The organism is Geodermatophilus sp. SYSU D00697 (genome assembly GCF_054050175.1).
In genome coordinates, this window is record NZ_JBJGYV010000012.1 from 57,672 (window position 1) to 114,000 (window position 56,329).

Genomic DNA, 56,329 nt, shown 5'->3' on the forward strand with positions numbered 1-56,329 from the left:
GCGCTCAGCGACGAGGCGGTGCTGCACGGTGAGCCGCGCACGCTGGACCCCTCCGCGGACGTCGCCGCCCTGCGGCTGCCCGCCTACCGGCCCGACGACGACGCCTACGGGGTCGACCCCCGCGAGACGATCGCCCGCACCCTCACCCAGGAGGCCTGGGGCACGCTGACCGACCTGCGCAAGGAGATCGCCACGCTGCGCAGCGTGATCAAGACGGTGCACCAGCTCGACGTCAAGACGATGAGCATCCGCACCGTCTTCGGCGCCCTGTCCGGCGGCGACCAGCACAAGCTCGCGCTGGCCCGGTGGATGGCCTCGGCCCGGGACGTCGTCGTGCTGCACGAGCCCACCCGCGGCCTCGACGTCCGCGCCCGCCAGCAGGTGCGGCAGCTGCTCGACGAGGCGACCGCGCACGGGACCTCGGTGGTCGTGGTGTCGGTGGACCCCGACGAGCTGGCCGACTTCTGCGACCGGGTCGCCATCGTGGCCGACGGCCGCGTCACCCGCTGGATCGACACCGGTGAACTCGCCGTCGAGGCCGTGCGCGAGCGGATCGTCGAGGCCGCCACCGCCGCCGCCTGAGGCCGGCCCCCGCAGGAGAGCTGACGACGACGGCCGGCGGTGCCGCCGTGCCCTCGGGCCCGGCGGCACCGCCCGCCGTCAGACGCTGACGGTGCCCGCGACGGCGCGCAGCTTGTGCCGCGCCAGGGCGAGGTTGGTGGTCATGCGGTTGAGCACGAGGTAGATGAACAGGCCGGCGTTGCCCTGCCCCTTGAGCACGTTGATCAGGTGGTACTGGTTCTGCAGCGTGATCAGGACGTCCTCGATCTCGTCCTTCAGCTCGAGGTCCTGGATGGTGCGCAGCTTCGCACGCACCACGTTCGAGTTCCCGGCGGCCGCGACGTTGAGGTCGAACCCGGGCGTGCCGCCGGCCGCGAGGGCCATGCCGCTGTCGATGTCGACGATGGCGGCGCCGCTGGCGCCCTCGATCGCGAGCAGGTCGGCGATGACGTTGTCGAGCTGTGCCACGGATGGGGCTCCTGTCGTCTCGTGGGGGGGCCGCAACGGGGTGCTGCGGACCGGGTCGGGGGGCGACCCCGGTCGACCGGACGAGCCGGGCGTCTGTCGGCGTGCGGTGTGCCGGGGCGGCTCCGGTGCCACCTCGACGCGTGTCGCACCGGCCGGAGCGCGGTGCGCGGCCTCCTCGTCGACGGCGGGCGGCAGGGACGGCGGCGGTGTCCGCTCCGGCCGGGCCCCGTCGCCGGGATCCCGATCGGGGTGCTGCGGAGGGTCCGCGGCGAGCTCGTGCGGTGCGGGGCGTCCCCACGGCCACAGCGACGCCCACCACCCGCTTGCCATGCCTTGTTCCGCCTTGCCGAGGGGGCTCAGGAACTCCAGACAACACGCCTGGGGCAGGCCCGGCAAACCGGCCCGCGTATCTGCAGGTGAGCGCGCAGACACCGACGGCGACCGGTTCGAGACCCGCCGGACCGGGTCCCGACGACGCCGTGACGTGGGAGCGCGGGCAGGAGACCGGGCGGGGACGGCGGCCGGCCGGCCGGGTACGTTCCGCGGGGACCCGAGCGCCCCACCGATCCGCCGCCGTCAGGAGGAGACCGCCGTGAAGACCAGGGATCTCGCCTACGTCGCCCTGTTCGCGGCGATCACGGCCGTGCTCGGGCTGCTCCCGCCGGTGCCCGTCCCCGGCATCCCGGTCCCGATCACCGCGCAGACCCTCGGCGTGATGCTGGCCGGCTCGGTGCTGGGCGCCAAGCGGGGCGGGCTGGCCCTGCTGGTCTTCCTGGCGGTGGTCGCCGTCGGCGCCCCGGTGCTGTCGGGCGGTCGCGGGGGCCTGGGCGTCTTCGTCGGGCCGACCGCCGGCTACCTGTACAGCTGGCCGGTCGCGGCCTTCGTCGTCGGGCTGCTCACCCAGCTGTTCTGGCGGCGGCTGAACCTCGCCTGGGCGCTGGTCGCCAACCTGGTCGGCGGGGTGGTCGTCATCTACGCCATCGGCATCCCCTTCACCAGCCTCTACGGCGACGTCCCGCTCTCGGTGTCGTTCACCGGCTCCCTGGCGTTCATCCCCGGTGACGTGGTCAAGGCGGTCGCGGCGTCGGTGGTGGCGGTGGCGGTCCGCCGCGCCTACCCGGTGATCGAGCTGCCCGGCCGGCGCGCGACCGCCGGCTGACGCGTGCGCTGGGGACGGCGGAGCGCGCAGACTGCGCCCGCGGCGACCCTCCCGCGCACGGCGATCGAGCTCCGCGAGGTCGGCCACGCCTACGGCGAGCGGACCGTGCTGAGCGACGTCTCGCTGACCCTGACCGAGTCGCGGGTCGGCGTCATCGGCGCCAACGGCTCGGGCAAGAGCACCTTCGCGCGGCTGCTCAACGGACTGGTCGTACCGACGGCCGGCACCGTGCTGGTCGACGGCCTGGACACCAGGACCCGGGTCCGGGACGTGCGCCGCCGGGTGGGCTTCGTCTTCCAGGACCCCGACGCGCAGATCGTGCACCCCACCGTCGCGGAGGACGTCGCGTTCGGGCTGACCAACCAGGGCGTGCCCCCCGACGAGATCGCCCGCCGGGTGGACGACGTCCTCGCGCGCTACGACCTCGACGGCCACCGCGACCACCCGGCGCACCTGCTCTCCGGCGGGCAGAAGCAGCTGCTGGCCATCGCCGGGGTGCTGGTGATGCGCCCGGAACGCGTGGTCTTCGACGAGCCGACGACGCTGCTGGACCTGGCCAACACCCGGCGGGTGGCCCGGGTCATCACCGAGCTCGAGCAGGACGTCGTCGTGGTCACCCACCACCTGGACCTGCTGGCCGGGTTCGACCGGGTGCTGGTGTTCGACGACGGCCGGGTGGTCGCCGACGGGACGCCCGCCGAGACGGTGCCCTGGTACGTGGCCAGGATGGGCTGATGCTGTCGCTGTACCTCCCGGGCACCAGCCCGGTCCACCGGGCGCCGGCGGGCCTGAAGCTGGCGGTCCTGGCCGGCCTCGGCGTCGGGCTGTTCGTGGCCTCCCGGCTCGACGTGCTGGCCGCGGCCCTGGCGGCGGTGCTCGTCGTGGGGCTGCTCGTGGCGCGGCTCCCGGCCGGGGTGCTGTGGGCCCAGGTGCGCCCGGTGTGGATCTGGCTGGCCGCCCTGCTCGCCGTCCACCTGCTGGTGACCGACGCCCTCACCGGGGCCACGGCCGTGCTGCGCCTGCTGACCCTGGTGCTGGCCGCCGCGGTGGTCACGGCGACCACCCGCGTCACCGCCCTCGTGGCCGTCGTCGAGGTGCTGGCCCGGCCACTGCGCCTCGTGGGAGTGCGGCCGGCCCGGGTGGGGCTGGTGATCGCGATGACGCTGCGGTTCATCCCGCTCGTGGCCGAGCAGGCGGCCCGGATCCGGGAGGCGCAGGCCGCCCGCGGCGCTCCGCGGCTGCGCGCCGGGATGCTGGTGCCGCTGCTCATCTCCGTGCTGCGGCTGGCGCACACGCTCAGCGAGGCGCTGGACGCGCGCGGGGCCGACGACGTCCCGCCACGGCGGGTCTCCCCGAGGAGGGCGTGATGGGCGAGCTGGCCGAGATCTGGCTGACCGGGACGGCGGCCGCGCCGATGCGCCGGGTGTCCTCGGCCCGGCTGCTCGCCGGGCGCGGGCTGGAGGGCGATCGCTACGCCCTGGGCGGCGGCACGTGGGTGGACTACCCCGACCTGGAGAAGCAGCTCACGCTCATCGACGCCGACGACGTCGCAGCCGTGGCGGCGGAGGTGGGCGCCGACCTGGCGCCCGGCGACACCCGCCGCAACCTCGTGACGACGGGGATCGACCTGCCCTCGCTGGTGGGCCACTGGTTCACCGTCGGCGACGCGCTGCTGTTCGGTGTGAAGCGCTGCCCGCCCTGCAGCCACCTGGAGCGGCTGACCGGGACCCGGCTGGTCAAGGCCATGGTGCACCGCGGCGGGATCAACGCGGCGGTGTTCGCCGGGGCCGCGGTCGCCCCGGGAGCGCCGGTGCGGGTGCTCTCCGAGGAGGAGGCGGCCCGCCGCGGGGCTCCCACCGGCGCCGACCGCCCCGTTCCCCGGATCGTCGGGAGCTGAGCGCCCGGGTCACGCGTGGTCGCCCTCCTCTCACCGTGGGAGAGCGCCACGATCCGCGGGGAACCGGGCGGGAGCCCGGCCCGTGGAACGGGCGTGGACACCATGCGGACACTGCTCAACCTGGTCTGGCTGGTCTTCCAGGGCTGGATCCTGGCCCTCGCCTACGCCTTGGCCGGACTGGTCGCCTGCCTGCTGATCGTGACGATCCCCTTCGGCATCGCCGCCTTCCGGCTGGCCGGCTTCGTCGTCTGGCCGTTCGGCCGGACCACCGTGCCGGCGCCGGGTGCCGGCGTGGCCTCGGCCGTGGGCAACGTGGTCTGGTTCCTGGTCGCCGGGTGGTGGCTCGCCCTGATCCACATCGTCAGCGGCATCGGCTTCTGCCTGACGATCATCGGCATCCCGTTCGGGATCGCGTCGTTCAAGCTGGCCGCCGTCGGGCTGTTCCCCCTCGGCAAGCGGGTGGTCGAGACCGCTCCCCCGCGCGACTGGCTGCACGCCGGCGGTGGCGTGGTGCAGGCCCCGGCCGTCCGCTGAGCGGGGGGCAGGCCCCGGCCGTCCGCTGAGCGGGGGGCAGGCCCCGGCCGTCCGCTGAGACGCGGGGTCCTCGTCAGGCCTGCGGCTGCTCGTCGGTCCAGCGGACGAGGAAGTCCTTCTCCTCCGGGGTGAGCCGGCGCGGCCGGTCCAGCGAGAAGTCGAAGGGGACCAGGAGCGTGCTGCCGGTGACCGCCAGCTGCTCGTGGTCGAACAGCTCGTAGTGGCAGGTGAAGGCGGCGGCGCGCAGGCCGGAGACCCAGATCTGCACGTCGAGCGGCCGGGAGGAGTAGACGACCGGCCGCTTGTACTGGATGTCGTGGGCGGCGACGACGGTCCCGCGGCGCAGGCCGGTCCGCTCCTCCAGCGATGCCCGCTCGAAGAACAGGTCGACGCGGGCCATCTCGAAGTACTGCAGGAACACGACGTTGTTGACGTGGCCGTAGGCGTCCATGTCCGACCAGCGCATCGGGACCTGCACCGTGTACCGCACGGCCGCCACCCTGCCGTACGGCCGGCGGGGACGGTCACCGCCCCCCGCGCAGACGCCGACGGCCGGCCGGAGCGGGTGCTCCGGTCGGCCGTTGGTGAGGTGCCGCAACGGCCCCGCTGCAGGGTCCCGCGCCGAGCCTGCGAGGCGTGGGGGGCAGCGGGGCCCTTCTTCAGTCCCGGGCGAGCTTCCGGTACGTCGCGCGGTGCGGACGCGCCGCCTCGGGCCCGAGCCGCTCGACCTTGTTCTTCTCGTAGTCGGCGAAGTTGCCCTCGTACCAGAACCACTTCGACTCACCCTCGTAGGCGAGGATGTGCGTCGCCACGCGGTCGAGGAACCACCGGTCGTGGCTGACGACCACGGCACAGCCGGGGAACTCCAGCAGCGCGGACTCCAGGCTGGTCAGCGTCTCGGTGTCGAGGTCGTTGGTCGGCTCGTCGAGCAGCAGCAGGTTGCCGCCCTGCTTGAGGGTCAGGGCGAGGTTGAGGCGGTTGCGCTCACCGCCGGACAGCACGCCGGCCGGCTTCTGCTGGTCCGGGCCCTTGAACCCGAACGCCGCGACGTAGGCCCGCGAGGGCATCTCGACATTGCCGACCTGGATGTGGTCCAGGCCGTCGGAGACGACCTCCCACAGCGTCTTCTTGGGGTCGATGCCGCTGCGGTTCTGCTCGACGTAGGAGAGCTTGACCGTCTCGCCGACCTTGATCTCGCCGTCGTCCGGCTTCTCCTCGCCGACCAGCATCTTGAACAGCGTGGTCTTGCCGACGCCGTTGGGGCCGACGACCCCGACGATGCCGTTGCGCGGGAGGGTGAAGGACAGGTCGTCGATGAGGACGCGGTCGCCGAAGCCCTTGGTGAGGTCCCGGGTCTCCACGACGACGTTGCCCAGCCGCGGACCCGGCGGGATCTGGATCTCCTCGAAGTCCAGCTTGCGGTACTTGTCGGCCTCGGCCGCCATCTCCTCGTAACGCTGGAGGCGGGCCTTGCTCTTGGCCTGGCGCGCCTTGGCGCCCGACCGCACCCACTCCAGCTCCTCCTTGAGGCGCTTCTGGCGCTTGGCGTCCTTGGCGCCCTCGACCTTGAGGCGGGCGGCCTTGGTCTCGAGGTAGGTCGAGTAGTTGCCCTCGTAGGGGTAGGCCCGCCCCCGGTCGAGCTCGAGGATCCACTGGGCGACGTTGTCGAGGAAGTACCGGTCGTGGGTGACGGCGACGACGGTGCCGGCGTACTTCTCCAGGTGCTGCTCCAGCCAGGCCACGCTCTCGGCGTCGAGGTGGTTGGTGGGCTCGTCGAGCAGCAGCAGGTCCGGCGCCTCCAGCAGCAGCTTGCACAGCGCCACGCGGCGGCGCTCACCGCCGGAGAGGACCGTGACGTCGGCGTCGCCGGGCGGGCAGCGCAGCGCGTCCATCGCCTGCTCGATGCGGGCGTCGAGCTCCCAGCCGTCGTGGTTCTCGATGAACTCCATGAGCTCGCCCTGCTCGCCGAGGAGCGCGTCGAAGTCGGCGTCGGGCTCCCCCATCGCCGCGCTGACCTCCTCGAAGCGGGTCAGCGCGTCGCGGAGGGGCTTGACCGCCTCCTCGACATTGCCGCGGACGTCGAGCTCCTCGTTGAGCGGCGGCTCCTGCAGCAGGATGCCGACCGTGGCCCCGGGCGCGAGCATGACGTCGCCGTTGGAGGGCTGCTGCAGACCGGCCATGATCTGGAGGACCGTGGACTTGCCGGCGCCGTTCGGCCCGAGCACGCCGATCTTGGCGCCGGGCAGGAACGACAGGGTGACGTCGTCCAGGATCACCTTGTCGCCGTGCGCCTTGCGCGCACGCACCATGGTGTAGATGTACTGAGCCACTGGGCTTCGCAGGCCTTCCGTCGATTCGCGAGTGGAGGGCGGGCCGGCTGCCTGCCGGCCCGCCCCCGTGCGTTCCCGCCGTCGATCCTCCCAGCCCGGGCAACTAGGCGTGCGCGGGCTCCCTGGCGAGGTCGCCGGTGTTCGTGTCGTACAACGCCTCGTCCGCCTCAACGTAGTCCCGCCCGGGCACCGGAGTGTCGGGATCGCCGGCGAACGTGTCCGCCTCGGCGGCGGCCGGGCCCGGCACCAGCGGTGCTCCCTCGTCGGCGGCCCGCGCCGGCCGGCTGCGCTTGAACAGGGCCGTCCCGCGGTTGAGGTTCGGCCCCACGGCGGTGGCCCGGATGCGCGGCACGCTCCGCCGGCCGTGCTCGCTCTCCCAGCTGTGGGTGCTCAGCGTGCCGTAGACGATGACGGGGTCGCCCTTGCTGACGCTGCCGGAGACGTTGCCGGACAGCTCGTTCCAGCACTCGACGTCGACCCAGAAGGTGGTGCCGTCGACGAACTCCTGGGTCCGGCTGTCGAAGCGCCGCTGGGTGGAGGCCATGCGGAAGTTGGTGACGGGGTTGCCGCCGTCGGGACTGAAACGGCGGGGTGAGTCGACGACGTTGCCGACGACGGTGACATGGGTCTCGTTCACGGTGCTCCCTCGGTCCGTGGCGCCGGGACGGCGCGACCGGCGTGGTGCCGGTGTGCAGTCGACCCTCGGCGGCACGAGCCCTGCCGGACAGCCATGGCGGGCATCTGTGGACGGCACGGCTCCCTGTGGACGACGGAGCCGGGATCCGGGCGGGCGGGTGCTGCACTGCCCGGGTGAGCACGTCACCACTCCCGACCGCGCACCGCCCAGGCCCGTGCGGTGAGGTGGATCGAGCCGTCGTCCACGGTGGGCAGCCGGGCCCGCAGGGTCTCGCGCAGGGCTGCGCGCGGCTCCTCCCCGAGGGAGGCGGCGTAGGCCCCTGCCGGTCCGGCACCTCCCAGGAAGGGTGTCCAGAGGTCGTCGAAGTCGTCGAACACCGTCGGGACGACGATCTCCTCGACGGCCACGTCGGCCAGTCCGGCGGCGGTGAACAGCGCGCACAGTGGCTCGGGCGCACAGCCCGGGAAGCGCACGCCCTCGTCCAGCGTGCGAGCGGCGGGGTCGGAGGCGGTCGCGGCGTCCCAGAACGACCGGATCACCTGCATGCCCTCGGCGTAGTCCCAGACGTAGGCGGCCACGACGGCCCCGGGTCGGGCCGCCCTCCGCATCTCGGCCAGGGCGGCGGCCGGGTCGGGCACGAAGTTGAGGACCAGTCCCGAGACGACCGCGTCGACCGAGGCGTCGCCCACCGGCAGCGCCTGCGCGTCGCCCTCCCGGAGCGACACCCTCCGGTCGCGCAGGTGACCGGCCGCGTGGGCGAGGAAGGCCGCGGACGGGTCCACGCCGACGACGCTCTCCGGCGCGCACGCCGCGAGGACCGCCCCGGTGAGCGCACCGGTCCCGCAGCCGACGTCGAGCCATCGTCGGCCCGCGGGCACGCGGAGCCAGGCGACGAACCTCCGCGCGACCGGCCTGCTCCACCGGCCGACGTAGGTCTCGTACTGGGCCGCTCCGGCCCACGTCCCCGGGGCTGCACCGAGCTGGTCCACGGCGCCCTCCCCTCGACGGGCGGCGGTTGCCGGGCCATCGTCGTCCCGGGCCGGCGATCGGCACCAGAGGCCGACTCCCCGTGGCCCGTCCACCGACCCGGGGGACGCCGGGGGTGCGATGATCGCCACCGAGCGCCCGTAGCTCAGCGGATAGAGCAGGTGCCTTCTAAGCACTTGGTCGCAGGTTCGATCCCTGCCGGGCGCGCCCACGGCACCCGCCCCTCAGAGATGCGCGCATCTGGTCCTCGGACCCTCGGCAGACGTCGGCGCCGTCTAGTGCCCGAAGATGCCCTGACGGTCGAGCGGACACTTTGGCGTTCGCTCCGGCTGGGGTTGGACCTGCCTCCGGCTCCCGCTTCGGAGACCAGGCCTGCCCAGGGGTGTCTTCGGATGTTCCCCGGGACGTCAACGGCTGGACGGTCATGGGAGGGGATCGACATGAGCGCACCCCCACCGACTCCTGCGCCTCGGAGACGGAGGCAGCGTGACTGCTCGTCAGGCTGCTGAGAGACCGTAACGCTCCGGTCCATGCAGGCCCCGAGCGCTCGCCGACGACGATCGACACCATCGAGGGGATGGCTGCGCTTCAACTCCTGTCTCCATCGCGCCGCCGGGCGCCCGGCACCTGACCACGGATCGGAAGGTGGGCGGGTCTGGATCCCTCCGGGCGCGCACACAGGAGGGCTGGAGAGCGAGAGAACCGCCCAGGCCTTCAGCACCTCGCGGGCGGTTCCGGTCACGGACCGCCACCCGAGGTCAGGCGCCCGCCGTCATCCGGTTGAGGACGTTGGCGGTCATCCGCTGGATGCGCGGATCTGCATAGTTGAGACCATCGCCGTTGAACAGGCCCCAGGACCACTGGATGGTGCCGGCGTTGAACACCCACGCTCCGCTGGGCGCCTGGTACACGGACGACTGTTGGTGGGCCTGCAGGTGGTCGCTGTCGATGTACGGCGAGTGGGAGAGTCTGGTGTAGGTGCCGGCCCTCGCCGTAGGCGGCGGATAGCCGCTGTCGTAGCCGTCGGTCTCGTAGCCGACGATGGCGGCGACCGGCTCGTTCTCGCTCAGGCCCGTGCCGGCGTAGACCCAGTTCCAGGTGTTGGTGGCGATGAACATCGCCGGTGATCCGGTGTCCAGCTGCATGCCGGACGTCATCGTGCCGAGCAGTTGCTGTTCCGGGCGGTTCAGCGGTGGGTCGCGCCAGAGCACCGTCTCCGTCGAGTCCTCGACCGGATCGAGGCCGGCGTCCTTGTAGCACACCTGCACCCGATGCGGTCTGCCGTTGGCCGACGGCTCGAAGCGGATCTGCCACACGACGGAGTTGGCGCCGAAGAACCCCAGACCCACGCCCTGATCGCGGGCATCCTCGGCCGCGTCGTACATCCGGGCCGACCAGTACTCGTCATGGCCCACCGACAGGAAACCGCGATGCTTCAAGAGTCGGCCGCCGTCACGGTCGACGTCCACGTTCGTCGTGTAGGTGACGTCGAAGCCGCGCTGCTCGAGCCAGCGCACGTAGTAGCTCTCCCACTGCGTGAACTGCCCTGACCCGTCACGCCGTCCGACGGCGGCGGAGTACGGCCGGTCGTAGGAGACCTTCACCGCCCTCTGCGTACCCAGCCCGGTCCGCATCGTGGAACTGTTGAAGTCGTACAGGCTCTTGCCGGTGGCGGGGAGGGAGGCCCCCGGCGGGGCGTCGTACGGGTAGTTGTTGTACGCCTGATAGGTCGTCACGCTCTGCTGGTACAGCAGTGCGGAGCGGCGGTCGTCGTCGCGTACGACGAAGGTGATGTAGTTCTCGAAGCCCTCCGCGTTCGTCAGCTTGGCCAGATAGACGCCGCTGGTCCACGTGGTCGGGACGTCGAGGGTGTAGTTCGGGGACCAGTCGCAGGAGACCATCCCGGTCGTCGGGTCGACGGGGCAGCTCGGCTGGGTCACTCCGGTGCCCGCGTCGACGTGCTGCATCAGGCGGCCGCCAAGACCTTGGTAGTAGCCGAACCGGTACACGTCGATCGAGTACCCCTGCACCGGGTTCACCGTCACGAAGAACGTGATCGACTCGCCCAGGTCGACGCTGACGGCGGACGCGTAACCCTTCACCTGCTGGTGGACGTCGTCACTGCGCCGGGTGATCTGCCACGACTCAGTCCCGGGATGCTGGTTCTCCACCACGACCGGATTCGGGCGGGCAACGGAGGTCGAGCACGCGCCCCAGGTCAGGGGGGCCACCACGGCCAGGAGCAGCGCGAGCACGAGGCGGCCGACCCTCGTCGGGCGCGCAGACGTTGCCATGTGCGTCCCCCGCCCACCGGAGCGCTTCCAGGGTTGGCAAGGTAAGGCGTCCGCCGCACCGATGTCTGCACCTCGGGTCGGGAGCGCGGAAGCCGTCAGCGCCGTGGTGCCGGGGGATCATCCGGCACCACGTTCTGCTCCACGGTCCCGACGTACGTGGTCCGGACGTCGCCGTCCACCAGGACGTCGGGCATCTCGACGAGCCCTCGGGCGCCCTGGAAGCCGTCCCTCCAGCGTGGTCGGGTGGACGTAGCCGCCTCTTGACCAGGCCTCCCGTGGATGGGACGAACGTCGCCCACTGGACGTAGTCGCACCGCAGTTTCCCGGACGGCTCGTGAGCCTCACAGCTCCTGTCGAGGTCCGCGTCGACGTAGGGCGGTTGTCTGCAGGGCAGCGTTCATCAATCTGCCCCTGGACGACGGAGCACCGTTCTCGACGAGGCCGTCGACATGGAGCGGACAGTCGCCGGGACGGCGCCAGGGGGAGACCGCGGATCGACCGCATGCCGGTCGAGCTGCACAGGACCCAGCGGGTCACACCGGTACGCAGGAGGCGCCTGACCCGAGGTCACGCCGATCGACTCCCACGTCCCGTGCACCCCTCGCAGATCACCTGCCTCCGGAGCCCCGGGCCGCGCTTCCGGAACCGCTACGTTGCGCTCGATCCGGATGGGCACGCGACGCCGCGCCTCCCATCGACCCACCGGTGGAGGCAGCAGTGAGACAGCGCGCAGTCGTCCTCGGGCTGACCGCGGCCCTGTTCCTGGCCGGGCTCGTCGGCGCCGCGCCCACCCCGGCCGCGGCCGCCACGGCGTCCGGCCAGGTGGTGACCGTCTCCGCGGCGTCCCCGACGAGCACCTACGCGACGGTCGAGGCGTGGTCCCGCCAGCCCGACGGCCGGTACAAGCGGGCGGCCCGGTTCCCGAACGCCCGGATCGGCTCGGCGGGCATGGGGACGGCCAGCGAGAGCGTGGCGCGGACGCCGGTCGGCCACTTCCGGCTCAGCCAGCCCTTCGGGATCAAGCCGAACCCCGGCGTCGGGTCCTGGTTCCAGGTCGACCGCAACGACGTGTGGACCGGGTCCACGGGCTCGGTGGTCAACCAGCACCGTCGCTGCGCACCGGGCACGTGCCCGGCCAGTCACGGCTCGATCGAGCGGCTGAGCAACTACCCGGGCGCCTACGACTACGCGGTCTTCATCGGCTACAACGCGCCGGCCCCGTACGGCACCGGCGCCGTCCGCGGCAAGGGCTCGGCGTTCTTCCTGCACGTGAAGAACTCGAAGGCCACGGCCGGGTGCGTGGGGGTGTCGGCGAGCGAGATGCTGTGGCTCCTGCGCTGGTTCCGCGGCACGCAGAACCCGACCATCTCGATCGGTGTCGGCACGCGGGCGTACGCACCCATCCCGCACCGCTACGTCTGAGCCCGGTCCTGGCCGGTCTCCAAGTCGGGCACCAGACAGCGCCAAGTACCGCGAAAGGCCTCCCCAGCAGGCTCCTCGGCGAGCCCCATGGAGGAGGAACCATGACCCAGCAGGTCCACGACCCCCGCTCCGGCGCCGCGCAGCCGTTCCCGCCCGGCCCGCCGTACGCGCCGCACGCCCAGCCGCCACACGCCCCGCCGCCGTACGGCCCACCATCCGCCCAGCCGGTGCACGCCCCGTCGCCGTACGGCCCGCCGGCCGGCTCCGGCGCCCCTCAGCCGCCGGCGCCCCGCAGGCGGACCGGCGCGGTCATCGGCAGCATCGCCGGCGTGCTGGTGGTCGCCGGACTGGTCGTCGGCGGGCTCCTCCTCTTCGGTCCGAGGACGCTGGACACCGCCGAGGTCGAGCGGCAGATCGCGGCGCTGACCGAGGAGCAGGTGGGCGTGGCGGCGGCCGACGTCTCGTGCCCAGAGGACGTCGACGCCGAGGCCGGCGGCACGTTCTCCTGCACCGGCACGCTCGACGGTCAGGAGGTCTCCTTCACCGTCGAGCAGATCGACGACGAGGGCAACGTCCAGATCTCCGGGGACGACACCCTCGTCGTGGTCGCCGCCGTCGAGGAGTCGGTGGCCCAGCAGGTGGGCGCCGAGGCCGGGGTCGACGCGGTCGCCACCTGCGACGCCGGCGGCCGCAGCGTGCTGGTCGACCCCGCCGGGACGCCGATCCCCTGCACGGTGACCAACGCGACGGACAGCACCGACAGCGCCGACGTCCTCGCCACGGTCGACGAGGCCGGCGCCGTCAGCTACGAGTTCGTCTGACCCCCACGACGGCGGAGGCGGTGGCACCCGGGACGCCCGGCGCCACCGCCTCCGACGCGTCAGGGCACGCCCACCGCCAGCGCGGCGACCGGGGTGCCGACCACCTGGTCCACGCACTGCCGCGTCCGGTCGAGGAGGTCGGCGGCGTCGGCGGCCGACGACGCGATGGCGGTCAGCCCGAACCGCCCGTCGATCGCCAGGCCGGACAGCATGTGCAGCACGACACCGCGACGGGTCCGCCGGTCGAAGCGCGGACCGGCCGCGGTGACGGCGTCGACGACCCGCTGTGGCGGCAGGTCGGTCCACGCAGGACCGACGAGGTTGTCGGTCGCGGCGTAGCAGGCCGGGGAGCCGTCGGCACCCACCCACCGGCCGAGGTCCGGGTCGTACGTGCCCGGCACCAGGTTGCGGAGGACCGCGTACGGATGGGTCGTGCCGCCCTTCCGGAGGTTGATCTCCAGGGCCTGGACGTCCCGACGACCGCACCGGTACCGGGCGACGAAGTCCACACTGAACCGCCCTCGTGCCCCGCGCCGCGCCAGAGCCTCCCCCGCTGCGCGCCCGTAGCGCCCCAGCTCGGCGCTGTACGCCGCATCGGCGGGGAAGGTGCAGCCCAGGTACACCTGGCCGTCCGTCCCACCGAGCACCTGCTCGTGCGTGGCCAGCACCGTGACGCCGCCGTCGGGCGAGATGTCGGCCTGGACGCTGGGGCTGGACACCCGGTCCCCGGTGAGGAACTCCTCGACCACGCCGCCCGACCGCAGGGCCGCGGCGAACCAGTCGGGCAGGCTCGGACGGCGTCGCGCAGGCCGGCGCGCGGATCGGCGGCATCCCCGCGGCGGAGCACCACGTTGCCGTCACCGGCGCCGCTGTCGTCCAGCTTGACCACCACCCCGGCTGCGTCCGGCCGGAGGGCGAGCACGTGGCCGATCGCGTCGTCGACGTCCTCGAGCGTGCGGACGTCCTCCCGGCCCACCGGCACCGGCACACCGCTGGCGGCCAGCAGTCGCCGGCCCGCGCTCTTGAAGCCGAGTGGCCACAGCTCCGGCGCGGTCCCGTTGATCGGCACGTCGAGCCGCCGGGCGACCTCCACCTCGGCGGCCGTGACGTTCCACGGCTCGATGAAGGCCGGCCGCCCACCGATCCAGTCGCGGAGGGAGTCGAGCAGGTCGGGGCGGTCCAGCAGCTTGGCCGCGATCGACCGGCCCGAGCGATCGGGCACGACGATGACCCGCAGCCGACGCCGCACGTCCGCCCGGGCTCCCTCCGGCACCAGCGACAGGTAGTGGTCCACCGCGGCCGGGTCCGGTTCGCACGACCCGATGAAGACCAGCCGGCAACCCGGGACGCGGTGCAGGACCAGGACGGCGACCAGGTACCGGTGCTCCAGCGCCGGGATGCGGTCGACGTAGTGCGACAGCAGTGACTCACCCAGGCTGAACGACGGCAGGAGCACCACCACGTGCGGCACCGTCGACCCAGGCTGGTTCACGCGGCACGCGACGCCCAGGCCCCGCTGCAGGTCGGCGAAGTCCCTCATGCGCCCACGTCCGAGAGTCCGGCCCCCGCGCGCTCCGCATCATCCCGGACCGGCACGGGCCCGGACCAGCCCTCCGGTCAGCGGCCCCGCTCGGCCGGCGGCACCCAGCCGATCGCCGGGGCCACGTGGCGCACGATCGTCTCCAGCAGCCGGGCGTTGTAGTCGACGCCCAGCATGTTCGGCACCGTGAGCAGCAGCGTGTCGGCCTCCCGGACGGCGGCGTCCTTGGCCAGCTCCTCGGCCAGCTGGTCGGGCTCGCCGACGTAGCTCTTGCCGAACCGGGCGCGCACCCCCTCGAGCAGGCCCACCTGGTCCTCGCCGGAACGCTCGCCGAAGTACTGCCGGTCGAGGTCGGTGACGACCGGCATCACGCTGCGGCTGACCGACACCCGCGGGGTCCGCTGCCAGCCGGCCTCGGCCCAGGCCGCCCGGTAGCGGGCGATCTGGTCGGCCTGCAGCTCGTCGAAGGGCACCCCGGTGTCCTCGCTGAGCAGGGTGGAGCTCATCAGGTTCAGCCCCTGCCGCGCGGTCCACTCGGCCGTCCCGCGGGTACCGGACCCCCACCAGATCCGCTCGGCCAGCCCCGGCGCCTGCGGCTGGACCGCGAGCCGGCCGGTCACACCACCGGTCATCCGCGGGTCGGCGTCCACGACCGGCTCACCGGCGACCGCGGCCAGGAACAGCGCGGTCTTCTGCCGGGCCAGGTCGGCGTCGGAGGAACCCCCCGGCGGGACGTAGCCGAACGCCTCCGAGCCGCGCAGCGCCGTCTCGGGTGACCCGCGGCTGACGCCGAGCTGGAGCCGGCCGTCGCTGAGCAGGTCGGTGGCCGCCGCCTCCTCGGCCATGTACAGCGGGTTCTCGTAGCGCATGTCGATCACGCCGGTGCCGAGCTCGATCCGGCTGGTCCGGGCGGCCATGGCGGCCAACAGCGGGAAGGGCGAGGCCAGCTGCCGGGCGAAGTGGTGCACGCGGACGAAGGCGCCGTCCACTCCGAGCTCCTCGGCGGCCACGGCCAGCTCCACGCTCTGCACCAGCGCGTCCCGGCCGGTCCGCACCTGCGACCCGGGCACCGGCTGCCAGTGCCCGAAGGACAGGAACCCGATCCGCTTCTCCACTGCGTCCACGTCCCTCCGAGCGCCGGCGACCGCCGGTGTGTTCCCGCAGGAGCGTGCCCTGCTCAGCGGGGGACGACCGCGGCGCTGCGTGCCGACGCCGGTCCGGTGCCGGCGGCGTTGGAGGCGGTGACCGTGAACGTGTGCTGGACGCGCGCGGCCAGTCCGGTCACGGTCACGCTCGTCGCGCTGCCCCTCACGACGACGGTCCTCACCAGCGTCGAGCCGCGGTAGGCGCGCACCGTGTAGCCGCTCACCGCCGCTCCCCCGTTGCTGACCGGCGCCGCCCAGCGGACGACCGCGGCGGCGTAGCCGGCGCTGGGCGTCCCGATCCGCGGCGCGCCGGGCGTGGTCCGGGGGACGACCGCGACGCTGCGGGCCGACGCGGCACCCTCACCGGCGGCGTTGGTCGCGGTCACCGTGAAGGTGTACGACCGGCCGTTGACCAGACCGCCCACCACCGCGCTGGTCGCCGCGGCGCCGGCCCGGACCGTCGTCACCCACGTCGAGCCCCGGTAGGCGCGCACGGTGTAGCCGGTCACCGCCGCTCCCCCGTTGCTGGCCGGTGCCGCCCAGCGCACCACCGCGGCGCCCTTGCCCGCGCTCGGCGTCCCGATCCGCGGCGCGCCGGGCGTGGTCCGGGGGACGACCGCGACGCTGCGGGCCGACGCGGCACCCTCACCGGCGGCGTTGCTCGCGGTCACGGCGAACGTGTACGGCTTGCCGTTGACCAGGCCGGTCACCGTGGCGCTGGTCGCCGTCGCGCCCGCCCGCACCGTCACGGCCGGCGCCGAACCGGAGTAGGCGCGCACGGTGTAGCCGGTCACCGCCGCTCCCCCGTTGCTGGCCGGCGCCGCCCAGCGCACCACGGCGGCGCCCTTGCCCGCGCTCGGCGTCCCGATCCGCGGCGCGCCGGGCGTGGTCGCCGGGGCCCTCGGGGTGACCGGGGTGCTGCGGGCGGACTCCGGCCCGGGACCGACCGCGTTCGTCGCGGCCACCGTGAAGGTGTACGCCCGCCCGTTGGTGAGTCCGCCGACGGTCGCGCTCGTCGCCGATGCGGCCGCCGACACCGTCGTCCCCGGCGTCGACCCGTCGTAGGCGCGCACCGTGTAACCGGTCACCGGCGAGCCACCGTCGCTGGCCGGCGGCGTCCAGCGCACCACGGCCGTGCCGTTCCCGGCGGTCGGCGCCGTCGCGATCGCCGGGGCGGCGGGGACCGTCACCACAGGCGGTGCCGGGGCCTGCCGGCCGGTCAGCAGCTCGTAGGCGTCGATGAGCCCGTAGCCGGTGGCGTCGTCCCGGCCGGGAGCCTCGAGGTCGGTCGCGGTCGCCTGCAGCGCGGCCCGGACCTGCGCCACCGTGGCCGTGGGGTGGGCGGCGAGGTACCGCACGAGCACCCCGGCGACGTTGGGGGCGGCCATCGACGTGCCGCTGGCGTAGGCGTACGCGTCGGTGCCCCAGCTCTGGGTGGAGACGACGCCGACGCCCGGTGCGCTGATGAGGTTGGTGGGGCCGCTGTAGCTGAAGTCGGCAGAGACGCCGCGCTCGTCCGTGGCTGCCACCGCGAAGGCGCCCGGCGAGGCGGCGGGGTAGCCCACGGTGTTGCCCTGCAGCCGGTTGTTCCCGGCCGCCGCGACGACGAGCACGCCGCGGTCGGTGGCGTACCTGACCGCCGGGTCGTAGTGCGAGCCGTACGGGCCGGTCAGGCTCAGGTTGATGACGTCGGCGCCCACGTCGACCGCGTGCTGGATGCCTGCGGCGATCGAGGAGGCCCACCCGCTCCCGGTCGCGTCGAGGACCCGGACGGGGATGATCTCCGCGTTGCTCACGCCGGCGATGCCCAGGCCGTTGTCGGGGACCGCCGCGATCTGCCCGGCCACGTGGGTGCCGTGGCCGTCCGGGTCGGCGCACCCGTTCCCCGCCGGGTCGTGGACGGCGGCGTCGTCGGTGAAGTCCTCGCCCAGGTCGCAGCGGACCCGGCCGGCGAGGTCCTCGTGCTCGGCCAGCACACCGGTGTCCAGGACCGCGACCTTGAGGCCCGACCCGTCGGCGGTCCCGGGCGGGAGCCGGTCGACGCCCATCGCCGGCAAGGACCACTGCAGGTCGCGGTAGGTGTCCAGGGTCCCGGCCACGGACACGGGGACGTCCACGCCGACGTGGACGACGCCGGGCTCCTCCCGCAGCTCCGCCTTCGCCTCGGGCACGTCGGCCGGCGCGACCTCCTGGGTCACCACGTCCACGCCCTCGTCGGTCACCACGACCGCCGAGACCGGGACGAGGTCGCCGTCCGCGGGGACCGGGTCCTCGGCCCGGGCGGGCGCGGCCACGCCGACGACGGCGAGGGCGACCGCGGCCACGGCGGCGAGGACGAGCGGACGCAGCCGGGGCCGGCGCGGGGGCAGGGGGTGCACGGAGCGCTCCTTGACGTGGGGTCTCCGTCCTCCGTCGGCTCGCGCCCGCCGGCTCCGGAGCGAGATCACCCTCTCGGGTCACCGGTCCGCGGCCGCGGATCCCGGCGTCCGCGTCGTCCCACCCGCCACTCCGACCTCACCGCACACGACTTATCACGGTCTGTGACCGATCGACCACGACTCTCCGTCGACGGGTTCCGTCACTTGACGGCTCCGGTCCCGCACCCTGTCCGGGTGACTCTGAGCGCCCCCGACGTACCGCGGCCCCGGGCGGGGACCCCCGGCCCCGCCGCCGGCTCGAGGCTCCGCGCCATCGACACCCTGCTCGCCGACCGCGGCCAGCTCTTCCGCGCCCTCTTCCTCGAGGCGCCGGTCCCCAAGGCGCTCGTCGACCTCGACGGGCACCTCCTCGTGGTCAACGAGGCGCTCTGCGCGCTCACCGGGCGCACCCCCGAGGACATGGTCGGCCGGCACGTCGACCTGCTCGCCCACCCCGACGAGGCGCCGGTCCCCGACCTCCCGCCGGACGCCGAGGCCGCGCTGGACCCGTGGCTGCGGGTCGACGGGGAGCGGCAGCTGCGCCGGGCCGACGGCGAGGAGCTGTGGGCGCTGCAGTCGCACCAGGTGATCCACACCAGCACCGGCGACCCGCACTTCGTCGTCCTGTCGCTGGTCGACGTCACCGACCGCCGCCGCGCGGAGGAGGACCTGGTCCGGCGGGCGTTCACCGACCCGCTCACCGGCCTGCCCAACCGCCGGGCCCTCGGCGACCGGCTCAACCACGCGCTGGCCCTCTCCCGCCGGCGGGGGCTGCAGGTGGGGCTCGTGCACCTGGACCTCGACCGGTTCCAGGCGGTCAACGACGTCCTCGGGCACGAGGCCGGCGACCAGCTGCTCACCCAGGTCGCCGACCGGCTGCGCTGGAGCACGCGGGTCGAGGACACCGCCGTCCGGCTGGGCGCCGACGAGTTCCTCATCCTCGCCGAGGACGTCGAGGACCTCGACGGGCTGCGGGCGCTCGCCGACCGGCTGCTCTCGGTCCTCGACGACCCGTTCCTCATCGGCGAGCGGGAGATCGTGCTGTCGGCCAGCGTCGGCCTCACCCTCGGCTCGGACGTCGCCCCCGACGACCTGCTGCGGCAGGCGCACAACGCGCTCACCCGCGCCAAGGCCGACGGCAGCCGGGCGCGCATCGAGGTGCACGACGGGGTGCTCAGCGACAGCGAGGTCGACGCGCTCCAGCTCGAGACCGACCTGCGGCACGCCCTGGAGGCCGACGAGCTGCGGCTGTTCTACCAGCCGATCGTGTCGCTGTCGGACGAGACGCTGCTCGGCTACGAGGCGCTGATCCGCTGGCAGCACCCCACCCGGGGGCTGCTGCCGCCCGGGGCCTTCCTCGACGCCGCCGAGAACAACCGGCTGACCTCCAGGCTCGGCGCCTGGGTGCTCCGCCAGGCGTGCCTGGACGCCGCCGGCTGGCCGGCCGGGCTGCGGGTGCACGTCAACGTCTCCGCCCGCCACCTGGCCGAGCCCGGCTTCGCCGACCTGGTCGCCGAGGCACTGGCCGAGTCGGGGCTGCCGCCCGAGCAGCTGGAGCTGGAGATCACCGAGTCGACGGCGCTGTTCGCCGCCGAGGCCACCCTCCAGGCGGTGTCGGAGGTGACCGACGCCGGCGTCACCCTCGCCCTCGACGACTTCGGCACCGGCTACTCCGCGATCACCGCGCTGCACCGGCTGCCCATCCACACCGTGAAGATCGACCGCTCGTTCGTCGCCGACGTGGTCACCGAGCCCTCCACCGCGGCGCTGGTGCAGGGCCTGGTGCAGCTCGGCCTCGGCATGGGCCTGCAGGTCATCGCTGAGGGGATCGAGGACCTCGAGCAGGCGCAGTGGCTCCGCGAGCACGGCTGCGGGATGGCGCAGGGCTACGCGTTCGGCCGTCCGGCGCCGCTGCCCAGCCACGCCGCCGACCCCGAGGACGCCGAGCTGACCGGCACCCTCCCGCCCGGGACGGTGACCGTCGAGGACGTGCTGGCAGCCGAGGAGCCGGCCGCGCCGGAGCAGCCGGCCACCCGGCTGATGAGCGCCGAGGAGCTGACCGCCGAGGGGCTGGCCGCGCACGAGCTCGCCGTCCGGGAGGACGAGGAGGGGCCGACCGACCCCCAGTAGCCGACGCGGGGTCAGGCGCGGGGCAGGGCGAGCGGCACCGGCCGCTTCGCCGCGCGGCCGTCCCCGGACGACCGCCCGCGCAGCCGGCGGCCGACCCACGGGGCGACGAAGCCGCGCACCCACGCGGCCTCCTCGGCCAGGGCCGCCCGGAGAGCGCGCCGGGGCTGCGGCGGCAGCGGGGTGCGCCAGTCCTCACCGACCGGCAGCCCGAGCGCCGTCGCGGCCGCCAGCGCCGTCCGCCGGTGCCCCTCGTCGGTGAGGTGGATGCGGTCGGTGTCCCACATGCGCCAGTCCTGCAGCCAGTCGGCACCCCACTGGTCGAGGACGACGGCCCCGTGCCGGGCCGCGATCGACCACAGGGAGGCGTTGAACACCGCGACCCGCCCCCGGGTGCGGCGGATGATCGGCGTCTGCCGCGGGTCGACGCCGGTCGCCAGCAGCACGTCGGCGCCCACGGCCCGCAACCGCGCCACGGCGTCCTCCAGCGTGGCGGCCAGCCGATCGGGGTCGGCGCCCGGCCGCAGCAGGTCGTTGCCCCCGGCGACCAGGCTCACCAGGTCCGGCCGGGCGGCCAGCGCCACCGGCGCCTGCTCCGCGACGACCTGGTCCAGCAGCCGGCCGCGGACGGCGAGGTTGGCGTACTCCAGGACGCCGTCGGTGGCGGCGGCCAGGTGCTCGGCGAGCCGGTCGGCCCAGCCGCGGTACTCTCCCGGGCGCTGCGGGTCGGGGTCGGCCAGCCCCTCGGTGAAGGAGTCGCCGAGGGCGACGTAGCGGCGCCAGGTGGTCCGGGAGGGCTCGAGCTGCACGGTCCCACTCCAGCACGCCGTCCCCGCGCGGACCCGTCCCCGGCGGAGTGACCGACCCCACACCCGTCCCGACCTGCGCCGACGCCACGATGGAGGCATGCGGACCGACGTCGCGGCGACGATGACCATCTCCTCCCCCGCACCGGCGACGGCGCTGCTGCAGGTGGCCGCCGCGGCCCCCACCGAGGAGCGGCTCACCGTGCTGTGCGACGGCCGGCCCCTGCTGGTGGCGGAGTTCGCCGTCGGGGAGGCCCGGGTGCACCGGGTGGAGCTCGCGGAGGGGACGACGACGGTCGCCTACACCGCGACGGTGGAGGGCGACGGGCCACCCCGGCCGGTCACCCCGGCGGCGTGGGCGGAGGCGCTGCGGCCCAGCCGCTACTGCCCGTCGGACCAGCTGGAGGGGTTCGCGGCCGCGCAGTTCGACCGGACGGCGCCCCGCGGGGAGCTGGTCGAGACCGTCGCGGGCTGGGTGCACGACCGCCTCACCTACACCGCCGGGGCCAGCCGCCCGGTCGACACCGCCGTCGACACCCTGCTGGCCGGGCGGGGCGTGTGCCGGGACTACGCCCACCTGACGGTCACGCTGCTGCGCGCCCTGGAGGTGCCCGCCCGGCTGGCCGCGGTCTACGCGCCGGGGCTGGACCCGATGGACTTCCACGCCGTCGTCGAGGCCGACGTCGACGGCACCTGGCACGTCGTCGACGCGACCCGGCTGGCGCCGCTGCGCTCGCTGGTGCGGATCTGCTCCGGCCGGGACGCCGCCGACACCGCGTTCCTCACGACGCTGGGCGGCGTGGCCCGGTTCGAGTCGATGACGGTCACCGCCACCGTCGAGGGCGAGCTGCCGGTGACCACCCCGGCGCCGCACCCGCTGCCGTGACGCCGGCCTCGCCGCAGGATGGCCGCGTGCGGACGACGAGCAGCAGGGAGGTCTACCGGAACCCGTGGATCCGGGTCCGGGAGGACACCGTCGAGCGCGCCGACGGGTCGGCCGGGGTGTACGGCGTGGTGGAGAAGCCGGACTTCGCGGTCGTCCTGCCGTTCGAGGACGGCGGCTTCTGGCTGGTCGAGCAGTTCCGCCACCCGGTGGGACGGCGGGCCTGGGAGTTCCCGCAGGGCACCTGGTCGCACGGCGCGGACGGCACGCCGGTGGAGCTCGCCCGCGCCGAGCTCGCCGAGGAGACCGGCCTGCGCGCCGGGTCGCTGCGCCACCTCGGCCACCTCGACCTCGCCCCGGGCCTGTCGACCCAGGAGTTCGACGTCTGGCTGGCCACCGACCTCACCCCCGGCCCGACCGCGCGGGAGGCCACCGAGGCCGACATGCGGACGGCGTTCGTGCCCGAGGCCGAGCTGCGCGCGATGGTCCGCGCGGGCCGGTTCAGCGACGGGCCGAGCCTCGCCGCCTACGGCCTGCTGCTGCTCGACCGGGCCGACGCGTCCCGGTAGGCCTCGAGCAGCCGCAGCCAGATCTCGCTCGTCGTCGGGAAGGCCGGCACGGCGTGCCACATCCGGGCGACCGGCACCTCCCCCACCACCGCGATGGTCGCCGCGTGCAGCAGGTCGGCCACACCCGCGCCGACGAAGGTGACCCCGAGCAGCACCTCCCGCTCCGGGTCGACGACCGCCACCGCCGTCCCCTCGTAGCCGTCGGCGGACAGCTGCGCCCCGGAGACGCTGCCGAGGTCGTACTGCACGGCCACGTGCGGCACGCCGGCCTGCTCGGCCTGCGCCCGGGTGAGCCCGACGGTGGCCACCTGCGGATCGGTGAAGACCACCGACGGGGTGGCGACGCGGTCGGCGGTGGCGGCGCACGGCGACCAGTCGGCCAGGGACACCCGTTCCCCGCGGGCGCGGGCGAGGATCGCCGCGCCGGCCTGCCGGGCCTGGTACTTGCCCATGTGCGTGAGCTGCCGGCGGCCGTTGACGTCGCCGACGCCGTAGAGCCAGGGCAGGCCGCGCACCTGCAGCGAGTCGTCGACGTCGAGGTACTCCCCCGGCGAGAGGTCCACCGAGTCCAGCCCGAGGTCCCCGGTGCGAGCGCGCCGGCCGACCGCGACGAGCACCTCGTCGCCGCGCACCTCGCCGTGCGTGCAGCGCAGCACCACCTCGTCGCCGTCCCGGCGCGCGGCGGTGACGTCGGTGCCGAGCCGGATGTCGACGCCCCGTTCCCGCAGCGCGGCGGCGACCGCGTCCCCGGCCTCGGGCTCCATGTCGTCGAGCAGCCGGTCGGCGCGCTGCAGCAGGGTGACCCGCGCGCCCAGCGCCTGCCAGGCCGTGGCCATCTCGCAGCCGACGTACCCGCCGCCCACGACGAGCAGCCGGCCGGGGACCTCCTTGGCGCTGGTCGCCTCCCGCGGGGTCCAGGGCCCGACGGCGGCCAGGCCGTCGACCGGCGGGACGGCGGCCTCCGAGCCGGTGCACACCGCGACGGCGTGCCGGGCGGTCAGCCGGGTCCGGGACCCGTCGGCGCCGCTGACGACGACCGTGCGTGCGCCGTCGAGCCGGCCGGTGCCGCGGACCAGCTCGATGCCCGCGCCCTCGACCCACCGGGCCTGGCCCGAGTCGTCCCAGTGCGCGGCGAACGCGTCCCGGCGGGCGAGGGTCGCGGCGACGTCCTGCTCACCGGTCACCGCCTGCTCCGCGCCGTCCACCGCGCGGGCGGCGGCGAGCGCCTCGGTGCCCCGCAGCAGCGCCTTGCTCGGCATGCACGCCCAGTAGGAGCAGTCGCCACCGACCAGGTCGCTCTCGACGAGGGCCGCGGTCAGGCCGCCCCGGACGACGGTGTCGGCGACGTTCTCCCCGGTCGACCCGCCCCCGAGGACGACGACGTCGTAGGTCTGCTCTGCATCGGCCACCTGGAGGATCCTGGCGGTGTGGTCGACTGGCCGCCATGCCGGTCGACCCCGCCACCTTCACCGAGGCCCTCCGCCAGTACGCCGCCGGGGTGTGCCTGCTGACGGTGCGGGACGACATGGACGACGTCGGGACGACGGTGTCGTCGGTCATGAGCGTGTCGGCCGCTCCGGCGCTGGTCGCGGTGGGGCTGACCGCCGACGGCTACCCGGCCGAGGTGCTCACCGCCGTCGGCCGGTGCGCGCTGACCGTGCTCGCCGCCCCGCAGGCGATCCTCGCCAGCCGCTTCTCGTCGGCCGGGCGGCCCGGTGCGCGGCACCTGCTCGAGTCGGTGCCGTGGAGCCGGGCGGCCGGCAGCGGCGCGATCGTCCTCGACGGGGCCGTGGCGGCGCTGGACTGCCGGCTGCACCGGGTCGTCGAGGCCGGCGACCACGTGGTCGCGCTGCTCGAGGTGGAGGACGTGCCGGTGCTCGACGCGGGCGCGGTCCCCCTGGTGCGGCTGCGGGGCCGGTACGTCGAGGGCACCGGCGGCCCGGCCGGGCGGGCGTGATCCCAGGTCACCCGCACGACATGCGGCGGGGATAGCGTCGGCGGCGATGACCGAGCCGCTGCCGCCCACCGACTCCGGCCTCCGCCGCGCGCTGGCCCGCGCCGACCGCGGCGTGACGCTGGACGCCACCGAGGCCGAGATCCTGCTGTCCGCGCGCGGGCTGGGTCCCGGCGAGCCCCTGGACCGGCTGCTCACCGCGGCCGCCCGGGTCCGCGACGCGGGGCTGGCCTCGGCCGACCGCCCCGGGGTGGTGACCTACAGCCGCAAGGTGTTCATCCCGCTGACCCACCTGTGCCGCGACCGCTGCCACTACTGCACGTTCGTGACCACGCCCGGCGCGCTCCGCCGGGAGGGGAGGGCGCCGTTCCTCTCCCCCGACGAGGTGCTCGACATCGCCCGCGCCGGGGCCGCGCTGGGGTGCAAGGAGGCGCTGTTCACCCTCGGCGACCGCCCGGAGGACCGCTGGCCGGTCGCCGCCGAGTGGCTCGAGGCGCACGGTTTCGACTCGACCCCGGCCTACCTGCGGGCGATGGCGATCCGGGTGTTGGAGGAGACCGGGCTGCTGCCGCACCTCAACCCCGGGGTGCTCAGCTGGGAGGAGATCCAGCGGCTCAAGCCGGTGTCGGCGTCGATGGGCATGATGCTCGAGACCACCGCGACCCGGCTGTGGTCCGAGCCTGGCGGCCCGCACTTCGGCTCCCCGGACAAGGAGCCGCGGGTGCGGCTGCGGGTGCTGGAGGACGCCGGGCGCTCCGCCGTCCCGTTCACCACGGGCGTGCTGCTGGGCATCGGGGAGGACCCCGCCGAGCGGGTGGACGCCGTCCTGCAGATCCGCGCCGCACACTCCCGGCACGGGCACGTGCAGGAGGTCATCGTCCAGAACTTCCGGGCCAAGCCGCGCACGGCGATGGCCGGCGCCGACGACCTGGAGCTGCAGGAGTACGTCGCCGCGGTCGCCGTCACCCGGCTGCTGCTCGGCCCGAAGGTGCGCGTGCAGGCCCCGCCGAACCTGTCCGACTCCACCGAGCTGGGGCTGCTGCTGCGCGCCGGCGTCGACGACTGGGGCGGGGTCTCGCCGCTGACCCCCGACCACGTCAACCCCGAGCGGCCGTGGCCCAACATCGACAAGCTGGCCGCGCTGACCGCCGAGGCCGGGTTCACCCTCCGCGAGCGGCTGGCCGCCCAGCCGCCCTACGTCCGCTCGCCGGAGCCGTGGATCGACCCGCGGGTGCGCCCGCACGTGGCCGCGCTGGCCGGGCCGGACGGGCTCGCCGTGGAGGGCCGGGTCCCCGCGGGGCTGCCCTGGCAGGAGCCGGACGAGGCGTGGACGTCGTCGGGGCGGGTCGACCTGCACGTGGAGGTCGACACCGTCGGGCGCACCGCCGACCGGCGCAGCGACTTCGACGCCGTCTACGGCGACTGGGCCGAGCTGCGCTCACGCACCGAGAGCGCCCGCGACGGGCACTCCACCGCGCTGGCCGCCGGCGACCCCGAGGTGCTCGCGGCACTGCTGCGCGCCGAGGCCGACCCGGCCGGGCTCAGCGACGCCGAGTACCTGACGCTGCTCGGCGCCGACGGCAGCGACCTCGAGCACCTGTGCGCGCTGGCCGACGCCGTCCGCGCCGACGTCAACGGCGACGACGTCACCTACGTCGTGAACCGGAACATCAACTTCACCAACGTCTGCTACACCGGCTGCCGGTTCTGCGCCTTCGCCCAGCGGCGCACCGACGCCGACGCCTACACCCTGTCGATGGCCCAGGTCGGCGACCGGGTCGACGAGGCGTGGCGGGCCGGGGCGACCGAGATCTGCATGCAGGGCGGCATCCACCCCGACCTGCCCGGCACCGCCTACCTCGACCTGGCCCGCGAGGTGAAGCGCCGGCAGCCGGGCATCCACCTGCACGCCTTCTCGCCCATGGAGATCGTCAACGGCGCGGCCCGCACCGGGCTGTCGTTCGAGGAGTTCCTCACCGCGGCCAGGGAGGCCGGGCTCGACAGCATCCCGGGCACCGCGGCGGAGATCCTCGATGACGACGTCCGCTGGGTGCTGACCAAGGGCAAGCTGCCGACCGCGACGTGGATCGAGATCATCACGACCGCGCACCGGGTGGGCATCCCGACGACGTCGACGATGATGTACGGCCACGTCGACACCCCCGCGCACTGGGTGGCGCACCTGCGAACGCTGGCCCGGGTGCAGGACGAGACCGGTGGGTTCACCGAGTTCGTGCTGCTGCCGTTCGTGCACCACAGCTCGCCGATCTACCTGGCCGGCGTGGCGCGTCCCGGGCCGACGGTGCGGGAGAACCGGGCGGTGCACGCCGTCGCCCGGCTGCTGCTGCACGGCCGGATCCCGAACATCCAGACCTCGTGGGTCAAGCTCGGCGAGGCCGGCACGAAGGCGGTGCTGCGGGGCGGCGCCAACGACCTCGGCGGCACGCTGATGGAGGAGACGATCAGCCGCATGGCCGGCAGCGAGAACGGCTCGCTCAAGACCATCGCCGAACTGGAGGCGATGGCCGCCGCGATCGGCCGCCCCGCCCGCCAACGCACCACCGAGTACGGCACGCCGTCGGCCGAGCGCCTGGCCACCGCGCGGTCGGAGGAGGGCCGCCGCGCGCTGACGCTGTCGATCACCCCGCTCTGAGGGAGGCCCCCTGCCCCCACCGCTCGCGAGCTCGCGGCGGGACCCTGCAGGGGGCCGGGACGGGGCGCCGGGGGCCGGATCAGCGGACGGCGGTCACCGGGGCGCGGGGCGCGGGGACGGCGAGCTGCGCCGGCGGCTGCTGCGCCGTGGCGGGCGCCGGCCGGCCGAACAGGTACCCCTGGGCGTGCGAGCAGGCCAGCCCGCGGAGCACCGACTGCTGCTGGTCGGTCTCCACGCCCTCGGCGACGACGTCCAGGTGCAGGCTGCGGGCCAGCTCGATGATCGAGGCCACGAGGGTCGTCGTCCGGCCGCCGGTGCCCAGGTCCTGCACGAAGCTGCGGTCGATCTTGACGATGTCCGCGGGCAGCCGGCGCAGGTAGGACAGGCTCGAGTAGCCGGTGCCGAAGTCGTCGATGGCGATGCGGACGCCAAGCGCGCGCAGTGCCCGCAGCTGGCGCACGACCTCGTCGACGTCGCGGACGAGCACCCCCTCGGTCACCTCCAGCGTCAGCTGGCGGGCGGGCAGGCCGCTGGCCTCGAGCGCGGCGCGCACCGCCGTCACGACGTCGTCGTCGGCCAGCTGCCGGGGCGAGAGGTTGACCGCCATGCTGATCGGCCGCCCGGCCTGCGCCGACCAGGCGGCGGCCTGGCGGGTGGCCTCGCCGAGCACCCACCGGCCGATCCCGACGATCTGCCCGCCCTCCTCGGCCAGCGGCACGAACTCACCCGGCAGGACCAGCCCGCGGGTGGGGTGGTGCCAGCGCAGCAGCGCCTCGAAGCCGGTGGTGCAGCCCGACGCGAGGTCGATGGTCGGCTGGTAGTGCACCGCGAGCTGGCCGGCCACGGGAGCCGCGGCGAGGTCCTCGAGCAGTTCCGCCTTGTCGCGCGCGGCCTGGGCCATGCCGTCGGCGTAGTGGACCAGCCGGTTCTTGCCCAGGGCCTTGGCCATGTACATGGCCAGGTCGGCGTTGCGCAGCAGGGCGACGGCGCTGCGCTCGGGGGCCGTGCCGGTGCCGGCCGCGCCGATGCTCACGTGCACCGCCAGCGGTCGGCCGTCGACCGCGACCGGGTCGGCCAGCGCTCGCAGCACCCGCTCCCCCACGGCCGCGACGACCTCGGGCCCGCCGTCCACCACGACGGCGAACTCGTCGCCGCCCAGCCGGGCGACCCGGTCGCCGGGGCGCACGCACCCGGCCAGCCGCCGGCCGAGGGCGACCAGCAGCCGGTCCCCGGCGGCGTGCCCACGGGCGTCGTTGACGTCGCGGAAGTCGTCGACGTCGAGCAGCAGCACGCTGACCGGGCCGCTGCCGCGGGCGAGGAGACGGTCGCCGTGCTCGACCAGCTGCGTGCGGTTGGCCAGGCCGGTGAGCGAGTCGCGCAGCCCCTGTTGCTCGTTGAGCCGCCACGCCGCGAGGTGGGCGAGGCTGGCGGCCAGCACGAACGCGCCGTGCACGACCGCCCAGAGCCAGGGGTCCCGGTAGGCACCCGTGTGGTCGAAGACGTCGTGCGGGAACAGGGTGCCGGCGATGCCGTGGTGCACCAGGACCACGAGCAGGGCCAGGCCGAAGGGCAGCCAGCTCTGGTAGAGCGCCACCAGGCCGATGACGACGAAGAAGTGGAAGTGCGCCTCGGTGAGCCCGTCCAGCAGGTGGACCAGGGCGACCGACGCGGCGAGCAGGCTGGCCGTCGTGGCCGCCGACCGCAGCCCCTGTCCGGCGCCCGGCAGCGCGAGGAACGTCAGCGGGTACGCCAGGGCCGCCGCGACGAGGGCCGCGGTGAGCGGCGAGGCCGTTCCCAGCGCCAGCACGCCGAGGGCCACCACCTGGGTGGCGGCGGTCCAGACGAGGACGCGGTGCCGACGCCGCCAGACCTCGTCGGGCAGCCGTCGTCCCTCGGGCAGCAGGGCCGCCAGGCGGCGGGGCAGGAGTGGGCGCACGCCGTTGTCATCGTTGCGCCGGCGGCCCGGCTGCAGCGGTGCACCGGTGGACCTCACCCGTAGTGGGGGCGGCGGTCAGGCGGCCGCGCGCTCCTCCGGCAGGTCACCCTGCTGCGGCAGTGACAGGACAGGGGCGCGACGGCGGTGCCAGGGCAGCGTCCACCAGCTGCCGAGCAGTTCGTCGAACTCCGGCTCCAGCCGCGTCCAGCCGGCCCCGGGATAGGGCGTCAGCTCGCCGAACCACAGCTGCCCGGCGTGCTCGTAGAAGTCGACGCGCAGCATGTCGTAGCCCGCGGCCAGCGCCGACGCGGCGGCGAGCATGTCCGCCAACCGGTCCGGCGGCGCGGTGTCCGGCCCGCACCGGTAGCCGGCGGTCCACGGCAGCGGCTCCCAGTCGGGGGTGCGGAACCGGATCCGGTGGTCCGGTCCACGGGAGGTGTGCACCTCCACCACCCGCGGCACGCCGTCGAGGACGAGGACCTTCAGGTCCACCGGCACCTGGCCGGGCACGCCGACGAACTCCTCGACCAGCAGGCCCGGCCGCGCCCGCCGGTAGGCCCACTCCTCGCTGAGCCGCCAGTACCGCTCCTCCACCCACCCGGCCGTGCGCGCCGCGAGGTCGGCGGGGTCGGCCGCCCCGGAGCCGACCAGCACCCGGCGGCAGGAGTGCACGGGCTTGAGCACCCAGTGCGCCGGCAGCTCCACCCCGGCGAGCCCGGCGACGTCCGTGCCCGCCCACAGGGTCCGCGGGATCCGCAGCCCGGAGGGCCCGCGCGCCCGCGCGTGCTCCTTCATCGCGAGCTTGTCGCAGGTGTGCGCCAGCAGGGCGCGGCGGTCGAAGCAGATGCGCCAGTTGAGCTTCTCGTTGAAGGTCCGCGGCCGCAGCAGCGGCGGGAACCGGCCGGTGACCTCCCGGTAGCGCCGCACCCGCCGCACCGGGGAGGGGACCAGGCGGGGCAGCAGCGGAGGCACCGCCCGACCTCACCAAAGGCCGCTCCGCCCGGCAACGCGAGCCCCTCGACCGCGGCAGCGGAGTGCGGACACGCAGGTTTCCCGCGCCCGTGCCCTCCGGTACACCCCCGGGATGAGCCCGACGGTGGTGGTCGACCTGGACAAGGTGCTGCTCGGCGGGGACGCCTCGACGCTGTTCCTCTCCGGCCGGCTGCGCCAGGCGCCGCTGCGCGTCCTGCCCCTGCTGGTCCTCGCCCCCCTGCTGCTGGTCGGCGCCGCGCTGCCCTGGACCCGTCCACTGGCCGCCCGCCTCCTCACCCGCGTGGCCGTCGGCCGGCAGCCGGACGGCGACGTGGCCGCGATCGCCGAGGCCTACCGCCGCGCCCTGGCCCGCAGGCCGGAGGCCGCCGTCGCCGAGGCCGTCGCCTGCGTGCGGCAGCACCAGTGGCAGGGCCACCGGGTCGTGGTGGCGACCGGCTGCGAGGAGACGATGGCCCGCGGGTTCCTCACCGCCCTCGGCCTGGGGGACGTCGACGTCGTCGGCTCGACCGGGTCGCTGTGGCCGCTCCGGGTCCGGCGCGCCATGGGGGAGACGAAGGTGGCGGCGCTGACCGACCGCGGCCACCCGCCGCCGTGGGTCGCCGTCTACAGCGACAGCCCCTCGGACCTCCCGCTGTTCGCCGGCACGCCCCGCCCGGTGCTGGTCAATGCCGACGAGGACGCTGCCCGCGAGGTGACCCGCGTGCTGGGATGCCGTCCGGAGACCCGTTCCTGGCGCTGAGGAGGACCCGTGACCGATCTGCAGGAACTCGCCGACCAGCTGCTGGCGCAGGCCGCCGCCTCCTCAGCCCGCCGGGCCGCCCGGTCCCTGCCGCACCCCGCGGAGGGTCTGCGCCAGGCGGTGCTGGCACTCCTGGCCGGTGCGTCGCTCGCCGAGCACGAAGCGCCCGGCGCGGCCAGCCTGCTGGTGCTGCGCGGTTCGGTCCGGTTGGTGGCCGGCGACGACGTCCTGGAACTCCGTCCGCACCAGCTGGCGCCGATCCCGCCGCGCCGGCACGCCCTGACCGCGCACGAGGACACCGTCGTCCTGCTGACCGTCGCCGTGCCCGAGCGCGTGCCCAGCGCCGACTGACCGCGGTCTCGGGCTGCGGTACCCCGCCCGGTCCGGGTAGGCAGGACCCGTGCGAGCCATCACCTACACGCAGACCGGCGACGCGGACGTCCTCCAGCTCGTCGACCGCCCCACCCCCGAGCCCGGCCCCGGCGAGGTGCGGGTGCGGGTGGCCTTCTCCGGGGTCAACCCCACCGACTGGAAGAGCCGCAGCGGCGCGACCGGTGGCGCCGCGTTCGGCGCGGACGGGCAGATCCCCCACCAGGACGGCTCCGGCACCGTGGACGCCGTCGGCGAGGGGGTCGACCCGGTGCTGGTCGGCGAGCGGGTGTGGATCTGGGAGGCGGCCTGGCAGCGGCCGTTCGGCACCGCCGCCGAGTACACCGTCGTCCCGGCCCGGCACGTCGTGCTGCTCGGCGCCGCCCCGTCCTTCGAGCTGGGTGCGGCGCTGGGCATCCCGTTCCTCACCGCGCACCGCTGCCTGACCGTCGCCGAGTCGCTCCCCGATCGGCTGGGGCCCGGCTCGCTGACCGGGCACACCGTGCTCGTGCAGGGCGGCGCCGGCGCGGTCGGCAACGCCGCGATCCAGCTGGCGCGCTGGGCCGACGCCACCGTCATCGCCACGGTCAGCAGCCCCCGCAAGGCGCAGCTGGCCGCCGCGGCGGGGGCCAGCCACGTCGTCGACTACCGCGAGCAGGACGTCGTCGCCGAGGTCCGCCGGATCACCCCGAAGGGCGTCGACGCGGTCGTCGAGGTGGCCCCCGCGCAGAACGCCGCCGTCGACGCGCAGGTCGTCGGCCTGCACGGCGCGGTCGCGGTCTACGCCAACAACGGCGGCGACGAGGTGACCCTGCCGGTCCGCGCTCAGATGGGGCCCAACGTCCGCTGGCAGTTCGTCCTCGTCTACACCGAGCCCGAGCGGGCCAAGGCGATCGCCGTCGAGGACGTGAACGCCGCCGTCCTCGACGGCGCCGTCCGGGTCGGGGACGACGCCGGGCTGCCGCTGCACGTGTTCCCGCTCGCCGAGACCCCGCAGGCGCAGCGGGCCGTCGAGGAGGGCGCTGTCGGCAAGGTCCTCGTCGACGTCACCGCCTGAGCGGAGCGGCCCACCCCCCCCTGCCGCGGCCCCCCCTGCCGCGATCATGGAGCCGCGGGGACGACACGCCGACCCTCGCCCGCGTGTCGCATCCCGGACTCCATGATCGCGGGGGGACGGCGTGCTCCCTGCCCAGTCAGCCGCCCCGGTCAGGCGACGCCGAGGTCGCGGGCGATGAGCATCCGCTGCACCTCGCTGGTCCCCTCGCCGATCTCCAGGATCTTCGCGTCGCGGTAGAAGCGGCCGACCGGGAACTCGTTCATGAAGCCGTAGCCGCCGTGCACCTGGGTGGCGTAGCGGGCGTTGTCCATCGCGATCTCCGAGCTGTAGAGCTTGGCGATCGCGGCCTCGCGCTTGAACGGCTCGCCGCGCAGCATCTTCTCCGCCGCCCGGTAGTAGGCCAGCCGCGCGGTGGAGGCCCGCACCTCCATGTCCGCGATCATGAACTGGATCGCCTGGTTGCGGCCGATCGGCTGCCCGAACGCCTCCCGCTGCCCGGCGTACTTCACCGACTCGTCGACGCACCCCTGCGCCAGGCCCACCGCCAGCGCGGAGATGGCGATCCGGCCCTCGTCGAGGATGGACAGGAACTGCGCGTACCCGCGCCCCCGCTCGCCGACCAGGTTCTCCTCCGGCACGCGGCAGTCGCTGAAGGACAGCTCGCGGGTGTCCGAGGCGTTCCACCCGACCTTCGAGTACCGCTGGCCGACGGTGAACCCCGGCGTCCCGGAGGGGATGGCGATCGCCGAGATCTCCTTGCCGCCGTCCGGGCGGGTGCCGGTCACCGCGGTGACGGTCACCAGCTCGGTCAGCTCGGTGCCGGAGTTGGTGATGAACGCCTTGGAGCCGTTGACCACCCAGTGGCCGTCCTCCAGGCGCGCGGTGGTGCGGGTGGCGCCGGCGTCCGAGCCGCCGCCGGGCTCGGTCAGCCCGAACGCGCCCAGGGCCTCCCCGGTGCACAGCCGGGGCAGCCAGCGCCGCTTCTGCTCCTCGGTGCCGAACCGGTGGATCGGCATCGCGCCGAGCGAGACGCCGGCCTCGAGGGTGATCGCCACCGACGAGTCGACCCGCGCCAGCTCCTCCAGCGCCACGCACAGGTCGAAGTAGGTGCCCCCCGACCCGCCGTACTCCTCGGGGAACGGCAGCCCGAACAGGCCGAGCTCACCCATCTGCCGCACGATCGCGGTCGGGAACTCGTCGCGCTCGTAGAACTCCCCGATCTGCGGCGCGATCACGTCGTGGGCGAACTCGCGCACCACCTTGCGCAGGGCCTCGGTCTCCTCGTCGAGCCGGTAGTCCAGCACCGTCGGTCACTCCCCCTCGTCGGCGGCCGATGGGGTCACCACGGCCACCTGCTCGTCGAGCCGGACCGATCGGCCGGCCTCCACCGAGAGCTCGGCGACCGTCCCCGCGACGGGGGCGGTCAGCACGTGCTCCATCTTCATCGCCTCGACGACCAGCAGCGGGGTCCCCGCCTCCACCCGGTCGCCGAGCGCCACCTGCACCACGGTCACCGTCCCCGGCATGGGGGCGGTGACCACGCCGCCGTCAGCAGCACCCTCGGTCGCGGAGTGCAGCCGCTCGTGCTCGCGGAAGGCCGTCACCCGGCCGTTCGCGGCCAGCCAGACGTCCCCGCCGGCGTGGACGACGGCGTACCGCGACGTGACGCCGTCCAGGGTCACGGCCAGCTCGCCGCCGTCCCGTTCCGCCGACGCGGGCACCGGGTCGCCGTCCCCCACGCGGACCTCGGCTGCCGAGGCCCGCCCGCGGACCCGCACGGTCACCGGCTCGCCCCCGGCGGCCTGCAGCCGGCGCACCGTCCAGGCCGGTTCACCGAGCCGCCAGCCGTCGGGCACGTCCCAGCGGTCCACCAGCGGTCCGGCCGGCTCGGCCTCCACGAGCAGCGCCAGGGCGGCCGCGGCGTACACGGACGGCGGCACCGGCTCTGCCGCGGTGAGCGCCTCCCCGCGCCGCTCGATGAGCCCGGTGTCCAGCCGGCCGGCCACCACGTCGGGGTCGGTGAGCAGCGCCCGCAGGAAGGCGGTGTTGGTCGGCACGCCGAGGACGGCGGTGTGCCCGAGCGCGCCGACCAGCCGCGCCCGCGCGGTCTCCCGGTCGGGGCCGTACGCGACCACCTTGGCCAGCATCGGGTCGTAGTCGGTGCCGACGACCGAGCCGACGGCCAGCGAGCTGTCCAGCCGGATGCCGGCGCCGGTGGGCTCGCGCAGCCCCAGCACGGTGCCGGTCTGCGGGAGGAAGCCGCGGGCGGGGTCCTCGGCGTAGAGCCGGGCCTCGATGGCGTGCCCGTCGAGCCGGACGTCGTCCTGGCCGAACGGCAGCCGCTCCCCAGCCGCCACCCGCACCTGCAGCTCGACCAGGTCCAGGCCGGTGACCATCTCGGTGACCGGGTGCTCGACCTGCAGCCGGGTGTTCATCTCGAGGAAGAAGAAGTCGGTCGGCCGCTCGGCGTCGACGATGAACTCGACGGTGCCCGCACCGGTGTAACCGACCGCGCGGGCGGCCTCGACGGCGGCCCGCCCCATGGCCGCCCGCTGCGCCGGGGACAGCAGCGGGGACGGCGCCTCCTCGACGACCTTCTGGTGCCGCCGCTGCAGGCTGCACTCGCGCTCCCCGAGGTGGACGACGGTGCCGTGCGCGTCGCCGAGCACCTGCACCTCGATGTGCCGCGCCGAGCCGATGTAGCGCTCGACGAGGAGGGTGTCGTCGCCGAACGAGCCGCGGGCCTCCCGCCGGGCGGCGGCGATCGCGTCACGCAGCTCGGCCTCGGACCGGACCACCCGCATGCCCTTGCCGCCCCCGCCGGCGCTCGGCTTGAGCAGCACCGGGAAGCCGGCCTCGACCGCGGCGGCGGCCACCGTGTCGTCGTCCATGCCCGGCTCGGTCCGGCCGGGGACGACGGGCACGCCGGCGGCCATCACGGTCCGCTTGGCCCGGATCTTGTCGCCCATCGCCTCGATGGCCGCGACCGGCGGGCCGATGAAGACGATCCCCGCCTTCTCGCAGGCCCGCGCGAACTCGACGTTCTCCGACAGGAAGCCGTAGCCCGGGTGCACCGCCTGCGCGCCCGCACGGACGGCGGCGTCGAGCACCCGCTCGATGGACAGGTAGCTCTCGACGGCGGGGGCCGGGCCGATCGGGACGGCGACGTCGGCCTCCCGGACGTGCCGCGCCCCGGCGTCGGCCGCGCTGTACACGGCCACCGAGCGGATGCCCATGGCCCGCAGCGTGCGGATGACCCGAACGGCGATCTCGCCGCGGTTGGCGACCAGGACGGTGTCGAAGGTGCTCATCACTCGGCTCCGCACTCGTACCGCTCCTCGGTCGCTGACGCTCCCTGCGATGCTCGCTCGCGCGTCGTCTTCGGCACGGGCGCGGCCCTCACATCCGGAAGACGCCGTAGCCGACGTCCTCCAACGGCGCGTTGGCGCAGGCGGACAGGGCCAACCCCAGCACGGTGCGGGTCTGCGCGGGGTCGATCACGCCGTCGTCCCACAGCCGGGCGGTGGCGTAGTAGGGGTGCCCCTGGTGCTCGTACTGGTCGCGGATCGGCTTCTTGAACGCCTCCTCGTCCTCGGCCGGCCACTCCTCGGCGCGCGCCTCCAGCCCGTCCCGGCGCACCTGGGCCAGCACCGAGGCCGCCTGCTCCCCGCCCATCACCGAGATGCGGGCGTTGGGCCAGGTGAAGAGGAACCGGGGCGAGTACGCCCGGCCACACATCGAGTAGTTGCCCGCGCCGAAGGAGCCGCCGATGACGACGGTCAGCTTGGGCACGCGGGCGCAGGCGACCGCGGTGACCATCTTGGCGCCGTGCTTGGCGATGCCGCCGGCCTCGTAGTCGCGGCCCACCATGAAGCCGGTGATGTTCTGCAGGAACAGCAGCGGGATGCTCCGGCGGTCGCACAGCTCGATGAAGTGCGCGCCCTTGAGCGCCGACTCGCTGAACAGGACGCCGTTGTTGGCGATGATCCCGACCGGGTGGCCGTGCAGCCGCGCGAAGCCGGTGACCAGCGTCTGCCCGTAGAGGGGCTTGAACTCGGCGAACCGGCTGCCGTCGACCAGCCGGGCGATCACCTCGCGCACGTCGTAGGGGGTGCGCGGGTCCGGCGGCACCACCTCGTAGACCGACTCCGGCGGGTACAGCGGCTCGCAGGCCGGCTCGACGTCCCAGGGGCGCGGGCTGCGCGGGCCCAGGGTGGCGACGATCTGCCGGACGAGCTGCAGCGCGTGGGCGTCGTCCTCGGCCAGGTGGTCGGTGACCCCGCTGACCCGGCTGTGCAGGTCGCCGCCGCCGAGCTCCTCGGCGGTGACGACCTCGCCGGTCGCGGCCTTCACCAGCGGCGGCCCGCCGAGGAAGATCGTCCCCTGCTCCCGGACGATGACCGCCTCGTCGCTCATCGCCGGCACGTAGGCACCGCCGGCGGTGCAGGACCCGAGGACGGCGGCGATCTGCGGGATGCCGGCCTTGGACATGGTGGCCTGGTTGAAGAAGATCCGGCCGAAGTGCTCGCGGTCGGGGAAGACCTCGTCCTGCATCGGGAGGAAGGCCCCGCCGGAGTCGACCAGGTAGACGCAGGGCAGCCGGTTGTGCAGCGCCACCTCCTGCGCCCGCAGGTGCTTCTTCACCGTCATCGGGTAGTAGGTGCCGCCCTTGACGGTGGCGTCGTTGGCGACGACCACGCACTCGCGGCCGGAGACCCGCCCGATGCCGGTGATGATCCCGGCGGCCGGGGCCTCGCCGTCGTAGAGGCCGTGCGCGGCCAGCGGGGACAGCTCGAGGAAGGGGCTGCCCGGGTCGAGCAGCGCGTCCACCCGCTCGCGGGGCAGCAGCTTGCCGCGGGCGACGTGCCGCTCCCGGGCGCGCTCGCCCCCGCCCAGGGCCACGGTGCGCAGCTGCCCGGCCAGGTCCGCGGCCAGCGCGGCGTGGGCCGCGGCGTTGCGGGCGGCAGCCTCCCCGTCGGCGGTCGGTGTGCGGGAGAGCACAGGTGCGTCCACGGCGGCGATGTTAACGACGGTTCACGGGGGCGGTCAACGAGCGTTAACATCCCTCCCGTGACCGAGGTGGACACCGCGCTGCACTCCGACGCGGCACGCCCGTCCCGGCGCGAGCAGATCCTGCGGGCGGCGGCCCAGCTGTTCGCCGAGCGCGGCGCCCGCGCGGTCGGCGTCGACGACGTCGGCGCGGCGGTCGGGGTCACCGGTCCGGCGATCTACCGGCACTTCGCCAGCAAGGACGCGATGCTCGCCGAGATGCTGCTGCGGATCAGCGAGCGGCTGCTGGCCGGCGGCACCGAGCGGGTGGCCGCCGCCGGGGACGACCCGCTCGCCCAGCTGCGCACGTTGATCGCCTTCCAGGTCGACTTCGCCCTCGACAACCCTGCACTGATCACCGTGCACGACCGGGACCTCGGCTCGCTGCCCGACGAGGAGGCCGCAGAGGTGCGCCGCCTGCAGCGCCGCTACGTGGAGGTGTGGGTCGGCGTCCTGGGCCGGCTGCACCCGCGGGCGGACGCCGCGGCGAGCCGGGCACGGGCGCACGCGGTGTTCGGCCTGATCAACTCCACCCCGCACAGCGCCGGGCGCGTGCCGCGGACCCAGATGGCCGCCCTGCTCGCCGCGATGGCCGAGGCCGCCGCCACCGCCTGAGGCCGCCGGCGACGATCAGGCGACCTGATCGTGGAGCGTCCTCCTCCACCGTCCATCGTGAGGGTGGACGCAGCAGGATCAGGTTCCCTGATCCTCGCCGCCTCAGGCGGTCGGGTCGGGCATCGGCAGCGTCAGCCCCACCGACGCCACGACGTCGAGGTCCTCGGCGCTGCCCTTCTTGCCGCCGGCCCACGCGGTCTCGACGATGGTCACGGTGCTGCCGGACACCGCGCTGGCGTACTCCGCCTTCGACAGCTGGTCGGGACCGCCGTCGTAGCGGACCCCCTCGCGCAGCAGGTCGCTGACGTTGCCGCTGCCGTTGCGGTCGGCCAGCGCGCGCAGCGCCCGCGCGGCCGTGGGGTCGCCCATGTCGACCACCGAGACCGACACGACGACCGGCCGCCCTTCGACGTCGGTCGAGTACAGCGCCCGCCCCAGGCCGGCGCAGTCCGTGTCGGCGAAGAAGTCGGCCACGGCGCCGTAGGCGTTGCCCGCGCACGTGTCGTCGACCCGCACGCCGCGGACGACGAACGTCCGGCCGTCGACCACCTCGCGGTCGCCGGCCGCGGGCGCCGGTGCCACCTCCGCCGGTGCGGTGGTGTCCCCCGCCTCCGACGTCCCGGTGCCGGCCGAGGCGCGGTCGTCGTCGTTCCCGCCGAACAGCAGCGCCGCGCCGATCCCGAGGACGACGACCAGCACCAGGGCCGCGGACACCAGCACCGCGGTGCGCCGCGCCGACCGCGGGCGGCGCCGGGGTCCGACCAGCGGGACCCCGTCGGGCAGCGCCGGCCGGGCGGCCGGGGGTGCGGCGACCGGCGCGGCGGGCTCTGCGGTCCGCGTGCGCTCCTCCGGCTCGGCGCCGGCGAACAGGCCGCCGATGCCACCGGTCTCGTCGGCCGTCACGCCGACGGTCGGGCCGACGAGGGTGTCCATCGGACGGGCCGGGGACGCCCCGGCGGCCGGCTCGGCCGGCGCCGCGGGCGCCACGGGAGTGGGCGCGGAGGCCACCGCGGCGTCCCCTGCCGCCGCGGCCCGGGCGGCGGCCTCCTCGGCGGCGGGGATGGCGGCGGCGGCCACCGCGGCCGAGGCCGCGGGGTCGACCAGCGGCCGGCCGGCCGGCGGCGGGGATGGTGCGGGTGCCGGCGCGGCCGCGGCGGGAGCGGCGGCCGCAGCCGGGCTCCGGGGGGCGGCCGTCATCGCGGCGGGGGCGAGCAGCTCGGGGGTGCGCAGCACGTAGGGCGAGTACGGGAAACCCTCGCCGTTGAGCTCCTGCACCGTGGGGCCGCGGCCGGCCAGGCCCAGCGCCTCGAGGGCCGCGCGGACGTCGGCGGTGGTCCAGAGCCGGGGGTTGTCGACGCCGGTGTAGCGCGCCACGCGGGCGATGCCCAGCAGCAGCGAGCGCGGGTCGGCCAGGGCGACCTGGTCGCCCTCGCCCAGGTCGCCGTCCGCGGGCACCAGGCCGGTCAGGTCGCCGACCAGCACGGTGAGCCGGGCGATCCGGCCGGGCTCGAGCCCCGCCCGCCGCAGCCGGACGGCGGCGTCCATGCCGGCGCGCATGAGCCCGTCCAGGGGCGAGGAGCCGCCCCCGGACAGCTGGAGCACATCGCCGGGCCTGCCCGGCTCGCTCCCGATCGTCCAGGCGCCCTCCGGCGACGCGGTCACCACGCCGCTCTGGCGGAGCACCTCGACGACCCGGACGACCGCCAGCCCCTCCGGCACGAACAGGACGGCGTCGGAGAGCCGCCGCTCCATCGGGCCGTCGACGACCGGGATGGAGGCCACGACCGCCCCCCGGACCGCGCCGCCGGTGTCCCAGCGGGTCAGCTCGGCGAAGAGCGCACGCTCCCCCGCCGTCTGCAGCGGCATGGGGGTGAGGGGCAGCACGTCGTCCTCCGAGCGGGTCTGGCGGGCGGGGCGGTACGGAACCGCGCCAGCGCTGGGGCCGGGGCACGGGGATCGACGGCGATCCGCCCCCGGCGGAGCTCTGTCATCCGAACGTTACGTCATGTGACGCGGAGGGCCGGAGCCCTCAGCGGGTCGGCGCGCCGCCTGCGGCCGCGCCCACCACCGGGTCCACGGCGTCCTCGCGACCGGGTTCGACCGGGCGCGCCCAGGCGGCCAGCCACCGGCTGCGGCCCACCGCGTCGACCGCCGTCCAGAGGGTGGTGAAGACGACACCGGTCAGGAGCACCACCGCCGGGTCCCAGTTCCAGGGCGGCAGGAAGCCGATCGCGTCCTGGGCGGCACCGGCGGCGTAGAAGGCCGCGGCGACCAGGGGCCCGGCCACCCAGCCCGGCAGTCGCAGGGTGACCGCGAGGTCGATCGCGACCGCCCCCACGAGCAGCGCCAGCGGGAGCACCGACGGCGGGAAGTCCAGCACGACCAGCCCCAGCCACATGACGCCGCGGTAGGCGAGGTAGGTGGCCGCGACGGCGGTCGCCGTCCAGCGCAGGCCGACCAGCCTGCGGGCCACCACCAGCGCGAGCAGGCCGGCGCAGAGCATCCAGGCCGGGTGCACCCAGGAGGGCACCGGGAGCATGAACATCGTCGGCGTCTGCCCCTGGGACGCGGCGAAGTCCAGCAGCTGCGGCTCGGCCGTCGTCCGGCCGGCCTCGTAGGCCTGCAGCGACAGGACGCCGTACTCCTGGTGCTGGTTGGGGAAGACGACGTTCTCGACGAAGAACAGCCACAGCCCCAGCGAGACGAGGTCGCGGGTGCGGCCGGGCGCGGCGTACAGCCACCAGCCGCGGATCGCCCCGGCCAGCATGATCGCCGTCCCGATGTAGAGCAGTGCGTGGCTGGGGCTCCAGCTGGTGATGTCCAGGCCGTTGATGCGGTGGTTGAGGATGTCGATGGGGATGGCGACCAGGAAGGTGGCGATGCCCACCTGCATCAGGCGCAGCGCCCGGCGGTCGACGCCGTGGCCGGTGTAGCTGTGGAAGACCACCAGCGCGATCACCACCGCGGTGCCGGCGGAGTTGAGCAGGTGCGGCGGGGCCAGGTCGTCGCGCAGCCACTTGAAGTGCCAGGAGACGTCCCAGGAGGAGCCGAGCATCTTCAGCAGGAACGCGCCCAACCACGCCGTGTAGATCCAGCGCAGCTCCTCCGGCGCCGTGGGCCGGCCGGGCCGCCCCGGGGTCGCGTAGGCCGCCCAGAGCCAGCGCAGCGTGGCCAGGGGGTGCCCGAGAGCGGCGGCGAGGTTCCCCGGAGCCGGGGGGACCGCTCGGTCGGTCGCGGCAGGTGCGGCGGCAGCGGGCACGGCGGAACTCCTGGTGTCGGGGCGGATCGCCGCCGAGCCTAGTGGTGGAACGGCCCAGTTCCCGAGCCCCGACTGGCACCGGTGTGGCGGGTGCGCTATGGAGCCGACACGCGGGGCGGTGGTGCCAGGCGGGACGTAGGGTCGTCGGACGTGGCGGACAGCGCGGGACACCTGGTCTGGATCGACTGCGAGATGACCGGGCTGGACCTGACCCGGGACAAGCTCATCGAGGTCGCGGTCCTGGTCACCGACTCCGAACTCAACGTCCTCGACCCCGGGCTGGACCTGGTGATCTCCGCGTCGGACGCCGACCTCGCCGGCATGGCCGACGTGGTGACCGAGATGCACGCCAAGTCCGGGCTGACCGAGGCCGTGCGGGCAGCGACGCTCAGCGTCGCCGAGGCCGAGCAGCAGCTGCTCGCCTACGTCAGGCGCTTCGTCCCCGAGCGGCGGACCGCACCGCTGTGCGGCAACTCGATCGGCACCGACCGCGGGTTCCTCGCCCGCGACATGCCCGAGCTCGACGACCACCTGCACTACCGGATGATCGACGTCTCCTCGATCAAGGAGCTCGCCCGCCGCTGGTTCCCGCGGGTGTACTTCGCCCAGCCGCAGAAGGGGCTGGCCCACCGCGCGCTGGCCGACATCATCGAGTCGGTCCGCGAGCTGGCCTACTACCGCAGGACGCTGTTCGTGGACGGTTCCGGCCCCTCGACGACCGAGGCACAGGCCGCCTCCGCGCAGGTCACCGAGTCCTTCGCGGCGATCTTCGCCGCCGAGGACGCCGGTGAGCCGGGCACCACACCCCCGGCCGCGTCGGAGGCCTGAGCCGCCCGGTATCGTTGTCCCGGTGCCCCGACCTGGTCGGGGCCACGGTGGGTGTAGCTCAGCTGGTAGAGCACCAGGTTGTGATCCTGGGTGTCGCGGGTTCGAGCCCCGTCACTCACCCCTGCGGAGAGGCCCCGGTCGGTGACCGACCGGGGCCTCTCGTCGCTCGGACCAGCGCCCGGCCTGGCGTCCTCGTCACTCCCCCCGCCGGGGACGCCAGCCCCTGAACCGTCGCGACGGGAGACGGCTAGCCTGCCCCCATGCCGTTGATCTTCCACTGGGGTGGCCCTCGGCACGGCGAGATCGACGACGTGCCCGCCGAGCAGCTGGCCTCCTCGGTGCTGGTCTACGACGGACCCCGCTGGTTCGGCGTCTACCAGCGGTTCGAGCCGGTGCAGCAGCAGGACACCCCGAAGGGCCCGGCCGAGGTGTGGGTCGTCCGCGAGTAGCCGCTCGCACCTCACCCCACCGCGCGATCCGGGCGCTCAGTCCCTGAGTCGGTCCCCGCCGGGCACCGCGCCGGTGTCGGTGAGCTCGCGGGCGATGTCGACCAGCTTCCGGTTCAACTCCTGAGAGGCCCGGGCGAGCACCCCGAACGCCTGGTCGGCGGTGAGCCTGTGCCGCTCCATGAGGATGCCCTTGGCCTGCCCGATGACGTCCCGGTTGGTCATCCCGGCACGCAGGTTCTCCTCGTGCTCGGCGCCGGCCAGCGCCACGGCGGCGTGCGCGGCGAACACCAGCCCGACGTCCTGGCTCTCGTCGTCGAAGGCGTCCGGTTCGGAGGAGTACGTGTTGAGCGCCCCCATCTGGTCGCCGTGGACGAACAGCTGGAAGCACATCATGCTGCGCACCCCCAGGCCGGGAGCCTGCCGGGCGAACTCCGGCCAGCGCTCGTCGGTGCCGACGTCGTCGACGCGGACGACGTCCTCCTCCCAGACCGCATCCAGGCACGGGCCCTGACCGAGGTGCTCCTGCAGGGCGTCGACCTGCCGCGGCAGGTCGCCGGTCGGCGCACGGGACTCGACCCGCGACCGGCCGATCACGTAGCTGATCCCGCACTCGTCGGCGTTCGGCACGGTGCTGACCGCCGCGGCGGTGATCGCGTGCAGCGTCGCCTCGACGTCGCCGTGGGACTCCTGGAGCTGCCGGGCCACGCGGGTCATCACGTCGCCCAGGTGGTCGCGCGCGCCGTCCCCGCCCACCGCCGCGTCCCCGGGCACTGCCATGCCGCGGAACCTACCGCGCGGCACGACCGTCGGTGGCCGGGCCGGGGGTGGTGCGCACGGTCACCGCTGCCGTCCCGCGGCCCGGCGGCCGCACCCCCCGATTCGGGGACCCGGCACCCCCTCGACTCGGGATCCGCGGGCGGCTCCGACCGGTCAGGGTCGGTCCAGCGGTCGCGGCGCGGTCGTCCGGGACGACGGACGGCCACGCGTCGTCGGCAGGGAGCCCAGGACCGCGCAGGACCCGGGAGCCGCGATGCCCAGCTCGTCCCTTCCCCGTCGCACCCACCGCGGCGCCGTCGCGACGGTGGTGGCCGGCACCGCCCTCGCCCTGATCGGCCAGGACCTGCTCGGCGCCACGCCGGCCCGGGCTTCCCTGACCGGCCCGGGCGTGGACGAGGGCGAGCACGTCACCGTCTCCGCCGCCGCGGACGCCGTGGCCGTGTCCGGGTACCCCGAGGGGACACCGCTGGTCGTGGAGGTGCTGCGCCGGGACCCGGTCACCGGCGAGGACCTCGTCCTCGGGCGGGCGAGCGGGCCGGCCCGTCCCCTCGCGGAGGGCGCCGGGCTGGCGGTCAACCGCCGGCCGGCGGGCGCCGCTGCGCAGCCGGGCGACTGCTGGGACGTGCAGACCCCGGACATCAGCCCCGGCGACCGGGTCGTCGTCACCACGCCGGACCACGTCGACGAGGTCACCGTCGACGACCTCCGGTGGACCGGCACCCCGTTCCTGGATCCGGTCACCGGCGACGTGCTGGTGTCCGGCGTGGCCCGGTACGCCGACGGTGAGCCGATCCCGGTCGCCGAGCTCGCGACCGACCAGTTCCACACCGACACGGGCGGGTACCGGATCGACCCCGACGAGGTGGTCGCCACCGATCCGGACGGCGGGTTCCAGATCCGCTACCGGACCCCGTTCACCGGCTCGCGCAACGACGAGGACCTCGCGCTGGAACAGCGGCGGGCGGTGCTGCTGGGCAACGGCCACGGCGTCGGGCACGACCAGTACGCCGAGGTCCCGTCCGCCGGGACCACGACGGACCTCCCGCCGGTCGAGGGGACGGCCGACGGGGCGCCGGCCGAGACGCCGCTCGACGAGCCACCGCCGCTCGAGGAGCCGTCGGTGCTGGCCGAGCCGGCGTCGCCCGAGGACCCGGCGTCGCCCGAGGAGCCGACCTCGCCCGAGGAGCCGACCTCGCCCGACGAGCCAGCCTCGCCCGACGAGGCGCCACCGCCCGACGAGCCGCAGCCGGTCGCGACCATGCACGTCAGCGGGCCGGCCGAGACCCCCGGTCCCGCCGAGGGCTGCGAGGGCTCACCGGCCGGCGGCGACACCCCGCTGCCCGACGGCGAGACCACCCCGCTCCCGGACACCGGCACCGACCCCACCGAGGGGACCACCGACGCCCCCGCGGACACGGACACCGACACCGACGCCACCGAGGGCGCCGTCGACACCCCCACGCCGGCGGACACGGACACCGACCCCACCGAGGGGACCACCGACACCCCCGCGGACACGGACACCGGCACCCCCACGCCGGCGGATACGGCCGCCGACCCCACCGAGGCCGCCACCGACACCCCCGCGCCGGCGGACACGGGCACCGGCACCCCCACGCCGGCGGACACGGCCGCCGCGCCGGCGTCTCCGGAGCCCGAGCAGCCGGCCGAGACCGTGCCCCCGCAGGTCGCGGACACGGCGGCCCCCGTGGCGACCGCGACCGCCCCCGCGTCCGGCGTCACGGGCGTGCCCCTGGACGCGCCGGTCACCGCGACGTTCGGCGAGCCGGTCAGCGGTGTCGACGGCACGACCCTCACCCTCACCGGTCCGGACGGCGCCGTGCCGGCGACGGTCACCTACGACCCGGCCTCGCGCGTGGCGACCCTGGACCCGGCGGACCCGCTCGCGCCCGAGGCCACCCTCGTGGCAACCGTGACCGAGGGGATCCGCGACGCGGCCGGCAACGCCCTGGCCCGGTCCTCGTGGACCTTCACCACCGGGCCCGCACCCGACACCGCCGTCCCGGCCGTCACCGGGTCCACCCCGACCGACGGCAGGACCGGCGTGCCGCGGGACGCGACGGTCACGGCCACCTTCAGCGAGCCGGTCACCGGCGTCGACCCGACGACCCTGGTGCTGCGCCCGGAGGGCGGGGGCGCCGCCGTCCCCGCGACCGTCCGGTACGACACCGCCACCCACGCGGCGGTCCTCGACCCGACGGCGGAGCTGGCCGCGGGCACGCGCTACACGGCCGGCCTCGGCGGTGAGGTCCGGGACCCGGCGGGCAACCGGCTCGCCCCGGTGTCCTGGTCGTTCACGACCGCGGCGCCGACCGTGGACACCGCCGCCCCCACGATCAGCGCCCGGACCCCGGCACCCGGTGCCACCGGGGCGCCCCGCGAGGACGACGTCCGGATCACGTTCGACGAGCCGGTCACCGGGGTCGGGGCCACCACGGTCGGCTTGCGGGCCGCGGGCCTCGGCGCCGTGCGGGCCTCGGTCCGCTACGACGCGCGCACCCGGGTGGCGACCCTCGACCCGGCCGCGCCGCTCGCCGCCGGCACCACCTACGCGGTGAGCGTCACCGACGGGGTCCGCGACGCGGCCGGCCACCCCCTGACCGCCACGACGTGGAGCTTCACCACCGAGGGCCCCCCGCCGCCGGACCGGGTGCGGCCGACCCTCACCGGGCAGAGCGCGGCGTCCGGCGCCACCGGGGTCGCCCCCGACGCGCTCGTCGGTCTCGTGTTCAGCGAGCCGGTCACCGGCCTCACCCGCTCCTCGGTGAGCCTGCACTCGGCCACCGGCCGCGCCGTCCCCGCCGAGCTGCGGATCGACCCCGCCACGGCCTCGGTCGCCCTCGACCCCACCGTCGACCTCTCCCCCGGCACCCGCTACACCGTGTCGATCACCACCGGGGTGCGGGACGCTGCCGGTAACCGCTTCCCCGGTGCCTCGTGGAGCTTCGCGACGGCCGGGGGCCCGGACACCGCACCGCCGGGCGCCCTCGCGGTGACGTCGGCGTCGTCCCCTCCGGGCCGGTGACCGCGGCGCCGTCCCGTGCCGGGTGGGACGGCTGTGGCGGGTGCGCCGAACACGCCCGCCGGGGTGCTGGTCGGCCCCGGCGGGCGGAACGACCCTGGGGCCCATGACTCTCGCCTACTCCTACGGGACCGCTCACGCCGTCGTGATGGTCGGCTCGGTGGGCAGCCCCGAGGGCCTGCAGCCCCGGCAGATCGGGCCGGCGCACGCCACGATCGGCCGGGTCACCGGCCGCAGCCGCAAGGCGCTGTGCGGCGCCTACGTCGCGGTCGACGAGCAGACCGTGTGGCCGCCGGAGGGCTACGAGCACTCCCAGCTGTGCGCCGAGTGCGCCACCCTGGCCGCGCTCTGAGCCGGCCGGCCGACCGCTCGGCTCAGCCGCCGGCCACCGACGGCAGCACCTGGACGACCGCGCCGTCGGGCACCGGCGCCCCCAGCCCCCCGGCGAACCGGACGTCGTCGCCGTCGACGTAGACGTTCACGAACCGCCGGATCCCGCCCGCCTCGTCGCGGATGCGGCGGCCCAGCAGCGGGTGGTCGGCAGCGAGCGTGTCGAGCACCTCCCGGAGGGTCCCGCCGCCCGGTTCCAGCTGCAGGTGCTTGGCCCCGCCGGCGAGGTCGGCCAGCACGCCGGGCAGCACCACCTCGACGCTCATCCGCCGATCCGCGCCGCGCGGACCACCAGCACGTCGGGCAGGTGGTCGGCCACCAGGGTGAAGGTGTCGCCCTCGTCGGAGCTCGCGTAGACGCAGCCGTCCCGCGTGCCGACGTAGAGCCCGGTGGGGTCGGCGGCGTCGGCGCAGAACCCGTCGCGCATCACCGCGGCCCAGAAGCCGTCGGGCAGCCCCTCCCCCAGCTCGGTCCAGGTCTCGCCGGCGTCCCGGGTGCGGTGCACCCGCAGCCGGCCGCCGGGTGGCACCCGCTGCATGTCCGCGACCAGCGGCACCACCCACGCCGTCCCGGGGGTGGACGGCGAGGCGACGATCGGGAACCCGAAGTCGGCCGGGAGGCCACCGGCGATCGACGTCCAGGCCCTCCCTGCGTCGTCGGTGCGGAAGACGCCGAAGTGGTTCTGCGCGTACATGCGGTCCGGGCCGGCCGCGTCGACGGCGACCTTGTGCACGCACTGGCCGTACTCGGGCGGGGGCTCGGGCAGGAAGACCGCGCTGATCCCGGAGTTGCGCGGCGTCCACCCGTTCCCGCCGTCCTCGCTGACGTAGACCCCGCCGGTGCTCATCGCGATGGTCACCCGGTCCGACGCCGGGTCGGGCAGCACGGTGTGCACCGCCCCGCCTCCGCCCCCGGGCTCCCAGGTCGGCCGGTGCGGGTGGTCCCACAGGCCGCGGACCAGCTCGAACGTGCAGCCGCCGTCGGTGCTGCGCCACAGCGAGTGCGGCTCGCACCCGGCCCACACGACGTCGGGCCGCTCGGGGCTGTCGGGACGCAGCTGCCAGACACGGGCGAGGGCGGCGCCGGTCTCCTCGGGGAAGCGGATGGCGCCGGCCTCGGTCTCCTGCCAGCTCGCGCCCAGGTCGTCGGACCGCATGACCGTGGGCCCCCAGTGCCCGTACTGGATGCCGGCGAGCACCCGTGGCGTGGGTCGGCGGGTGTCGATCGACACCGCGGCGACCTCCTGGGCGAGCAGGTGCGGCTCCCCCAGCGTCCAGGTGCGGCGGTCGTCGTCGCTGCGGGCCAACCACAGGCCCTTGCGCGTACCGATGGCGAGCAGGTCGGTCATGGCGCCCTCCGGGTCGACGGCAGGGCGCAGAGATCGCCCCTCGGACGTAGTGACCGTCCGAGGGGCGAGAACTCAGCGGCGGGTCGCGCCGCCCGCGGGCTGGTCGGGGCCGGCGGTCTGGCCACCGGCGTAGCGGCCGTCGGCGGGCGTGCCGCCGGCGGGCGTGCCGTCGGGAGAGGTGCCGTCGGCGTGCCGACCGTGCTGGTCGGCGAGCCCGGGCGCGAGCTTCTCGGCCTTGGCGCGCAGCTGGTCGGCGGCCGACGCGTGCTCCTGGGCCTGTGCCGCGCGCTGCTGCGCCTCCTGCTCGGCCAGCCGGGTCCGCTCCTCGACCTCGGCCCGCTCCCGCCGGGCGCGGGCGGCCTGCTCCTCGGCGGCGGCCCGCTCCTTCTCCGCCTGGGCGCCGCGCAGCTGGGCCTCGCGCAGGTGCTCGCGCGCCTGCTCGCGCTTCTTCGCGCCGTTGATCCGGTTGCGCTTGGCCAGGGTGAGGGCCAGCAGTGCGAGCAGCACCACCGCCACCACGACGATGAGCACGATCACCCAGGTGTCCACGGCCATCTCCTCCACTCGGGACCGGAGTGATCACTTCCCCTCCGGCCGGGCGCGGAAACGCCGTGGTCGCTGGTCAGCTCACGTCAGCGCGCTGCCGGCCTGCCACTCCTCCCACGGGATGGTCCAGTCGTAGATGTCGGAGCGCAGCGTGCCCGCGCTGGAGCCACGGATCTCCACGACGTCGCCGGGCTGCGAGAAGTCGAAGAACCAGGCGGCCCGGTCGGTGGAGAGGTTGATGCAGCCGTGGGAGACGTTCTCCCGCCCCTGCTGGGCCACCGACCACGGGGCGGCGTGCACGAACTCGCCGCTGTCGGAGATGCGGACGGCGTACTCCACGGGCGTCCGGTAGCCGCCGGGGCTGTCGACCGGCACGCCGTAGGTGCTGGAGTCCATGACCCGGTCGCGGTTGAGCTCGGTCACCACGTGCGCCCCGTTGTAGCTCGGGTTGTCCGGGCTGCCGGCGCTCATCGGCCAGGTCTGCACCAGCTGGTCGCCGTCGTAGACCTCCATGGTGTGCGTCGACGCGTCGGCGATGGAGACGTGCCGCTCCCCGATGCGGAAGGAGACGGTGCGGTCCTTCTCCCCCCACACGCCGTTGCCGAAGTCGATGCCGTAGAGGTCGGCCTCGAGCGTGACGTCGGTGTTCTCCGGCCAGTACTGGGACGGCCGGAAGTGCACCTCGGTGTCGCTGAACCAGTTCCAGACGCCGTCGGTGGGAGTGGAGCTGGTCACCTGGAGGTGGCTCTCGACGGCCGCCTTGTCGGTGACGGGCTCGTCGAAGTAGACGCGGATCGGCATGCCGACGCCGACCGTCTGACCGTCCAGCGGCCCGATGGACGGCGTGGTGACCGTGCCCGGGTCGACGGTGGTGAACGTGGTGGAGGCCTCCACCGGCTGCTCGTCCGCGCCCTCGGCGGTCGCGGTCAGGGTGTAGCTGGTGGCGTAGGCCAGCGGGGTGTCCGGCGTCCAGACGTCGGTGGCCGGGTCGTCCGGTGAGTCCGCGACCGACCCGGTCACCGCCGCACCACCCCCGTCGACGAGGGTGACGTCGGTGAGCTCGCCGTCCGTGACGGAGATCTCCAGCGGAACGGTCGGCGACACGTCGGCCGAGCCGTCGGCCGGGGACACCTCGACCGTGGCCGGCGCGGGCGGCGCGGCCGTCGCGGTGGGTGCGGCGCTCGCCGACCCGCCGCCGTCGCTGCCCTGGCACCCGGTCAGCAGGGCCAGTGCCCCCGCCGTGACCAGCGCGGCCGTCCGTCGCATGCGTGTCCCTCTCCCTCGTCGGCAGCCGTTCCCCGCTCCGGCCGCCTGCACCGTCGTCCCAGTGTCCATGCCGGAACCGGAACAGGGGCGGACGCCCGGCCGGGACCACCCCGACGGCACCTGCGACGGCGCTGGTATCGTTTCCCCTCGTTGCCGGCCGAGCCGGACGACACGCGCCATTAGCTCAATTGGCAGAGCAGCTGACTCTTAATCAGCGGGTTCGGGGTTCGAGTCCCTGATGGCGCACCCTCCGACAGCGGCCTCCTCCCTCCGGGACGGGGCCGCTTCGTCGTCCCGGCCCCTCCCGCGGTGGGCGTTCCCGCGGGAACGCCTCCCCCTCCGGGCGGCCGGTGGGCAGGATGACCGGACCACCGGCCGGCACCCAGCGGGAGGTCGCGGACCCGTGCTCCTCGTGCAGCACCGCGTGCCGCCCCTGCTGCGGCCCTTCGTCGCCGAGGCGCACGGCTACCGGGTCGAGGCCAACCCGACCGGGGTGCACCGCGGGCTGCCGTCCCGCCACCTGACCCTGGTCGTCGAGCTGGCCGCGCCGCTGCGGCTCACCGGCCTCGGGGGCGCGGTCGCGGCCCACGCCGTGGTCGGGGGTCTGCACACCCGGCCGGCGCTGATCGATGCGAGCCGCCCGCAGGACGGGCTGCAGTACGGGCTCACCCCGCTCGGCGCGAGCGCCCTGCTCGGCCTGCCCGCGGGCGAGCTCGGCGAGCGCGCGGTCGACCTGGGCGACGTCCTCGGTCGCGCCGCCGCCGAACGGCTGGTGGACCAGCTCGCCGAGGCCCCCGGCTGGACCGAGCGGTTCGCCCGGCTCGACGATGCGTTGCTGGCCCGGCTCGACGGCACTCCCGACCCGGTGCCGCCGGAGGTGCGGGAGACCTGGCGGCTGCTGCACCGCAGCTCCGGCCGCTGCCGGGTCGAGGACCTCGCCGCGTCGGTCGGGTGGAGCCGGCGGCACCTCACCGAGCGGTTCCGGCTCGCGACCGGGCTCACCCCCAAGCAGGTCGCGCGGATCGCCCGGTTCGAGACCGCCCGGCGGCTGCTGGTCGCTCCCGGGCGCCCGTCCCTGGCCGAGGTCGCCGCACGCTGCGGGTTCGCCGACCAGCCGCACCTGGCCCGCGAGTGGCGGGCGCTGGCCGGGTGCAGCGTGGGGACCTGGCTGCGCGAGGAGCTCCCATTCGTCCAAGACACCGGTGCCGCCGCGGAGGCACCCTCCCGGACATGACCACCGAGATCCCCACCGCACCCGCCCACTCCACCGGCACCGACCGTCCCGCGCCCACCGTCTGGCCCAGCGTCGGCTTCACCGACGTCGACGCCGGCATCCGATTCCTCACCGAGGGGCTCGGCTTCGTGGTCACGGCCTGCTACCGCGGCGAGGACGGGACCGTCGAGCACGCCGAGGCGCGCTGGCCCGACGGCGGCGGCGTCATGTTCGGCAGCCGCGGCAAGCCCGGGGACTGGGGCGGCCTGGGCCCGCAGGGCGTCTACGTCGTCGCCGCCGACCCGGCCACCGTCGACGCGGTCTGGCAGCGGGTCCGCGGGATGGCCGGCGTCGAGGTCCTGCGCGAGCTGCACGACACCGACTACGGGTCCCACCAGTTCGACGTCCGCGACGCCGACGGCAACCTCTGGACGCTCGGCACCTACCGCGGCGCCTGACCGGCCGGACCCGCGTCCCGGCCTCCTGGCGGCGGTGACCCCCGGAACACCAGCCAGACCAGGGTCCCCTGCCACAGGAGGAAGCCGGCGAGGGCCGCCAGCCACTCGGCCGGGCCCATCGCGGCGAGCGTCCTCCGCGGGACCACCGCCACCGAGCACAGCGCCGCGACGCCGACCAGCCACACGGCGAGGGCCGCCCAGCGGTAACGCGGCGCCCGGCTGGGGCGGACGGTGATGCCCAGCGCGGACAGGTCCTCGGGCGGGTGCCGGCGCAGCATGCGGCGCCGGGACCGGTAGACGACCGCCCGGGGGTACCGCTCGGCCAGCAGCCGCTCGCACCGGCGCCGGCGCAGGCGGGTGCGGCGCGGGAGGCTGACCGCCTCGACCCGCGCCGCGGCGGCCCGGAACCCGGTGTCACCGAGGACGATGCGGCCGCGGGCGGCGATCACCGCCGTCACGTCCCCCCACCCGGCGCCCAACCCGGTGTGGCTCGGGTGGTACCAGCCGTAGAGGCCGCAGCCGCACCCCCGGGCGGGCGGCACGTGCGCCTCGTCGACGGTGCACCGCGCGGAGTGCACCTCCCCGCTCCAGGGACCCGTGCCGACGTGCACCGGCGGCCGGAGCCCGTCCTCGGCCAGCCGGAAGCGCCGATAGCCCCGCAGCTCCCCGGCGACCAGCGCGGGCGGGTCCGGGGGCGGGTCGCCCGCGGCCGTCACGCCGGAGCCGGGGCCGCGGGGGCCGGGGCCACCGGCGCCGGCGCCGGCTCGGACGGGGCGGCGGCCGGCTCGGTCACCGGCTCGCACTCGATCTCCCGGCGCTCCGGGCCGATGTCGCCGGCGAAGCACGGGCGGGCGGACAGGGACGTCCTGGGCGTGTCCATCTGGCGGCTCCTCACCCGTGCGGCTCGACCTCGGGGGGAGGTCGTCGCGGCCGCGCCGGGACGTGGCCGACGTACCGGCCTCCGCCTGGGCGTCCAGTGAAGCACCGGCCGCCGCCCCGGTGGGGGTCCGCGGACGTCAGGACGGCGTGGGTGCGGTGGGCCGCGACTCCGGCTCCTCGGCGGGCGCGGGCGCGGGCGAGCGGCTGAGCTTCCGCCAGATCCAGCTCGAGGGCACCCGCCGTCCGGTCACCACGTACTCCAGGGTGGCGTCCACGACGAGGACGGTCGACAGCGCCCGGCGGGCCGCGCCCCACCCGGCGAGCAGCAGCTCGTCCTCCGGGCGGAGCAGGAAGTCCGCGTCCGGCGCCAGCGTGGCCTCGCCTCCGCGGAGGACGAGCAGCACCATCGCGTGCACGGGCTCGTCCCGGTTCTCGGGGTTGCGCATGACGTCGCCCAGGCGCGCCTCCCCCGTCGCCAGCCACCGCACGAGCGCGGGCGCCTCGGCAGGGGTCAGCCGCACCTTCCACAGCGACTGCAGGTGCCGGCCGCACCGCCCCGTCAGCCGGTCGATCAGGTCCTCCGCCCACTCGTTGCCGCGCGCCGGCATCTCGCGCAGGAACCGCCACAGCAGCGGCGTCGCCAGCTGGGCGTAGACCTCGTGCGCGATGACCTCGGTGGGGACCAGCAGCGAGTCGGCCCCGATCGCCGCGAACAGCGGGGCGTTCGCCGGGCGGTTCTGCCGCGCCGCGACGAACAGGCGGGGGTTGCTCCGGCGTGCGGCGGCCACCAGCGACAGGTTGGCGGTGTCGTTGTCGGTGCCGGCGACGAAGCCGACCGCGTCCTCGAGCCCCGCCTCGGCCAGCGCCCCGGGCTCCGAGCCGTCGACGACCAGCAGGCCGTCGGTCTCGGCGTCGGTCGGGAGGGACTCCACCACGGTGACCCGGATGCCCTCCGCCCGCAGGTCCCCGGTCAGTTCCCGGCCCAGGCGCCCGTAGCCGCAGACGACCCAGCGGCCGCTGCGCGGCGGGGTGCCGCGCACCGGCAGCGGCGACCCCGGGGCGCTCTCCAGCCAGGTCAGCAGCTGGTAGGACGCCGGCGCGCGCAGCGACAGCCGCAGGTGGTCCCCGAACCGGTCGAAGGGGTTGACCACGTTCGGCGACCCGAAGGCGCGCATCCGCTCGGCCATGCCGCGGGAGGTCGCCCGGGCGATCACCGGCAGGTCGGGCCGCAGCAGCGCCGCCGCCATGACCACGGTGAGGTTGGCCTCCTCGTCGTTGGTGAGCGCCACCACCGCCTCGCAGCAGGGGTGGTCGAGGCCGGCGACGGCGAGGTGGCCGGGGTCGCGGGCGTCGGCGGCCAGCCCGGGGACGTCGGCGTGGTAGGAGCCCAGCTCCAGGTCGTCGATGCGCTGCTCGGACAGGTCGAGGACGACGAACCTGCGGCCCAGCGCGTCCAGCGAGTGCCCCAGCAGCTCACCGGCCCGCCCGTGGCCGGCGATGAGCACGAACGGCTCCCGCAGGCGGCGGACCTTGCGGGTGAAGTGCTGGAGCGCCAGAGCGGAGCGGAAGGCCCGGTCCTGCACCAGGGCGAGCAGGGACCCGATCGCGTAGGCCCAGCCGATGACGGTGAGGTAGATCGAGATCGTCACCCACATCCGCTGGTTGTAGGTGAACGGGTACGGGATCTCGCCGAAGCCGATCGTCGACGCGGTGTAGCTCATCACGTAGAAGGCGTCGAAGAACCCCATGTCCCACGGCCGGCCCTCGGCGTCCTGCCCGGGGATGAGGGTCAGGCCGAGCACGCTGATGGCGAAGATGCCGATGAGCACGATCAGCGGCGCGCGCATCCGCCGCATGACCAGGAAGATCGTGGCCGAGGCCTGGGCGGCCGAGGACGCCGCGGCGCGCACGAGGGTGCGCCGTCCCCGCCGTTCGTCCTCCTCCACGCCGAACATCTGCCGCCAGAAGGTGAGCAGGGGGTTGCCCACGCCGGTCTCCCCTCAGCCGCGGTGGAAGGACACCGTCTCGACCACCAGCAGGACGACGGAGACGATGTTGGCCAGCAGCGCGCCGCCGGACAACGACACGACGCTGGCCGTCCACGCCGGGGTCATCCCCGCGGTCGAGACGTAGACGGCATAGCCGTACATCAACGCCGCGCCGATCAGCTGCAGGTCGGCGACCAGGCTGGTGGCCAGGTGCACGGCCCCGATCTGGGTGCGGTCGCCGAACTTCAGCACGGTCGCGATGAGGTTGACCACGACCGCGGCGAACAGCTCGTAGGGGTTGTGCACCGTGGGGTCGTCGATGTCGCCGATGAAGAAGCCGAAGTTCAGGGTCGCCGCGAGCAGGACGAAGAAGCCGAAGACGACCTTCTCCAGGTTCACCCGGCCCTCCCGACGTCGGGTCCGCCCGCTTGCCCCGTTCACCCCGGTCCGAAACGCGGGGACGGCGCCGCGCGACCCTCAGGTCCCCTCGGGCCGCCTCCGTGGGCAGCGGAGCAACGGCAGCACCAGGTCGTCGACGACCTCGGTCACCAGGTCCGCGTCGACGGCCCGCCCGGTGACCAGCCAGCGCAGTGCCAGCACCGCCGGGCCGACCTCCACCGCCAGCGAGCCCGCCGCCTCCCGGGTGATCTCGCCGCGGTCGACCGCCCGGTCGAACACCGTCGCCCACGCCAGGTCCCAGCAGGCCAGGGGGCCGCGCTGGTAGGCCCCGGCGAGCGCCGGGTCGTCGATCACCGCTCCCAGCAGGCTGCGTGTCGTCCGGCCGGCGGGGCCGGAGAGCCGGGCCACGGCGGCGGTCAGCAGGGCGACGAGGTCACCGCGGAGGTCGCCGGTGTCGGGGGCGGTCACCCCGTCCCCGCCGGCGACGTCCATGACCCCCAGGAGGAGGTCGGCCTTGCTCGACCAGCGCCGGTAGATCGTCGCCTTCCCCACGCCGGCCGCCATGGCCACGGCGTCCATCGTCAGCCCGGACCACCCCTCCCGGCCGAGCACCTCGAGCACGGCGGCGGCGATGGCCTCGTCCCGCGCCGGGTCCAGCCGGCGGCCGCCCCTGCGGGTACGGGTCCGCGCGACCTCCGGCTGCCGCACCTCGTCACCCACCGTCACCACCCGAACGTAGCGCGTATCCGAAATTGGCGCAGCGGACCGGGCGCGGCGCCCGCCCCAACACGCCGCGTGACGGAACGCGGTCGTTCCGCAGGTGATCTCCTAGCGTCGACCGGCGAGGACGGGCCGCCGCGCACGGAGGAGGACGATGCACCGCCGGTTCGACTGGGACTCGCCGAGTGCCCGGCTGGTCCTGTCCGCGGCCCTCGACGCGCTGGTCGACGTGGGCTACGCGGGGCTGACCGTGCAGGAGATCCGGGCCCGCGCGGGGTCGGCCGGACCGCTCATCGAGGAGGACGACCTCGAGGAGATCGTCGCCACGGCCCTGGAGCGGGTGCACGTGTTCGACGTCCCGACGGCGAGCGGGGACCTGCGGGCCGACCTCGCCGCGCTCGTGCGGCCCTGGCTGGCCGCCCGTCGGCGGGACGACCAGGTGGTCACCGCCGTCCTGAGCGCCGCGGAGTGGAGTCCGCGGATCAAGCACGCGGTCACGACCGTCTTCGACCGTCCCCTCGCGCAGGCCGTCGGCACGGTGCTCGCCGCCGCGGTGGCCAACGGGCAGGTGGCGCCGTCCCGCGTGCACACCCTGAACTGGATCCTGCGCGGCCTGGCGCTCGACCGGATGCGGGCGTCCAACCCGCGCAGCCCCGTGGACCTCGAGGAACTGGTCGACCACCTGGTCTCCGGGCTCGGGCCGTCCCCGGCCTGAGCCGTGCCCCGGACGCCGCGAGGCCGGCCGCGGGAGCCCCGCGGCCGGCCTCGTCGTCCCCCTGGGGGCCGGCACCGCCCTCCCCCGCG

At 75.1% G+C, this 56,329-nt stretch carries 53 protein-coding genes and 3 tRNA genes (1 of these 56 running past the window's edge); 28 read left to right on the forward strand and 28 right to left on the reverse strand.

The features are described from left to right. Nucleotides 1-582: the 3' end of an ATP-binding cassette domain-containing protein gene (locus tag ACI79C_RS12330; RefSeq protein ID WP_456945945.1), read on the forward strand. The gene continues 954 nt to the left of window position 1, outside the view; only the last 582 of its 1,536 coding nucleotides appear in the window; its start codon lies off the left edge, out of view; the stop codon is at nucleotides 580-582. Nucleotides 583-660: 78 nt separating this feature from the next. On the opposite strand, the gene ACI79C_RS12335 is transcribed toward ACI79C_RS12330, so the two are convergent. Further along, nucleotides 661-1,029, reverse strand: coding sequence for a hypothetical protein (locus tag ACI79C_RS12335; RefSeq protein WP_456945946.1), 369 nt, complete (start codon nucleotides 1,027-1,029; stop codon nucleotides 661-663). Between the two features lie 592 nt (nucleotides 1,030-1,621). Between ACI79C_RS12335 and ACI79C_RS12340 the strand changes: the two genes are divergently transcribed. The 5 genes from ACI79C_RS12340 to ACI79C_RS12360 all read left to right on the forward strand — a co-directional run bounded on the left by ACI79C_RS12340 (nucleotide 1,622) and on the right by ACI79C_RS12360 (nucleotide 4,619). Then, the gene (locus ACI79C_RS12340) at nucleotides 1,622-2,188 is read left to right on the forward strand and encodes a biotin transporter BioY (RefSeq protein ID WP_456945947.1); all 567 of its coding nucleotides are present in this window, start codon (nucleotides 1,622-1,624) and stop codon (nucleotides 2,186-2,188) included. 3 nt (nucleotides 2,189-2,191) lie between these two features. Next, the gene (locus tag ACI79C_RS12345; RefSeq protein WP_456945948.1) at nucleotides 2,192-2,923 is read left to right on the forward strand and encodes an energy-coupling factor ABC transporter ATP-binding protein; all 732 of its coding nucleotides are present in this window, start codon (nucleotides 2,192-2,194) and stop codon (nucleotides 2,921-2,923) included. Then, nucleotides 2,923-3,555, forward strand: a complete 633-nt coding sequence (locus ACI79C_RS12350) for an energy-coupling factor transporter transmembrane component T family protein (protein WP_456945949.1) — start codon at nucleotides 2,923-2,925, stop codon at nucleotides 3,553-3,555. The genes ACI79C_RS12345 and ACI79C_RS12350 overlap by 1 nt, the downstream gene beginning before the upstream one ends. After that, entirely contained in the window at nucleotides 3,555-4,085 is a 531-nt protein-coding gene (locus tag ACI79C_RS12355; protein ID WP_456945950.1) for an MOSC domain-containing protein, read from the forward strand. Before ACI79C_RS12350 ends, ACI79C_RS12355 begins: the two co-directional genes overlap by 1 nt. A gap of 102 nt (nucleotides 4,086-4,187) precedes the next feature. After that, complete coding sequence (locus ACI79C_RS12360) at nucleotides 4,188-4,619, forward strand: YccF domain-containing protein (RefSeq protein WP_456946038.1); 432 nt, start codon at nucleotides 4,188-4,190, stop codon at nucleotides 4,617-4,619. A gap of 73 nt (nucleotides 4,620-4,692) precedes the next feature. Here the strand turns inward: ACI79C_RS12360 and ACI79C_RS12365 are convergent, their stop codons facing one another. The 4 genes from ACI79C_RS12365 to ACI79C_RS12380 form a co-directional block, all read right to left on the reverse strand. Further along, nucleotides 4,693-5,109 carry an acyl-CoA thioesterase gene (locus ACI79C_RS12365; RefSeq protein WP_456945951.1) on the reverse strand — a complete coding sequence of 139 codons (417 nt, stop codon included), beginning with the start codon at nucleotides 5,107-5,109 and terminating at the stop codon, nucleotides 4,693-4,695. 169 nt (nucleotides 5,110-5,278) lie between these two features. Beyond that, nucleotides 5,279-6,949 (reverse strand): energy-dependent translational throttle protein EttA, encoded by a 1,671-nt coding sequence (ettA, locus tag ACI79C_RS12370; protein WP_456945952.1) that lies wholly within the window; start codon nucleotides 6,947-6,949, stop codon nucleotides 5,279-5,281. Between the two features lie 103 nt (nucleotides 6,950-7,052). Further along, nucleotides 7,053-7,586 (reverse strand): single-stranded DNA-binding protein, encoded by a 534-nt coding sequence (locus tag ACI79C_RS12375; RefSeq protein WP_456945953.1) that lies wholly within the window; start codon nucleotides 7,584-7,586, stop codon nucleotides 7,053-7,055. 182 nt (nucleotides 7,587-7,768) lie between these two features. Then, nucleotides 7,769-8,575: a class I SAM-dependent methyltransferase gene (locus ACI79C_RS12380; protein ID WP_456945954.1), complete on the reverse strand. Its 807-nt coding sequence runs from the start codon at nucleotides 8,573-8,575 to the stop codon at nucleotides 7,769-7,771. Nucleotides 8,576-8,707: 132 nt separating this feature from the next. Between ACI79C_RS12380 and ACI79C_RS12385 the strand changes: the two genes are divergently transcribed. Continuing rightward, nucleotides 8,708-8,780, forward strand: a tRNA-Arg gene (locus tag ACI79C_RS12385). Nucleotides 8,781-9,331: 551 nt separating this feature from the next. Here ACI79C_RS12385 and ACI79C_RS12390 read toward each other — a convergent pair. Beyond that, nucleotides 9,332-10,828, reverse strand: coding sequence for a N,N-dimethylformamidase beta subunit family domain-containing protein (locus tag ACI79C_RS12390; RefSeq protein WP_456945955.1), 1,497 nt, complete (start codon nucleotides 10,826-10,828; stop codon nucleotides 9,332-9,334). Between the two features lie 756 nt (nucleotides 10,829-11,584). On the opposite strand from ACI79C_RS12390, the gene ACI79C_RS12395 reads away from it, so the two are divergent. After that, nucleotides 11,585-12,289, forward strand: a complete 705-nt coding sequence (locus tag ACI79C_RS12395; protein ID WP_456945956.1) for a L,D-transpeptidase family protein — start codon at nucleotides 11,585-11,587, stop codon at nucleotides 12,287-12,289. Between the two features lie 101 nt (nucleotides 12,290-12,390). Next, complete coding sequence (locus ACI79C_RS12400; protein WP_456945957.1) at nucleotides 12,391-13,110, forward strand: DUF4333 domain-containing protein; 720 nt, start codon at nucleotides 12,391-12,393, stop codon at nucleotides 13,108-13,110. Between the two features lie 59 nt (nucleotides 13,111-13,169). Here ACI79C_RS12400 and ACI79C_RS12405 read toward each other — a convergent pair whose 3' ends face one another. Beyond that, nucleotides 13,170-13,898 carry a peptide ligase PGM1-related protein gene (locus tag ACI79C_RS12405; protein ID WP_456946039.1) on the reverse strand — a complete coding sequence of 243 codons (729 nt, stop codon included), beginning with the start codon at nucleotides 13,896-13,898 and terminating at the stop codon, nucleotides 13,170-13,172. A 134-nt stretch (nucleotides 13,899-14,032) separates the two neighbouring features. Between ACI79C_RS12405 and ACI79C_RS12410 the strand changes: the two genes are divergently transcribed. Further along, the gene (locus ACI79C_RS12410; protein WP_456945958.1) at nucleotides 14,033-14,536 is read left to right on the forward strand and encodes a hypothetical protein; all 504 of its coding nucleotides are present in this window, start codon (nucleotides 14,033-14,035) and stop codon (nucleotides 14,534-14,536) included. Nucleotides 14,537-14,727: 191 nt separating this feature from the next. On the opposite strand, the gene ACI79C_RS12415 is transcribed toward ACI79C_RS12410, so the two are convergent. Both ACI79C_RS12415 and ACI79C_RS12420 read right to left on the reverse strand, forming a co-directional pair. Then, complete coding sequence (locus tag ACI79C_RS12415; RefSeq protein WP_456945959.1) at nucleotides 14,728-15,774, reverse strand: LLM class flavin-dependent oxidoreductase; 1,047 nt, start codon at nucleotides 15,772-15,774, stop codon at nucleotides 14,728-14,730. Between the two features lie 53 nt (nucleotides 15,775-15,827). Beyond that, entirely contained in the window at nucleotides 15,828-18,173 is a 2,346-nt protein-coding gene (locus ACI79C_RS12420) for a S8 family serine peptidase (RefSeq protein ID WP_456945960.1), read from the reverse strand. Nucleotides 18,174-18,407: 234 nt separating this feature from the next. On the opposite strand from ACI79C_RS12420, the gene ACI79C_RS12425 reads away from it, so the two are divergent. Then, on the forward strand, nucleotides 18,408-20,342 hold the full coding sequence (locus ACI79C_RS12425; protein WP_456945961.1) for a putative bifunctional diguanylate cyclase/phosphodiesterase: 1,935 nt from the start codon (nucleotides 18,408-18,410) through the stop codon (nucleotides 20,340-20,342). Between the two features lie 11 nt (nucleotides 20,343-20,353). Here the strand turns inward: ACI79C_RS12425 and ACI79C_RS12430 are convergent, their stop codons facing one another. Continuing rightward, entirely contained in the window at nucleotides 20,354-21,148 is a 795-nt protein-coding gene (locus ACI79C_RS12430) for an SGNH/GDSL hydrolase family protein (RefSeq protein ID WP_456945962.1), read from the reverse strand. Nucleotides 21,149-21,245: 97 nt separating this feature from the next. Between ACI79C_RS12430 and ACI79C_RS12435 the strand changes: the two genes are divergently transcribed. Beyond that, a complete protein-coding gene (locus ACI79C_RS12435) occupies nucleotides 21,246-22,031 on the forward strand; it encodes a transglutaminase-like domain-containing protein (protein ID WP_456945963.1) in 786 nt (261 codons plus the stop codon). A gap of 26 nt (nucleotides 22,032-22,057) precedes the next feature. Next, nucleotides 22,058-22,597 carry an NUDIX domain-containing protein gene (locus tag ACI79C_RS12440; RefSeq protein WP_456945964.1) on the forward strand — a complete coding sequence of 180 codons (540 nt, stop codon included), beginning with the start codon at nucleotides 22,058-22,060 and terminating at the stop codon, nucleotides 22,595-22,597. Here ACI79C_RS12440 and ACI79C_RS12445 read toward each other — a convergent pair. Continuing rightward, complete coding sequence (locus ACI79C_RS12445) at nucleotides 22,555-24,006, reverse strand: dihydrolipoyl dehydrogenase family protein (RefSeq protein ID WP_456945965.1); 1,452 nt, start codon at nucleotides 24,004-24,006, stop codon at nucleotides 22,555-22,557. The genes ACI79C_RS12440 and ACI79C_RS12445 overlap by 43 nt on opposite strands. A 35-nt stretch (nucleotides 24,007-24,041) precedes the next feature. Between ACI79C_RS12445 and ACI79C_RS12450 the strand changes: the two genes are divergently transcribed. Both ACI79C_RS12450 and ACI79C_RS12455 read left to right on the forward strand, forming a co-directional pair. Beyond that, complete coding sequence (locus ACI79C_RS12450; RefSeq protein ID WP_456945966.1) at nucleotides 24,042-24,554, forward strand: flavin reductase family protein; 513 nt, start codon at nucleotides 24,042-24,044, stop codon at nucleotides 24,552-24,554. 46 nt (nucleotides 24,555-24,600) lie between these two features. Then, a complete protein-coding gene (locus tag ACI79C_RS12455; protein ID WP_456945967.1) occupies nucleotides 24,601-27,204 on the forward strand; it encodes a bifunctional FO biosynthesis protein CofGH in 2,604 nt (867 codons plus the stop codon). Nucleotides 27,205-27,283: 79 nt separating this feature from the next. Here the strand turns inward: ACI79C_RS12455 and ACI79C_RS12460 are convergent, their stop codons facing one another. After that, the gene (locus ACI79C_RS12460) at nucleotides 27,284-29,140 is read right to left on the reverse strand and encodes a putative bifunctional diguanylate cyclase/phosphodiesterase (protein ID WP_456945968.1); all 1,857 of its coding nucleotides are present in this window, start codon (nucleotides 29,138-29,140) and stop codon (nucleotides 27,284-27,286) included. 75 nt (nucleotides 29,141-29,215) lie between these two features. After that, nucleotides 29,216-30,112, reverse strand: a complete 897-nt coding sequence (locus ACI79C_RS12465) for an ATP-grasp fold amidoligase family protein (protein ID WP_456945969.1) — start codon at nucleotides 30,110-30,112, stop codon at nucleotides 29,216-29,218. A gap of 112 nt (nucleotides 30,113-30,224) precedes the next feature. Here ACI79C_RS12465 and ACI79C_RS12470 point away from each other — a divergent pair, with 112 nt between their 5' ends. The 3 genes from ACI79C_RS12470 to ACI79C_RS12480 are packed head-to-tail and all read left to right on the forward strand — an operon-like array spanning nucleotide 30,225 to nucleotide 32,298. Next, nucleotides 30,225-30,872, forward strand: a complete 648-nt coding sequence (locus tag ACI79C_RS12470) for a haloacid dehalogenase-like hydrolase (protein WP_456945970.1) — start codon at nucleotides 30,225-30,227, stop codon at nucleotides 30,870-30,872. A gap of 9 nt (nucleotides 30,873-30,881) precedes the next feature. After that, on the forward strand, nucleotides 30,882-31,223 hold the full coding sequence (locus ACI79C_RS12475; RefSeq protein WP_456945971.1) for a hypothetical protein: 342 nt from the start codon (nucleotides 30,882-30,884) through the stop codon (nucleotides 31,221-31,223). Nucleotides 31,224-31,272: 49 nt separating this feature from the next. Next, complete coding sequence (locus tag ACI79C_RS12480; protein ID WP_456945972.1) at nucleotides 31,273-32,298, forward strand: NADPH:quinone reductase; 1,026 nt, start codon at nucleotides 31,273-31,275, stop codon at nucleotides 32,296-32,298. A gap of 149 nt (nucleotides 32,299-32,447) precedes the next feature. Here ACI79C_RS12480 and ACI79C_RS12485 read toward each other — a convergent pair whose 3' ends face one another. The 3 genes from ACI79C_RS12485 to ACI79C_RS12495 all read right to left on the reverse strand — a co-directional run bounded on the left by ACI79C_RS12485 (nucleotide 32,448) and on the right by ACI79C_RS12495 (nucleotide 37,311). Beyond that, complete coding sequence (locus ACI79C_RS12485; RefSeq protein WP_456945973.1) at nucleotides 32,448-33,602, reverse strand: acyl-CoA dehydrogenase family protein; 1,155 nt, start codon at nucleotides 33,600-33,602, stop codon at nucleotides 32,448-32,450. 6 nt (nucleotides 33,603-33,608) lie between these two features. Then, nucleotides 33,609-35,609: an ATP-binding protein gene (locus ACI79C_RS12490; protein WP_456945974.1), complete on the reverse strand. Its 2,001-nt coding sequence runs from the start codon at nucleotides 35,607-35,609 to the stop codon at nucleotides 33,609-33,611. 88 nt (nucleotides 35,610-35,697) lie between these two features. Then, nucleotides 35,698-37,311 (reverse strand): carboxyl transferase domain-containing protein, encoded by a 1,614-nt coding sequence (locus ACI79C_RS12495; protein ID WP_456945975.1) that lies wholly within the window; start codon nucleotides 37,309-37,311, stop codon nucleotides 35,698-35,700. A gap of 57 nt (nucleotides 37,312-37,368) precedes the next feature. On the opposite strand from ACI79C_RS12495, the gene ACI79C_RS12500 reads away from it, so the two are divergent. Continuing rightward, complete coding sequence (locus ACI79C_RS12500) at nucleotides 37,369-37,962, forward strand: SACE_7040 family transcriptional regulator (RefSeq protein WP_456945976.1); 594 nt, start codon at nucleotides 37,369-37,371, stop codon at nucleotides 37,960-37,962. Between the two features lie 102 nt (nucleotides 37,963-38,064). On the opposite strand, the gene ACI79C_RS12505 is transcribed toward ACI79C_RS12500, so the two are convergent. Continuing rightward, nucleotides 38,065-39,846 carry a hypothetical protein gene (locus tag ACI79C_RS12505; RefSeq protein ID WP_456945977.1) on the reverse strand — a complete coding sequence of 594 codons (1,782 nt, stop codon included), beginning with the start codon at nucleotides 39,844-39,846 and terminating at the stop codon, nucleotides 38,065-38,067. Between the two features lie 145 nt (nucleotides 39,847-39,991). After that, a complete protein-coding gene (locus ACI79C_RS12510) occupies nucleotides 39,992-41,221 on the reverse strand; it encodes a hypothetical protein (protein WP_456945978.1) in 1,230 nt (409 codons plus the stop codon). Between the two features lie 150 nt (nucleotides 41,222-41,371). Here ACI79C_RS12510 and orn point away from each other — a divergent pair, with 150 nt between their 5' ends. The 3 genes from orn (at nucleotide 41,372) to ACI79C_RS12525 (ending at nucleotide 42,498) form a co-directional block, all read left to right on the forward strand. Next, nucleotides 41,372-42,049, forward strand: a complete 678-nt coding sequence (gene orn / locus ACI79C_RS12515) for an oligoribonuclease (RefSeq protein WP_456945979.1) — start codon at nucleotides 41,372-41,374, stop codon at nucleotides 42,047-42,049. Nucleotides 42,050-42,096: 47 nt separating this feature from the next. After that, a tRNA-His gene (locus tag ACI79C_RS12520) sits at nucleotides 42,097-42,169 on the forward strand. A gap of 140 nt (nucleotides 42,170-42,309) precedes the next feature. Further along, entirely contained in the window at nucleotides 42,310-42,498 is a 189-nt protein-coding gene (locus ACI79C_RS12525) for a hypothetical protein (protein ID WP_456945980.1), read from the forward strand. 36 nt (nucleotides 42,499-42,534) lie between these two features. On the opposite strand, the gene ACI79C_RS12530 is transcribed toward ACI79C_RS12525, so the two are convergent. After that, nucleotides 42,535-43,275 carry a GAF and ANTAR domain-containing protein gene (locus ACI79C_RS12530; RefSeq protein ID WP_456945981.1) on the reverse strand — a complete coding sequence of 247 codons (741 nt, stop codon included), beginning with the start codon at nucleotides 43,273-43,275 and terminating at the stop codon, nucleotides 42,535-42,537. A 253-nt stretch (nucleotides 43,276-43,528) separates the two neighbouring features. On the opposite strand from ACI79C_RS12530, the gene ACI79C_RS12535 reads away from it, so the two are divergent. Together ACI79C_RS12535 and ACI79C_RS12540 are read left to right on the forward strand one after the other, a co-directional pair. Next, nucleotides 43,529-46,321, forward strand: a complete 2,793-nt coding sequence (locus ACI79C_RS12535) for an Ig-like domain-containing protein (RefSeq protein WP_456945982.1) — start codon at nucleotides 43,529-43,531, stop codon at nucleotides 46,319-46,321. Between the two features lie 103 nt (nucleotides 46,322-46,424). Further along, complete coding sequence (locus tag ACI79C_RS12540) at nucleotides 46,425-46,670, forward strand: hypothetical protein (protein ID WP_456945983.1); 246 nt, start codon at nucleotides 46,425-46,427, stop codon at nucleotides 46,668-46,670. A gap of 22 nt (nucleotides 46,671-46,692) precedes the next feature. On the opposite strand, the gene ACI79C_RS12545 is transcribed toward ACI79C_RS12540, so the two are convergent. From ACI79C_RS12545 to ACI79C_RS12560, 4 genes are all read right to left on the reverse strand, one after another. Next, complete coding sequence (locus ACI79C_RS12545) at nucleotides 46,693-46,974, reverse strand: MoaD/ThiS family protein (RefSeq protein WP_456945984.1); 282 nt, start codon at nucleotides 46,972-46,974, stop codon at nucleotides 46,693-46,695. After that, on the reverse strand, nucleotides 46,971-48,056 hold the full coding sequence (locus ACI79C_RS12550; protein WP_456945985.1) for a WD40/YVTN/BNR-like repeat-containing protein: 1,086 nt from the start codon (nucleotides 48,054-48,056) through the stop codon (nucleotides 46,971-46,973). Before ACI79C_RS12550 ends, ACI79C_RS12545 begins: the two co-directional genes overlap by 4 nt. A 72-nt stretch (nucleotides 48,057-48,128) precedes the next feature. Continuing rightward, a complete protein-coding gene (locus ACI79C_RS12555) occupies nucleotides 48,129-48,605 on the reverse strand; it encodes a hypothetical protein (protein ID WP_456945986.1) in 477 nt (158 codons plus the stop codon). A 78-nt stretch (nucleotides 48,606-48,683) separates the two neighbouring features. Then, a complete protein-coding gene (locus ACI79C_RS12560; RefSeq protein WP_456945987.1) occupies nucleotides 48,684-49,868 on the reverse strand; it encodes a L,D-transpeptidase in 1,185 nt (394 codons plus the stop codon). 173 nt (nucleotides 49,869-50,041) lie between these two features. Between ACI79C_RS12560 and ACI79C_RS12565 the strand changes: the two genes are divergently transcribed. From ACI79C_RS12565 to ACI79C_RS12575, 3 genes are all read left to right on the forward strand, one after another. Then, nucleotides 50,042-50,114: transfer RNA gene (locus ACI79C_RS12565), tRNA-Lys, on the forward strand. A gap of 157 nt (nucleotides 50,115-50,271) precedes the next feature. Further along, the gene (locus ACI79C_RS12570; RefSeq protein WP_456945988.1) at nucleotides 50,272-51,102 is read left to right on the forward strand and encodes a helix-turn-helix domain-containing protein; all 831 of its coding nucleotides are present in this window, start codon (nucleotides 50,272-50,274) and stop codon (nucleotides 51,100-51,102) included. Continuing rightward, on the forward strand, nucleotides 51,099-51,539 hold the full coding sequence (locus tag ACI79C_RS12575) for a VOC family protein (protein ID WP_456945989.1): 441 nt from the start codon (nucleotides 51,099-51,101) through the stop codon (nucleotides 51,537-51,539). Before ACI79C_RS12570 ends, ACI79C_RS12575 begins: the two co-directional genes overlap by 4 nt. Here ACI79C_RS12575 and ACI79C_RS12580 read toward each other — a convergent pair. The 5 genes from ACI79C_RS12580 to ACI79C_RS12600 all read right to left on the reverse strand — a co-directional run bounded on the left by ACI79C_RS12580 (nucleotide 51,524) and on the right by ACI79C_RS12600 (nucleotide 55,531). Continuing rightward, nucleotides 51,524-52,255 (reverse strand): hypothetical protein, encoded by a 732-nt coding sequence (locus tag ACI79C_RS12580; protein WP_456945990.1) that lies wholly within the window; start codon nucleotides 52,253-52,255, stop codon nucleotides 51,524-51,526. The genes ACI79C_RS12575 and ACI79C_RS12580 overlap by 16 nt on opposite strands. Continuing rightward, nucleotides 52,252-52,419: a hypothetical protein gene (locus ACI79C_RS12585; protein ID WP_456945991.1), complete on the reverse strand. Its 168-nt coding sequence runs from the start codon at nucleotides 52,417-52,419 to the stop codon at nucleotides 52,252-52,254. Before ACI79C_RS12585 ends, ACI79C_RS12580 begins: the two co-directional genes overlap by 4 nt. A 136-nt stretch (nucleotides 52,420-52,555) precedes the next feature. Next, nucleotides 52,556-54,406: a potassium channel family protein gene (locus tag ACI79C_RS12590; protein WP_456945992.1), complete on the reverse strand. Its 1,851-nt coding sequence runs from the start codon at nucleotides 54,404-54,406 to the stop codon at nucleotides 52,556-52,558. A 12-nt stretch (nucleotides 54,407-54,418) separates the two neighbouring features. Next, entirely contained in the window at nucleotides 54,419-54,805 is a 387-nt protein-coding gene (locus tag ACI79C_RS12595; protein ID WP_456945993.1) for a DUF6394 family protein, read from the reverse strand. A 78-nt stretch (nucleotides 54,806-54,883) separates the two neighbouring features. Then, on the reverse strand, nucleotides 54,884-55,531 hold the full coding sequence (locus ACI79C_RS12600) for a TetR/AcrR family transcriptional regulator (RefSeq protein WP_456945994.1): 648 nt from the start codon (nucleotides 55,529-55,531) through the stop codon (nucleotides 54,884-54,886). Between the two features lie 148 nt (nucleotides 55,532-55,679). Between ACI79C_RS12600 and ACI79C_RS12605 the strand changes: the two genes are divergently transcribed. After that, nucleotides 55,680-56,240, forward strand: a complete 561-nt coding sequence (locus ACI79C_RS12605) for a TetR/AcrR family transcriptional regulator (protein WP_456945995.1) — start codon at nucleotides 55,680-55,682, stop codon at nucleotides 56,238-56,240. Nucleotides 56,241-56,329 lie beyond the last annotated feature (89 nt).

Coding starts and splice junctions, on each gene's coding strand:
- ACI79C_RS12350 (WP_456945949.1), top strand. CDS start 2,923: ATGCTGTCGCTGTACCTCCCGGGCACCAGCCCGGTCCACCGGGCGCCG.
- ACI79C_RS12355 (WP_456945950.1), top strand. CDS start 3,555: ATGGGCGAGCTGGCCGAGATCTGGCTGACCGGGACGGCGGCCGCGCCG.
- ACI79C_RS12360 (WP_456946038.1), top strand. CDS start 4,188: ATGCGGACACTGCTCAACCTGGTCTGGCTGGTCTTCCAGGGCTGGATC.
- ACI79C_RS12400 (WP_456945957.1), top strand. CDS start 12,391: ATGACCCAGCAGGTCCACGACCCCCGCTCCGGCGCCGCGCAGCCGTTC.
- ACI79C_RS12435 (WP_456945963.1), top strand. CDS start 21,246: ATGCGGACCGACGTCGCGGCGACGATGACCATCTCCTCCCCCGCACCG.
- ACI79C_RS12450 (WP_456945966.1), top strand. CDS start 24,042: ATGCCGGTCGACCCCGCCACCTTCACCGAGGCCCTCCGCCAGTACGCC.
- ACI79C_RS12455 (WP_456945967.1), top strand. CDS start 24,601: ATGACCGAGCCGCTGCCGCCCACCGACTCCGGCCTCCGCCGCGCGCTG.
- ACI79C_RS12470 (WP_456945970.1), top strand. CDS start 30,225: ATGAGCCCGACGGTGGTGGTCGACCTGGACAAGGTGCTGCTCGGCGGG.
- ACI79C_RS12490 (WP_456945974.1), bottom strand. CDS start 35,609: ATGAGCACCTTCGACACCGTCCTGGTCGCCAACCGCGGCGAGATCGCC.
- ACI79C_RS12525 (WP_456945980.1), top strand. CDS start 42,310: ATGCCGTTGATCTTCCACTGGGGTGGCCCTCGGCACGGCGAGATCGAC.
- ACI79C_RS12530 (WP_456945981.1), bottom strand. CDS start 43,275: ATGGCAGTGCCCGGGGACGCGGCGGTGGGCGGGGACGGCGCGCGCGAC.
- ACI79C_RS12535 (WP_456945982.1), top strand. CDS start 43,529: ATGCCCAGCTCGTCCCTTCCCCGTCGCACCCACCGCGGCGCCGTCGCG.
- ACI79C_RS12540 (WP_456945983.1), top strand. CDS start 46,425: ATGACTCTCGCCTACTCCTACGGGACCGCTCACGCCGTCGTGATGGTC.
- ACI79C_RS12545 (WP_456945984.1), bottom strand. CDS start 46,974: ATGAGCGTCGAGGTGGTGCTGCCCGGCGTGCTGGCCGACCTCGCCGGC.
- ACI79C_RS12550 (WP_456945985.1), bottom strand. CDS start 48,056: ATGACCGACCTGCTCGCCATCGGTACGCGCAAGGGCCTGTGGTTGGCC.
- ACI79C_RS12560 (WP_456945987.1), bottom strand. CDS start 49,868: ATGCGACGGACGGCCGCGCTGGTCACGGCGGGGGCACTGGCCCTGCTG.
- ACI79C_RS12575 (WP_456945989.1), top strand. CDS start 51,099: ATGACCACCGAGATCCCCACCGCACCCGCCCACTCCACCGGCACCGAC.
- ACI79C_RS12585 (WP_456945991.1), bottom strand. CDS start 52,419: ATGGACACGCCCAGGACGTCCCTGTCCGCCCGCCCGTGCTTCGCCGGC.
- ACI79C_RS12605 (WP_456945995.1), top strand. CDS start 55,680: ATGCACCGCCGGTTCGACTGGGACTCGCCGAGTGCCCGGCTGGTCCTG.